General features: G+C 61.7%; 55 protein-coding genes (1 of these 55 running past the window's edge). 24 read left to right on the plus strand and 31 right to left on the minus strand.

Going from position 1 to position 56907, the window contains the following annotated elements:
• The first annotated feature begins 27 nt into the window (after window positions 1-27).
• The 4 genes from CXK96_RS16185 (at window position 28) to lnt (ending at window position 3980) form a co-directional block, all read left to right on the plus strand.
• On the plus strand, window positions 28-1035 hold the full coding sequence (locus CXK96_RS16185) for a PhoH family protein (RefSeq protein WP_102837461.1): 1008 nt from the start codon (window positions 28-30) through the stop codon (window positions 1033-1035).
• Window positions 1028-1495, plus strand: a complete 468-nt coding sequence (ybeY, locus tag CXK96_RS16190) for an rRNA maturation RNase YbeY (protein WP_102837462.1) — start codon at window positions 1028-1030, stop codon at window positions 1493-1495. The genes CXK96_RS16185 and ybeY overlap by 8 nt, the downstream gene beginning before the upstream one ends.
• A 39-nt stretch (window positions 1496-1534) precedes the next feature.
• Window positions 1535-2383, plus strand: a complete 849-nt coding sequence (locus CXK96_RS16195; RefSeq protein WP_102837463.1) for an HlyC/CorC family transporter — start codon at window positions 1535-1537, stop codon at window positions 2381-2383.
• A gap of 85 nt (window positions 2384-2468) precedes the next feature.
• Window positions 2469-3980, plus strand: coding sequence for an apolipoprotein N-acyltransferase (gene lnt, locus CXK96_RS16200; RefSeq protein WP_102837464.1), 1512 nt, complete (start codon window positions 2469-2471; stop codon window positions 3978-3980).
• 33 nt (window positions 3981-4013) lie between these two features.
• Here the strand turns inward: lnt and CXK96_RS16205 are convergent, their stop codons facing one another.
• Complete coding sequence (locus CXK96_RS16205) at window positions 4014-4787, minus strand: YdcF family protein (protein WP_102837465.1); 774 nt, start codon at window positions 4785-4787, stop codon at window positions 4014-4016.
• A gap of 72 nt (window positions 4788-4859) precedes the next feature.
• Window positions 4860-5312, minus strand: coding sequence for a hypothetical protein (locus tag CXK96_RS16210; RefSeq protein ID WP_180981536.1), 453 nt, complete (start codon window positions 5310-5312; stop codon window positions 4860-4862).
• Window positions 5313-5563: 251 nt separating this feature from the next.
• Between CXK96_RS16210 and leuS the strand changes: the two genes are divergently transcribed.
• From leuS to lipA, 6 genes are all read left to right on the plus strand, one after another.
• A complete protein-coding gene (gene leuS, locus CXK96_RS16215) occupies window positions 5564-8170 on the plus strand; it encodes a leucine--tRNA ligase (RefSeq protein WP_102837560.1) in 2607 nt (868 codons plus the stop codon).
• A 43-nt stretch (window positions 8171-8213) separates the two neighbouring features.
• Window positions 8214-8819, plus strand: a complete 606-nt coding sequence (gene lptE / locus CXK96_RS16220; protein WP_102837466.1) for an LPS assembly lipoprotein LptE — start codon at window positions 8214-8216, stop codon at window positions 8817-8819.
• Window positions 8820-8859: 40 nt separating this feature from the next.
• Window positions 8860-9888, plus strand: coding sequence for a DNA polymerase III subunit delta (holA, locus tag CXK96_RS16225; RefSeq protein ID WP_102837467.1), 1029 nt, complete (start codon window positions 8860-8862; stop codon window positions 9886-9888).
• Window positions 9889-10038: 150 nt separating this feature from the next.
• On the plus strand, window positions 10039-10197 hold the full coding sequence (gene arfA, locus CXK96_RS16230) for an alternative ribosome rescue factor ArfA (RefSeq protein WP_102837468.1): 159 nt from the start codon (window positions 10039-10041) through the stop codon (window positions 10195-10197).
• Between the two features lie 60 nt (window positions 10198-10257).
• A complete protein-coding gene (locus CXK96_RS16235; RefSeq protein ID WP_102837469.1) occupies window positions 10258-11559 on the plus strand; it encodes a lytic murein transglycosylase in 1302 nt (433 codons plus the stop codon).
• Between the two features lie 176 nt (window positions 11560-11735).
• Window positions 11736-12788 carry a lipoyl synthase gene (gene lipA / locus CXK96_RS16240; RefSeq protein ID WP_102837470.1) on the plus strand — a complete coding sequence of 351 codons (1053 nt, stop codon included), beginning with the start codon at window positions 11736-11738 and terminating at the stop codon, window positions 12786-12788.
• Window positions 12789-12884: 96 nt separating this feature from the next.
• Here lipA and lipB read toward each other — a convergent pair whose 3' ends face one another.
• From lipB to CXK96_RS16295, 11 genes are all read right to left on the minus strand, one after another.
• Window positions 12885-13541 (minus strand): lipoyl(octanoyl) transferase LipB, encoded by a 657-nt coding sequence (gene lipB / locus CXK96_RS16245; protein WP_102837561.1) that lies wholly within the window; start codon window positions 13539-13541, stop codon window positions 12885-12887.
• A 62-nt stretch (window positions 13542-13603) separates the two neighbouring features.
• Window positions 13604-13888, minus strand: coding sequence for a DUF493 domain-containing protein (locus CXK96_RS16250; RefSeq protein WP_102837471.1), 285 nt, complete (start codon window positions 13886-13888; stop codon window positions 13604-13606).
• 62 nt (window positions 13889-13950) lie between these two features.
• Entirely contained in the window at window positions 13951-15108 is a 1158-nt protein-coding gene (locus CXK96_RS16255) for a D-alanyl-D-alanine carboxypeptidase family protein (RefSeq protein WP_102837472.1), read from the minus strand.
• A 72-nt stretch (window positions 15109-15180) separates the two neighbouring features.
• Window positions 15181-16164 carry a septal ring lytic transglycosylase RlpA family protein gene (locus tag CXK96_RS16260; RefSeq protein ID WP_102837473.1) on the minus strand — a complete coding sequence of 328 codons (984 nt, stop codon included), beginning with the start codon at window positions 16162-16164 and terminating at the stop codon, window positions 15181-15183.
• Window positions 16161-17045 carry a lytic murein transglycosylase B gene (gene mltB, locus CXK96_RS16265; protein ID WP_423835193.1) on the minus strand — a complete coding sequence of 295 codons (885 nt, stop codon included), beginning with the start codon at window positions 17043-17045 and terminating at the stop codon, window positions 16161-16163. The genes CXK96_RS16260 and mltB overlap by 4 nt, the downstream gene beginning before the upstream one ends.
• Before the next feature lie 146 nt (window positions 17046-17191).
• The gene (gene rodA / locus CXK96_RS16270) at window positions 17192-18337 is read right to left on the minus strand and encodes a rod shape-determining protein RodA (protein WP_102837474.1); all 1146 of its coding nucleotides are present in this window, start codon (window positions 18335-18337) and stop codon (window positions 17192-17194) included.
• On the minus strand, window positions 18334-20223 hold the full coding sequence (gene mrdA, locus CXK96_RS16275; RefSeq protein ID WP_102837475.1) for a penicillin-binding protein 2: 1890 nt from the start codon (window positions 20221-20223) through the stop codon (window positions 18334-18336). The genes rodA and mrdA overlap by 4 nt, the downstream gene beginning before the upstream one ends.
• A gap of 17 nt (window positions 20224-20240) precedes the next feature.
• Entirely contained in the window at window positions 20241-20708 is a 468-nt protein-coding gene (rlmH, locus tag CXK96_RS16280; RefSeq protein WP_102837476.1) for a 23S rRNA (pseudouridine(1915)-N(3))-methyltransferase RlmH, read from the minus strand.
• Between the two features lie 7 nt (window positions 20709-20715).
• On the minus strand, window positions 20716-21075 hold the full coding sequence (rsfS, locus tag CXK96_RS16285; RefSeq protein WP_102837477.1) for a ribosome silencing factor: 360 nt from the start codon (window positions 21073-21075) through the stop codon (window positions 20716-20718).
• Between the two features lie 14 nt (window positions 21076-21089).
• Window positions 21090-21749 carry a nicotinate-nucleotide adenylyltransferase gene (nadD, locus tag CXK96_RS16290; protein WP_102837478.1) on the minus strand — a complete coding sequence of 220 codons (660 nt, stop codon included), beginning with the start codon at window positions 21747-21749 and terminating at the stop codon, window positions 21090-21092.
• Window positions 21749-23014: a glutamate-5-semialdehyde dehydrogenase gene (locus CXK96_RS16295; protein ID WP_102837563.1), complete on the minus strand. Its 1266-nt coding sequence runs from the start codon at window positions 23012-23014 to the stop codon at window positions 21749-21751. The genes nadD and CXK96_RS16295 overlap by 1 nt, the downstream gene beginning before the upstream one ends.
• A 245-nt stretch (window positions 23015-23259) precedes the next feature.
• Between CXK96_RS16295 and CXK96_RS16300 the strand changes: the two genes are divergently transcribed.
• Window positions 23260-24579, plus strand: a complete 1320-nt coding sequence (locus CXK96_RS16300) for a bifunctional DedA family/phosphatase PAP2 family protein (protein WP_102837479.1) — start codon at window positions 23260-23262, stop codon at window positions 24577-24579.
• Window positions 24580-24602: 23 nt separating this feature from the next.
• On the opposite strand, the gene CXK96_RS16305 is transcribed toward CXK96_RS16300, so the two are convergent.
• From CXK96_RS16305 to CXK96_RS16315, 3 genes are read right to left on the minus strand one after another with little or no spacing between them, the layout of a single operon-like run.
• Complete coding sequence (locus tag CXK96_RS16305; protein ID WP_102837480.1) at window positions 24603-25193, minus strand: LON peptidase substrate-binding domain-containing protein; 591 nt, start codon at window positions 25191-25193, stop codon at window positions 24603-24605.
• Between the two features lie 9 nt (window positions 25194-25202).
• Window positions 25203-25913, minus strand: a complete 711-nt coding sequence (locus tag CXK96_RS16310) for an LrgB family protein (protein ID WP_180981539.1) — start codon at window positions 25911-25913, stop codon at window positions 25203-25205.
• A gap of 5 nt (window positions 25914-25918) precedes the next feature.
• Window positions 25919-26281 (minus strand): CidA/LrgA family protein, encoded by a 363-nt coding sequence (locus CXK96_RS16315; RefSeq protein WP_102837482.1) that lies wholly within the window; start codon window positions 26279-26281, stop codon window positions 25919-25921.
• A gap of 181 nt (window positions 26282-26462) precedes the next feature.
• Between CXK96_RS16315 and CXK96_RS16320 the strand changes: the two genes are divergently transcribed.
• From CXK96_RS16320 to CXK96_RS16330, 3 genes are all read left to right on the plus strand, one after another.
• Window positions 26463-26918 (plus strand): MaoC family dehydratase, encoded by a 456-nt coding sequence (locus CXK96_RS16320; RefSeq protein ID WP_102837483.1) that lies wholly within the window; start codon window positions 26463-26465, stop codon window positions 26916-26918.
• A 71-nt stretch (window positions 26919-26989) separates the two neighbouring features.
• Window positions 26990-28669 (plus strand): C13 family peptidase, encoded by a 1680-nt coding sequence (locus CXK96_RS16325; protein ID WP_102837484.1) that lies wholly within the window; start codon window positions 26990-26992, stop codon window positions 28667-28669.
• A gap of 20 nt (window positions 28670-28689) precedes the next feature.
• Window positions 28690-29331, plus strand: coding sequence for an oxidoreductase (locus CXK96_RS16330; RefSeq protein WP_102837485.1), 642 nt, complete (start codon window positions 28690-28692; stop codon window positions 29329-29331).
• A 74-nt stretch (window positions 29332-29405) separates the two neighbouring features.
• Here CXK96_RS16330 and orn read toward each other — a convergent pair whose 3' ends face one another.
• Entirely contained in the window at window positions 29406-29948 is a 543-nt protein-coding gene (orn, locus tag CXK96_RS16335; RefSeq protein WP_102837486.1) for an oligoribonuclease, read from the minus strand.
• Window positions 29949-29976: 28 nt separating this feature from the next.
• Window positions 29977-30786, minus strand: coding sequence for a trans-aconitate methyltransferase (locus CXK96_RS16340; protein ID WP_102837487.1), 810 nt, complete (start codon window positions 30784-30786; stop codon window positions 29977-29979).
• A 128-nt stretch (window positions 30787-30914) separates the two neighbouring features.
• Between CXK96_RS16340 and rsgA the strand changes: the two genes are divergently transcribed.
• Window positions 30915-31946 carry a small ribosomal subunit biogenesis GTPase RsgA gene (rsgA, locus tag CXK96_RS16345; RefSeq protein ID WP_102837488.1) on the plus strand — a complete coding sequence of 344 codons (1032 nt, stop codon included), beginning with the start codon at window positions 30915-30917 and terminating at the stop codon, window positions 31944-31946.
• Between the two features lie 34 nt (window positions 31947-31980).
• Here the strand turns inward: rsgA and motB are convergent, their stop codons facing one another.
• Both motB and motA read right to left on the minus strand, forming a co-directional pair.
• A complete protein-coding gene (motB, locus tag CXK96_RS16350; RefSeq protein ID WP_102837489.1) occupies window positions 31981-33009 on the minus strand; it encodes a flagellar motor protein MotB in 1029 nt (342 codons plus the stop codon).
• 8 nt (window positions 33010-33017) lie between these two features.
• Window positions 33018-33869 carry a flagellar motor stator protein MotA gene (motA, locus tag CXK96_RS16355; RefSeq protein ID WP_102837490.1) on the minus strand — a complete coding sequence of 284 codons (852 nt, stop codon included), beginning with the start codon at window positions 33867-33869 and terminating at the stop codon, window positions 33018-33020.
• A gap of 170 nt (window positions 33870-34039) precedes the next feature.
• Between motA and CXK96_RS16360 the strand changes: the two genes are divergently transcribed.
• The 6 genes from CXK96_RS16360 (at window position 34040) to CXK96_RS16385 (ending at window position 42672) form a co-directional block, all read left to right on the plus strand.
• Window positions 34040-35554 (plus strand): HDOD domain-containing protein, encoded by a 1515-nt coding sequence (locus CXK96_RS16360; protein WP_102837491.1) that lies wholly within the window; start codon window positions 34040-34042, stop codon window positions 35552-35554.
• Between the two features lie 55 nt (window positions 35555-35609).
• Window positions 35610-36425, plus strand: coding sequence for a rhodanese-like domain-containing protein (locus CXK96_RS16365; RefSeq protein ID WP_102837492.1), 816 nt, complete (start codon window positions 35610-35612; stop codon window positions 36423-36425).
• Window positions 36426-36436: 11 nt separating this feature from the next.
• Complete coding sequence (asd, locus tag CXK96_RS16370) at window positions 36437-37339, plus strand: archaetidylserine decarboxylase (RefSeq protein WP_102837493.1); 903 nt, start codon at window positions 36437-36439, stop codon at window positions 37337-37339.
• A gap of 153 nt (window positions 37340-37492) precedes the next feature.
• Window positions 37493-39316 carry a molecular chaperone gene (locus CXK96_RS16375; protein ID WP_102837494.1) on the plus strand — a complete coding sequence of 608 codons (1824 nt, stop codon included), beginning with the start codon at window positions 37493-37495 and terminating at the stop codon, window positions 39314-39316.
• Between the two features lie 62 nt (window positions 39317-39378).
• A complete protein-coding gene (locus tag CXK96_RS16380; protein ID WP_102837495.1) occupies window positions 39379-41445 on the plus strand; it encodes an EAL domain-containing protein in 2067 nt (688 codons plus the stop codon).
• Window positions 41446-41595: 150 nt separating this feature from the next.
• Entirely contained in the window at window positions 41596-42672 is a 1077-nt protein-coding gene (locus tag CXK96_RS16385) for an NAD(P)-dependent alcohol dehydrogenase (RefSeq protein ID WP_180981540.1), read from the plus strand.
• Between the two features lie 51 nt (window positions 42673-42723).
• Here CXK96_RS16385 and serB read toward each other — a convergent pair whose 3' ends face one another.
• Window positions 42724-43938 carry a phosphoserine phosphatase SerB gene (serB, locus tag CXK96_RS16390; RefSeq protein ID WP_102837497.1) on the minus strand — a complete coding sequence of 405 codons (1215 nt, stop codon included), beginning with the start codon at window positions 43936-43938 and terminating at the stop codon, window positions 42724-42726.
• 198 nt (window positions 43939-44136) lie between these two features.
• On the opposite strand from serB, the gene CXK96_RS16395 reads away from it, so the two are divergent.
• Window positions 44137-45684, plus strand: coding sequence for an AhpA/YtjB family protein (locus tag CXK96_RS16395; protein ID WP_102837498.1), 1548 nt, complete (start codon window positions 44137-44139; stop codon window positions 45682-45684).
• Window positions 45685-45935: 251 nt separating this feature from the next.
• On the opposite strand, the gene CXK96_RS16400 is transcribed toward CXK96_RS16395, so the two are convergent.
• The 9 genes from CXK96_RS16400 to CXK96_RS16440 all read right to left on the minus strand — a co-directional run bounded on the left by CXK96_RS16400 (window position 45936) and on the right by CXK96_RS16440 (window position 55284).
• Window positions 45936-46631, minus strand: a complete 696-nt coding sequence (locus CXK96_RS16400; RefSeq protein ID WP_102837499.1) for a PqiC family protein — start codon at window positions 46629-46631, stop codon at window positions 45936-45938.
• A gap of 219 nt (window positions 46632-46850) precedes the next feature.
• Window positions 46851-49100, minus strand: coding sequence for a DNA topoisomerase IV subunit A (parC, locus tag CXK96_RS16405; RefSeq protein ID WP_102837500.1), 2250 nt, complete (start codon window positions 49098-49100; stop codon window positions 46851-46853).
• A complete protein-coding gene (locus CXK96_RS16410; RefSeq protein ID WP_102837501.1) occupies window positions 49097-49624 on the minus strand; it encodes a retropepsin-like aspartic protease family protein in 528 nt (175 codons plus the stop codon). Before CXK96_RS16410 ends, parC begins: the two co-directional genes overlap by 4 nt.
• A complete protein-coding gene (locus tag CXK96_RS16415; RefSeq protein ID WP_102837502.1) occupies window positions 49621-50601 on the minus strand; it encodes an esterase-like activity of phytase family protein in 981 nt (326 codons plus the stop codon). Before CXK96_RS16415 ends, CXK96_RS16410 begins: the two co-directional genes overlap by 4 nt.
• Entirely contained in the window at window positions 50598-52484 is a 1887-nt protein-coding gene (gene parE / locus CXK96_RS16420; RefSeq protein WP_102837503.1) for a DNA topoisomerase IV subunit B, read from the minus strand. Before parE ends, CXK96_RS16415 begins: the two co-directional genes overlap by 4 nt.
• 18 nt (window positions 52485-52502) lie before the next feature.
• Window positions 52503-53120, minus strand: a complete 618-nt coding sequence (locus CXK96_RS16425) for a YqiA/YcfP family alpha/beta fold hydrolase (protein ID WP_102837504.1) — start codon at window positions 53118-53120, stop codon at window positions 52503-52505.
• A 132-nt stretch (window positions 53121-53252) separates the two neighbouring features.
• Window positions 53253-54068 carry a 3',5'-cyclic-AMP phosphodiesterase gene (cpdA, locus tag CXK96_RS16430; protein ID WP_102837505.1) on the minus strand — a complete coding sequence of 272 codons (816 nt, stop codon included), beginning with the start codon at window positions 54066-54068 and terminating at the stop codon, window positions 53253-53255.
• Between the two features lie 155 nt (window positions 54069-54223).
• Entirely contained in the window at window positions 54224-54670 is a 447-nt protein-coding gene (locus tag CXK96_RS16435; RefSeq protein ID WP_102837506.1) for a DUF1249 domain-containing protein, read from the minus strand.
• Entirely contained in the window at window positions 54667-55284 is a 618-nt protein-coding gene (locus CXK96_RS16440) for an NUDIX domain-containing protein (RefSeq protein ID WP_102837507.1), read from the minus strand. The genes CXK96_RS16435 and CXK96_RS16440 overlap by 4 nt, the downstream gene beginning before the upstream one ends.
• On the opposite strand from CXK96_RS16440, the gene CXK96_RS16445 reads away from it, so the two are divergent.
• Window positions 55283-55513: a hypothetical protein gene (locus CXK96_RS16445; protein WP_102837508.1), complete on the plus strand. Its 231-nt coding sequence runs from the start codon at window positions 55283-55285 to the stop codon at window positions 55511-55513. The two genes, CXK96_RS16440 and CXK96_RS16445, sit on opposite strands and share 2 nt — an antisense overlap.
• Window positions 55513-56241 (plus strand): RsiV family protein, encoded by a 729-nt coding sequence (locus CXK96_RS16450; protein WP_102837509.1) that lies wholly within the window; start codon window positions 55513-55515, stop codon window positions 56239-56241. Before CXK96_RS16445 ends, CXK96_RS16450 begins: the two co-directional genes overlap by 1 nt.
• On the opposite strand, the gene cytX is transcribed toward CXK96_RS16450, so the two are convergent.
• Window positions 56207-56907, minus strand: partial view of a putative hydroxymethylpyrimidine transporter CytX gene (cytX, locus tag CXK96_RS16455; RefSeq protein WP_200640687.1) — the 3' portion only. It continues 568 nt past the right edge of the window; only the last 701 of its 1269 coding nucleotides appear in the window; its start codon lies off the right edge, out of view; the stop codon is at window positions 56207-56209. The two genes, CXK96_RS16450 and cytX, sit on opposite strands and share 35 nt — an antisense overlap.

Below are 56907 nucleotides of genomic sequence, written 5' to 3' on the forward strand. Positions count from 1 at the left end.
TTTGCAAAGCAGGTCACTTAAAAGCCCTTGAACGCCCCCATAGAACCTCATCGTTTCACTCTCGAACCTTTTGAAGCCAACCGCTTCGCCAATCTCTGCGGCCAGTTCGACGAGCATCTGCGCCTCATTGAGCAGCGCCTCGATCTGGAAATCCGCAACCGCGGCAATCAGTTCGAGTTGGTCGGCCCCGCCGATGTGGCCCAGGCGGCAGAGCACCTCCTGCGACGCCTGTACCGCGAGACCAAGAGCATTGAACTCTCGCCGGACACGGTTCACCTGTTCCTGCAGGAATCGGCAATGGAAGAGCTGAACAACTCATCCACGACGCCGAACATTTCGTTGCGCACCCGCAAGGGCAATATCCGTCCTCGCGGCGTCAATCAGCAACGTTACGTGCAGTCGATCCTCGACAACGACATCAACTTCGGCATCGGCCCAGCGGGTACGGGCAAGACTTATCTGGCGGTGGCCTGCGCGGTCGACGCGCTGGAGCGCGAGCAGATTCGTCGCATCCTGCTGGTACGCCCGGCAGTCGAAGCAGGTGAGAAGCTCGGCTTCCTCCCCGGCGATCTGGCTCAGAAGATCGACCCTTACTTGCGCCCCTTGTACGACGCACTTTACGAGATGCTTGGGTTCGAGCAGGTCGCCAGGCTGATCGAGAAACAGGTTATCGAAATTGCCCCGCTGGCCTACATGCGTGGGCGCACGCTGAACAACAGCTTCATCATCCTCGACGAAAGCCAGAACACCACGCTCGAACAGATGAAAATGTTTCTGACCCGGATCGGCTTCGGCTCCACAGCGGTGATCACCGGCGATATCACCCAGGTCGACCTGCCTCGCGGCACCAAGAGCGGCCTGGCCCACGTGATCGAAGTGCTGAAGGACGTCAACGGCATCAGCTTCACGCACTTCAAACCAAAGGACGTCGTGCGTCACCCATTGGTGCAGCGCATCGTCGAGGCGTACGAGGCCTTCGAGGGCAATCAGGCTCAGGCCGGCAAGCGCATGTCGCAGGATAGCCAAGGTGATTGAGCTCGACCTGCAGATTGCAACTGACGGCGCCGTTCCGGAGGAAGCCGACCTTCACCGCTGGTGCGAGCTGGCGCTACGCCAACGAAAGGGCGACTCCGAGCTGACCATCCGCCTGGTTGATGAAGCCGAAGGGCGCGAACTCAATCGCACCTGGCGGCAGAAGGATTACGCCACCAACGTGCTGTCCTTCCCGGCTGATGTGCCTGACGGACCGGACGGCATTCCGCTTCTGGATATCCCGCTGCTTGGCGATCTGGTGATTTGCGTGCCAGTGGTCGAGCGCGAGGCCTCCGAGCAGGGCAAACCGCCGCAGGCGCACTGGGCGCATCTGGTGATACATGGCTGTCTGCATCTGCTGGGCTACGATCACATCGACGACGAAGAGGCAGAGGAGATGGAAAGCCTCGAGCGTCAATTGCTGGCCGAATTGGGTCATGCTGACCCCTATGCTGACGAATAGCCCGCGACGGGCAACTGCAAGGACCATTGAGTCAAAGACATGAGCGAAGACCGATCGAGCAACGGGCAAAAGTCCTGGTTTGGGAAAATCAGCCAGGCTTTTGCCCATGAGCCGAAAAACCGTGAGGAGCTGCTGGAAGTATTGCGCGGCGCCCACCAGAACAAACTGCTCGACAACGAAGCCCTGGCGATTGTCGAGGGCGCCATTCAGGTCGCCGACCTGCAAGTGCGAGACATCATGGTGCCGCGCTCGCAGGTGATGAGCATCCGGGCCGACCAGTCGCCAAAGGAGTTTCTCCCAGCGATCATTTCCGCAGCGCACTCGCGCTATCCGGTAGTCGGTGACAGCCTCGACGAAGTGATTGGCGTGTTGCTGGCCAAGGACTTGCTGCCGCTGATCCTGCAGGGCGATCAGCAGAGTTTCGACATCAAGGATCTGCTGCGCCCCGCCACTTTCGTGCCCGAGTCCAAACGCCTCAACGTGCTGCTGCGCGAGTTCCGCGCCAACCACAGCCATATGGCGATCGTCATCGACGAATACGGCGGCGTAGCCGGGCTGGTCACAATCGAGGACGTGCTCGAACAGATCGTTGGCGACATCGAAGACGAGCATGACATCGAAGAAGACAGCTACATCCGACCGCTGCCGAGCGGGGATTTTCTGGTCAAGGCGCTGACGCCCATCGACAGCTTCAACGAGTTCTTCCAGAGCGAGTTCCCCGACGAAGAATTCGACACCGTCGCAGGCCTTGTGATGAGCACTTTCGGTCACCTGCCCAAGCGTAACGAGGTGACAGAGATAGATGGCTTCCGTTTCCGCGTGCTGAATGCCGACAGTCGCCGCGTGCACATGCTGCGCCTGACCCGTACCGAAGTCGAAAACCGCTAGCGCTGCTGCGCTGACCTATGAGCTCGTTTTAGCATTCACCCGCCGCACGCCGTTCGCGCTCGCGGCGGCTATCCAAGGAACATCCATGCGTTGGATTACCCGCCCCGGCTGGCTCGGCAACCTGCTGGCGCTCGCCGCCGGCGCCCTGACCACCCTGTCGCTCGCCCCGTTCGATATCTGGCCGCTGGCCTTGTTGTCGATGGGTGTGATCTATCTGGGCCTGCGCGAGCTGACGCCCAAACAGGCGGCTGGCCGCGGCTGGTGCTACGGCTTCGGCCTGTTCGCCTCGGGCGTCAGCTGGGTTTACGTCAGCATTCACGACTTTGGCTCGGCGCCACCGGTGCTGGCCGGCGCGTTGACACTGGGCTTCGTGGCCGGTTTGGCGCTGTTCTTCATGCTGCTGGGCTGGGCCTGGGCCCGCTGGTTACGGCAGACGGCGGCGCCACTGCTCAACGCCCTGCTGTTCGCCGCACTTTGGCTCGCCCTGGACGCCCTACGCGGCTGGGTACTAACAGGTTTCCCCTGGCTTTACGCCGGTTACAGCCAACTGAATGGACCCTTGGCCGGGCTCGCGCCGGTCGGCGGCGTCTGGCTGCTGACCTTTGCGCTCGCGCTGACTGCCACGCTGCTTGTCGAGCTGCCGCAACTCCTTCGCCACAAGGCATCGCTGAGTGGCGCCCTGATACTGCTGGTCGCCTTCTGGGGCGGCGCACTGGCCTTGGGCAAACAGGCCTGGACCTCCGCAAAAGCCGAACCGATTACCGTCGCCGCAATGCAGGGCAATGTTGCGCAAAGCATCAAGTGGGACCCGAAAAAGCTCGAGATGCAGTTGCTGCTCTACCGCGACATGACCTTCCGCAGCAAGCCCGCGGACCTCATCGTCTGGCCAGAAACGGCGGTGCCTATTCTCAAGGAGCACGCTGAAGGCTACCTGACGATGATGAGCCGCTTCGCCCAGGACCGGCAGTCAGCCCTGATCACCGGCGTCCCGGTACGCCAGCCCAATGCCAACGGGGATCTGCGCTACTACAACGGCCTGACCACGGCAGGCGACGCGCAAGGCACCTACTTGAAGCAGAAGCTGGTGCCGTTCGGTGAATACGTGCCGCTGCAAGATCTGTTGCGTGGCCTCATCGCCTTTTTCGATCTACCCATGTCGGACTTCGCCCGCGGTTCACCCGAGCAACCACTGCTGCAGGCGAAGGGCTTTCAGATCGCCCCGTTCATTTGCTACGAAGTCGTCTATCCCGAGTTTGCCGCCGGCCTCGCGGCGCAGAGCGACATCCTGCTCACCGTCAGCAACGACGCCTGGTTCGGCCACTCCATCGGCCCGCTGCAGCATCTGCAGATGGCCCAGATGCGAGCGCTGGAGGCAGGCCGCTGGATGATTCGTGCCACCAATAACGGCGTTACGGTGCTGATCGACCCGCACGGCGGCATCGTCGAGCAAATCCCGGCTTTTCAGGAAGCGGTGCTATACGGCGAGGTCACGCCCATGCAGGGATTGACGCCTTATCTGCAATGGCGCTCCTGGCCCTTGATCACCATCTGTGCGCTGCTGCTCGGCTGGGGCCTGGTACGACGTCGGCGAGGCTGATACTCATCCCGCCCGCCGGAGTCCAACGTGCCTCTACTCAGAGGCGCCGTCATAAAGCAGCGGGTAGACCAGCATGCCGACTGCTTCGTTGAGCAGCATGCCGTTCTGCCAGACGGCCTTCGCCTCGGGCAGCCAGCCGCCAACGGGTCGCCCGTTGGGAACACCCATGAATCCTACCGGTGCAGTGATCACTTCCAGCCCGACCTCCTCAAAGCACCAGCGCGACCGCGGCATGTGCGACGCGGACGTCACCAGCACGATGCGTTTGATTCCCGCAGCCTTGAGCATTTCCGCGCTATAGCGCGCATTCTCCCACGTGGTCCGGCTGCGCTCTTCGAGCCACTGCGTCGACGTAGCGAAGTCGCGTTCCAGCGCCTCGGCCGCCAACTGCGCTTCGCTCGGTGGCTCGCCAAAGTGCAGCCCACCGCTCGCCAGGATCGGCAAACCCGACGCCTTCGCCAGCCGCGAGGCATAACGCAGCCGCTCGAGGGCGATATGGCTGGGCTGATCAGAACCCCACGCGGGATCGGCCTGTTCTCGACCCGCGCCCAGCACGACAATTGCCTGTGCACGCTTTCCGAGGCTGCTCCATTCCGAACGATGCAGCGCCACTTCGCTTTCGATCGCTCGTGCTGCCCACTCAACAGTCACCGGCAGGCTCATCAGCCACAGCCCGCCGAACCCCAGCATGAAACAGAATACTGCCAGCCGTGGTGAGCGACGCCGCAGCCACCAGGCCGCGAGCAATAACAACAGCAGCCCACCGGGCGGCAGCAGTAACTGTTTGAAGAAATAGCGTATTGGCATGTGCAGCTCCGGTCGATCGGCCGCTGCCACTTTACCTGCCGAGGCGCCCGCTTGTCGGCAGCACGGACGCCGTCAGTGCTTTGGGTAGGTATGCAACCGTTGCCGAGCACGAAGCAACTGCGAACCGCAAGCCGAGCAAGCGACCGCGCCGGCGCCCTCTGGCCAATGCACGCTGGTGCCACAGAGCGCGCAGACCATTGATTGCCGCAGCGCAGGCGGGCTCTGCTTGCAGTGCTTGCTCGAGTGCTGCCGCAACATATTGCGCAACGCTGGCCGGGTCGCCTGACGGTCCAGCTGCGCCTGCTCTTCGGCAGCGGCGTGCCAACCGGACAACCACTGCGAATCCTGCTGCAGGTAGGCACGGATCAGGTCGAACTCCGCAGGGGTCAACCCACCGACCTCCAATTCGGCCGTAGCGCCAGTCTCATCACCCGTTCTTCGTTCGGCTTCTTCCAAGGCCAGTGTCAGCCGCTGCAGCACGCGTCCGTACAGATTGCCCTCATCCGCCTGGCGTTCTTTACCCATGATTCACCTCGTGTTCATCCCGCCCCCTGTACAAGCGTAGTTCAGACTCGAACATCCACCTCGCGCGCGACAAACGGGGCGCTCAGCGCTGGCAAATCGGGTTTCCCTCGGTTGCGGAGGGTCATGTATGCTACGGCGCTTCTATGCGTTCGTATCCAACCCGTTGCGCCGCCGTGTCAGGCCTAGAGCCAGCCATGCGACAACCCGAGCTGCCATGCGAACAGCCAGCCCCCTTTCCAACGCCAGTAGCCATGCACGAACAGTATCAGCCCCGCGAAATCGAAGCCGCCGCGCAGTCCCACTGGGACTCGCAGAAATCCTTTGAAGTAAGCGAACAGCCAGGCAAGGACACTTTCTATTGCCTGTCGATGTTCCCCTACCCCAGCGGCAAGCTGCACATGGGGCATGTGCGCAATTACACCATTGGCGATGTGATTGCCCGCTACCAGCGCATGCAGGGCAAAAACGTTCTACAGCCCATGGGCTGGGACGCGTTCGGCATGCCGGCGGAAAACGCGGCCATGAAGAACAAGGTCGCGCCGGCCAAATGGACCTACGAGAACATCGACTACATGCGCACCCAGCTCAAGAGCCTGGGACTGGCGGTCGACTGGACGCGGGAAGTCACGACCTGCAAGCCGGACTACTACCGCTGGGAGCAGTGGCTGTTCACCCGTCTGTACGAAAAGGGCGTCATCTACCGCAAGAACGGCACCGTCAACTGGGACCCGGTTGACCAGACCGTACTGGCAAACGAGCAGGTCATCGACGGTCGCGGCTGGCGCTCTGGCGCGCTGATCGAAAAGCGCGAAATCCCCATGTATTACTTCAAGATCACCGCCTACGCGGATGAGCTCCTGGAGAGCCTGGACGAGCTGGATGGCTGGCCCGAACAGGTCAAGACCATGCAGCGCAACTGGATCGGCAAGTCGCGCGGCATGGAGATCAGCTTCCCTTACGACGCTGCCAGCATCGGCAGCGAAGGCGTGATGAAGGTCTTCACCACCCGCCCCGATACGCTGATGGGTGCCACCTATGTCGCGGTGGCCGCCGAACATCCGCTGGCCACCCTTGCTGCTCAAAACGATCCAGAACTGGAAGCATTCATTGATGAATGCAAGCGCGGCGGCGTCGCCGAAGCCGACATCGCCACCCAGGAAAAGAAAGGCCTTGCCACTGCATTGAAGGTGCAGCACCCACTCACTGGCGAGCTGCTGCCGGTGTGGGTCGCCAACTACGTGCTGATGAATTACGGCGAAGGCGCAGTGATGGCCGTTCCGGCTCATGACGAACGCGACTTTGCCTTTGCGACCAAGTACAACCTGCCGATCAGACCTGTTGTGCGCACCAGCGCAGGAGATGAGACGCCTGCACCTTGGAACGACGCCTACGGCGAGCATGGCGAGCTGATCAATTCCGACGAATTCAACGGGCTGGATTTCGACGGCGCGTTCGACGCCATGGAAGCGGCCCTGCAGCGCAAAGGCCTCGGCCAGGCCCGCACCCAGTTCCGCCTGCGCGATTGGGGCATCAGCCGCCAGCGCTACTGGGGCTGCCCGATCCCGATCATCCACTGCCAGAGCTGCGGTGACGTACCGGTACCCGAAGACCAGTTGCCAGTAGTCCTGCCCGAAGACGTCGTACCGGATGGCGCCGGTTCACCGCTGGCGCGAATGCCAGCGTTCTATGACTGCAGCTGCCCCAAGTGCGGCGCCGCAGCCAAGCGCGAAACCGACACCATGGACACCTTTGTCGAATCGTCCTGGTACTTTGCTCGCTATGCCTCGCCGCATTATGACCAGGGCATGGTCGATCCTGCCGCAGCCAACCACTGGCTGCCGGTAGACCAGTACATCGGCGGCATCGAGCACGCGATTCTGCATCTGCTCTATGCGCGCTTCTTCCACAAGCTGATGCGTGACGAGGGGCTGGTCAGCTCCAACGAGCCGTTCAAGAACCTGCTCACGCAGGGCATGGTCATCGCGGACACCTACTACCGCACCCTGGAAAATGGCGGCAAGGACTGGTTCAACCCGGCCGACGTCATCGTCGAGCGCGACGCCAAGGCCAAGGTCATCGGTGCCAAGCTCGCCAGTGATGGCCTGCCGGTGGAAATCGGCGGTACCGAGAAGATGTCGAAGTCGAAGAACAATGGTGTCGACCCGCAGGCGATGATCGACAGCTACGGCGCAGATACCTGCCGCCTGTTCATGATGTTCGCCTCGCCGCCGGACATGAGCCTGGAGTGGTCCGATTCCGGCGTCGAGGGTGCCAGCCGCTTCCTGCGCCGCGTCTGGCGCCTGGCACACGCCCACGTCAGCGCGGGTGCCGTTGCCCGACTGGACATCTCCAACCTCGGTGATGAGCAAAAGGCCGTACGCCGCGCGATTCACCTGGCGATCAAGCAGGCCAGTCAGGATGTCGGCCAGCACCACAAATTCAACACCGCCATTGCCCAGGTGATGACGCTGATGAACGTCCTGGAGAGGGCAGCCGCAGGTACCGAGCAGGACCGCGCACTGCTTCAAGAAGGCCTCGAAACCGTTGCGCTGCTGCTGGCTCCGATTACGCCGCATATCTGTCATGAGCTCTGGCAACAGCTAGGTCACAGCGGCTCGATCATCGATGCACAATGGCCGACGGTCGACGAGACTGCCCTGGTTCAGGACAGCCTGACACTGGTGGTCCAGGTCAACGGCAAGTTGCGCGGACAGATCGAAGTGTCCGCGAGCGCCACTCGTGAAGAGGTCGAGGCCACGGCCCGCGCCAACGAGAACGTTGTGCGCTTCACTGAAGGTCTGACGATCCGCAAGGTCATCGTGGTACCGGGCAAGCTGGTCAATATCGTCGCTAACTGATTCGTCTTGGCGCGTGCGCTAAGGCTGGCAAGGGGAAAACAACATGATCAAACGCAATCTGGTGGTGGTTGGCCTGGCCCTGCTGTTGAGCGCCTGCGGCTTCCAGCTGCGGGGAACGGGCGATACCAACTTCGCGCTCGATGAAGTCAATCTGCAAGCCCGCAACAGCTACGGCGAAACCGTGCAGCAGCTTGAAGAGTTACTCAAGGACAGCGGCGTCAGGGTTTATCCGGGTGCTCGCTACACCCTTGATCTGGTGCGTGAGCAGACCCGTCAACGTACCGCCAGCTATACGACCGCAGCACGCACTGCCGAGTACGAACTGACCCAGAGTCTCGACTACGAGATCCGCGGCCCGCAGAACACAGTGCTGCTGGAAGACCAGGTCGAAGTATCCAGGGTGTATGTCCATGACAGCAGCAACCTGATCAGTTCGGATCAGGAAGCCAGCCAGCTGCGCCGGGAAATGCGCCGCGAACTCCTGCAGCAGCTGGGCATGCGCCTACGCAACATCACGCTGGCACAGCTCGACCAGCTGCAGCAGACCGCGGAAGCGAAGAAGCGCGCCGAAGCCGAGGCGATCGAAGCACAGATGCGCGAGCAGTCTGCACAACCGTTGCAGTCGCCCATCGAACTGCCGCTGCAATGAAGACCGGGGAGCCTGCTGACGCAGGCTCCCGATCCTTCCGATGAAGTTACCTCCCGCCCAGCTTGCCAAGCACCTGCAAGGCCCCCTAGCGCCGGTCTATGTGGTCAGTGGCGACGAGCACCTGCTCTGCCAGGAAGCCAGCGACGCCATCCGTGCGGCCTGCCGCCAACAAGACTTCAGCGAGCGCCAAGTACTCAACGTCGAAACCGGTTTCGACTGGGGCCAGCTCATCGAAGCCGGGGCCAGCCTCTCCCTGTTTGCGGAAAGGCGCCTGCTGGAGCTGCGCATCCTCAACGGCAAACCCGGCGACAAGGGCGCCGCGGCGCTGATCGACTACCTTGCACGACCTGCCGAAGACACCGTTCTGCTGATCAGCCTGCCCAAGCTTGACGGCAACACCCAAAAGACCAAGTGGGCCAAGGCGCTGATCGATGGCAAACAGGTGCAGTTCCTGCAGATCTGGCCGGTGGATGCGCAACAGCTGCCGCAGTGGATTCGACAGCGCCTGGCACAGGCCGGTCTCGCCGCAGACCAGGAAGCTGTAGAACTGATCGCAGCCCGCGTCGAGGGCAATCTGCTCGCAGCCGCGCAAGAAATCGAAAAGTTAAAACTGCTAGCCGAGGGCGGCCAGGTAACCACCGAAACCGTGCAGGCTGCCGTGGCTGACAGCGCCCGCTACGACGTCTTCGGGCTGATTGATGCCGCGCTGCTTGGTCAGCCGGAGCACATTCTGCAGATGCTGGCTGGCTTGCGCGCCGAAGGGATCGAGGCGCCGGTGATCCTCTGGGCCGTCGCGCGCGAAGTCCGCCAGCTGGCCAACATTGCCCATCAGTACGCTCAGGGCGTACCGCTAGACCGTGCGTTCAGCCAGGCTCGACCGCCGGTATGGGATAAGCGCAAACCTCTGGTCAGCAAAGCGCTTCAACGTCACGATGCAGCGGGCTGGCAACGCCTGCTGATGAGCGCGCAACAGATTGACGAACAGATCAAGGGCCAGGCCGAAGGCGATCCCTGGGTCGGATTGACTGATCTGTGCCTACAGCTGTGTGGACGTCAGATCCGGTTGTAGCGCGAGGCGAAGCAGTGCTGGGATCGGTCGCCTGATTCTTGCGAGTTGAATCAGCGCTCCAGGCTTGCCAGCCCTCGGCAGGTGCTGGACATTTTTTGTACAACCCCTATGATGCCCTCGCCTGATCATGAGCAAGCAAGAGGGTACGTGATGAGCAAGCAACGAAAGCGGCCGAACAAGGCCAAAAGCCTGGCAGCGCAACCTCTGTTTCGCTGTCGCCAGGAACAGCCGAAAAAAGGCAAAGGCAGCTACCGCCGCGAAGCCTCCCAGTCCACCAACTGGGAGGCTTCGGTCCTTCTGGCGGCTTGAAAAGCCAAGCCCTTCAAAGCGTGATAATGTCACCTGCCGATGACCTGCCGAGAGTGGTGCATGCTTTACACCTTCGTCCCCGTCCTGCTGCTGCGAACTCTGATTGCCGGATCAGCCCTGAGCATAATGGTTGCCTGTGCCGCAGAGCCGGCCGCACCAACCGAGGTGGCCGCGACTAGTCAGCCGGCTCAGAGCACTGCCGAATCCAACGTGGTGCCACCCGAAGCCGAGCCTGCTCAACTGAGCTTCGCTGAATGGCGAGACGCTTTTCGCAGCGAGGCCCTTCAGGCGGGTGTCTCAGCGCAGGTTTTCGACCGCGCCTTTGCAGGTGTCACGCCTGACCCGAGCATCATCATTGCGGATCGCAGCCAGCCCGAATTCAGTCGACCGGTCTGGCAATATCTGGACGGCGCGCTATCAAAGCAGCGGGTTGAGCGCGGCCAGCGCCTGCTAACCCAACATCAAGCGACGCTGGACGACATTGAGGCGCGCTATGGTGTGGACCGGAACACGCTGGTGGCCATCTGGGGCCTGGAAAGCAGCTACGGACAGATCATGGGCGACAAGAGCGTCATTCGCTCGCTCGCAACTTTGGCACACGAGGGGCGACGTCCGGGCTTTGCCAAAAGCCAGTTGCTGGCTGCGCTGGAAATCCTCGAGCATGGCGACGTGAGTGCCGATCAGCTACGGGGTTCCTGGGCCGGCGCAATGGGACAGACCCAGTTCATTCCAACCACCTACAACACTCATGCCGTGGATTTCGATGGCGACGGCAGCCGTAACATCTGGAGCAGCTCTGCCGATGCGCTGGCTTCGGCCGCGCACTACCTGCAGGCCTCTGGCTGGAACGCCGGGCAACCGTGGGGCTTTGAGGTCAAGCTGCCGGACGGGTTCGAGTATGCGCAGGCTGACAACGCTATCCGCAAAACGGTAGCCGCCTGGCGCCAGCTCGGATTGACCGGACTACCGAGCGGCACTGATATGGATGAGGCAACAGCTACGCTGTTGCTCCCCGCTGGCTATCGCGGACCGGCGTTCCTGGTGCTGGATAATTTCCGGGCCATTCTGCGCTACAACAACTCGTCATCCTATGCGCTGGCGATCGGGCTGCTGTCCGAGCGCTTCAACGGTGCCGGCCGGGTGCGTGCAAGCTGGCCAAAAGGTGAGCAGCCACTGAGCCGCTCCGAGCGCGTCGAATTGCAGGAGCGCCTGACGATGCATGGTTTTGACCCAGGCACACCGGACGGCATCATTGGCGCCAATACCCGCAGTGCTATCCGTGGCTTTCAGCAACTGTTGGGCTGGCCCGCCGATGGCCATCCGACGCAGGAATTGCTGGGACGGCTCCGCGCGGAACCTTAGCGCACATGGCCCGTTTAATCGGCCATCATTTGCCTCAAACCGCCCTCTTCACTGGCAGCTCATGTAGCAACCGCACGGCTCGCCTGACGCGACTGAACGGTCAGTGCCTGTGATAAACTGCGCGGCGGCCACAAGCCGCCTCGTCCACGGAGCCTCTAGCGGAGCCCAGAAAGCCGATGTCCGACACGTCCCAACCCAAGGCCATTGCCAGCGGCGAAAAATTCCGCACCACCCAGGGCATCACCGCAATCAAGGACGGCCAAAAGCGTCGCGCCTCAAGCGAGCCTCAGGTCTTCGAACCCAAACCCAAATGGCTGCGGGTCAAGGCACCAAGCGGTAGCCGCTTCGAAGCGGTCAAGCGCAATGTCGGCGAACACCGTCTGAGCACCGTATGCCAGGAATCCCACTGCCCGAATATGGGCGAATGCTGGTCCAACGGTACTGCCACCATCATGCTGATGGGCTCGGTGTGCACCCGCGCGTGCCGCTTCTGCGCGGTAGACACCGGCAATCCCAACGGCTGGCTGGATCAGGAAGAGCCACAGAACACTGCCAAGTCGGTGGAGCTGATGGCACTGCGCTATATCGTGCTGACCTCAGTGGACCGCGACGATCTGGATGACGGCGGCGCCGCACACTACGCCGCCTGTGTCCGCGCGATCAAGGAGCGCACGCCACAGGTGGTCGTGGAGGCCCTGACGCCCGACTTTGACGGCGACCTGCAAGCTATTGAACGCGTGGCGGACTCAGGCCTTGAAGTGTTCGCGCAGAATGTCGAGACAGTCGAACGCCTGACCCATGAAGTACGCGACCCCCGTGCAGGCTACGAGAAGACCCTGCGCGTGCTGGAGCACGCCAAGCGCCATCGCCCCGAGATGCTGACCAAGACCAGCCTGATGCTGGGCTTGGGCGAAACCGACGAGGAAGTGTTGCAGACAATGGATGATCTGCGCGCCATTGGTGTGGACATCCTTACCCTTGGCCAGTACCTGCAGCCAACTCGTAACCACCTGCCGGTCAAACGCTGGGTCAGTCCGGAAGAATTCAACCGCTTCCGCGATATCGGTCTGGCGAAGGGCTTTATGGAAGTAGCCGCCGGCCCACTGGTGCGCTCCAGCTACAGAGCCGACCGGGTCTTCGAGAAGAACAACCTGGGCCTGGCCGCCCCGGTGCCGGTACCCGGTCAGCCATTCGACAGCAGCCTGATACCAACCCTCAATCTGAACTGATCGAACCGGACACCGCCTGCTCCTGGCAACGCGCCTGGGCAGGCGGCGTCCTATCCGCCAAACCTTGGGCACTGGAAAAGCTGGCAGTCGCCCTACCTAGCTTATTGCTACGCCTGTCAGGGTTTGCTGCTGCGCGTAGCCGAGGTGCTTGACCAGCTGTTCGCGCATACGGGCACTGACCTCGGCAAAGGCTATTGGCCCAGCGACCAGATCCGCCAACTGTGTCATGCGCATGCCGGCATAACCGCATGGGTTGATGCGCCCGAAGGGCTCGAGGTCCATGTCCACATTGAGCGCCAGACCATGGAACGAGCGGCCGTTACGGATGCGCAGGCCGAGAGAGGCGATCTTGGCGCCATTAACGTACACGCCAGGCGCATCGGGCTTGGCCAAGGCGTCTACACCGTAGCTGGCAAGCAGATCAATCAAGCTAAGCTCGATCCGGCTGACCAGCTCGCGCACACCAAAGCCCAGCCGCCTGACATCCAACATCAAATAGCACACCAGCTGCCCAGGACCATGGTAGGTCACCTGACCGCCCCGATCGGCCTGAACTACAGGAATATCGCCTGGTAACAGCAAGTGCTCCGGCTTGCCAGCCTGCCCCTGAGTAAACACCCGCGGATGCTGTAGCAACCAGATCTCGTCAAGGGTGTCCGGCAGCCGTTCGTTGGTAAAGCGCTGCATGGCTTGCCAGGCGATCGGATAGTCCACCAGGCCGAGCTCGCGCACCACCAGCGAGGGGCCACTCATCATTGGCGCATCCTCTACAACAGAGCTTGCAACTAAGTCAGGATTGGCGGACTCGCCGCTCATCACAGCACCATGTGCACGCGCCCGGTAGCGCGCAGATCGACATGGATCGCCTGCAGCTGATCGACGCTGGTGGCGGTGATCAAGACCTGCACGGACAGAAACCGCCCGTTGCGACTGTCTCGAGTCACCAGAGTGGTTTCGTCAAAATCCGGCGCATGCCGACGGATCACCTCGACCACCGTGTCGCTGAAGCCCTCCCCCGCATCTCCAATTACTTTGATCGGATAACGCTCGCAGGGGAATTCGATTTTCGGCGGCTGTGTTTCGCTTTTACTTTCAGTCATGGCAACGGACTCATGATCCGCAAAGGGCGCGCCCGACGGACAGCCTGGGCGCGCTCAAGTGGTCAGTTGAAGAGATTGAAGAAGAACAGCTGAATGCTATCCCACAGACGACTGAACAGCCCACCTTCTTCCACGGTCTGCAGTGCAATCAGATCGGTGCTTTGCACCACCTGTCCATCGAGACTGACCTCAACCTTGCCAACCACATCACCCTGCTGGATTGGCGCCGTGAGTTCGGGATTGAAGGTCAGGCCGGCCTGCAACTTGTCCATCTGCCCGCGCGGCAGGGTCATGGTCAGATCACTGGCAAGCCCGGCGCTCACCTGGTCCTGCTGGCCCTTCCAGACACGGGACGTCGCTAGCTCAACGCCTTTCTGATAGAAGGTCCGGGTCTCGAAGAAGCGGAAGCCATAGGTCAGCAGCTTCTGCGTTTCGGCGGCACGCGCCTGCTCGCTATTGGTGCCGAAGACAGCGGTGATCAGACGCATGTCATCACGCACTGCAGAAGCTACCAGGCAGTAGCCAGCCTCTTCAGTGTGGCCGGTCTTAAGGCCGTCGACGGTTTTGTCACGCCACAGTAGAAGGTTGCGGTTTGGCTGCTTGATGTTGTTCCAGAAGAACTCCTTTTGCGCATAGATGCCGTAGTGCGCGGGATCCTCATGGATGATCGCGCGAGCCAGCTTGGCCATGTCGGCAGCGGACGAATAATGCTCTGGATGAGGCAGCCCGGTGGCATTCATGAAGTGCGTATTGCTCATGCCCAACCGCTGCGCTGTGCTGTTCATGAGGTCGGCGAAGGCCTCTTCGCTACCGGCGATATGCTCAGCCATCGCCACGCTGGCGTCGTTACCGGACTGGATAATGATGCCGTGCAGCAGATCGTCCACCGAAACCTGTGTATTGACCTGGATGAACATCCGCGAGCCGCCGGTGCGCCAGGCTTTTTCGCTGACGGTCACCATGTCGCTTTCGGAGATCTGACCCTTCTTGATTTCCAGGGTGGCGATGTAAGCCGTCATCAGCTTGGTCAAGCTGGCGGGCGGCAGGCGCTCATCCCCGGCATTCTCGACCAGAACCTTGCCGCTGGCAGCGTCCATCAGGACGTAGGATTTGGCCGCCAGCTGTGGCGGTGACGGAATGATCGGCTCGGCCCAGGCGGTGGGCGCTACGGCCAGCACGGTTAGGAGGAACAGCCGGTGCACGAAGGTGGTGATAGTCATTGCGCTCTCAGAAAGGTGGTGTGGCAAAAACGGTACAGGTCAGCGTGGTGTATCTATCAACGAGGTACAGCTTTAATCGCCGCTTACTCGCCGCGGGTTTCCCAGATTGGCAAGGCGAACGCTCTGTTCCAGCTGCGCAGCTTCATCGGGGGAATCAATGGGCCCCAGGCGTACCCGGTGCAAGATCTGCTGCTGATGGACAACCGAACTTACGAACACCGGCGCACCGGTCATGCTGCTGAGCTTGTCACGCAGCAACTGAGCGGCATCAGGGTTGGCGAACGCGCCGACCTGCAGGTAAACCCCCGCCCCAGATGCGTCACGCGCGGTGTCATTGGCAACCTCAACCGGCACGGTTGCGCCAGCATGCTGCGCCGGTGGCGGCGTGTATTGCTCGACAGGTTGCGCCAGCGCAGCAACTGAGGGCTTTGCAACCCTTTGAGGCTGGGCCAGTACCATAGGCGCTGGCCTGCCACGCTCGGCCCACCACTGCTCCGGATCGATGCCTTCAACCTTGACCCGAGCGGTCCCGGTTTCGGCATAGCCCAGCTTCTTCGCCGCAGCAAAAGACAGATCAATGATTCGATCCGAGTAGAACGGGCCGCGATCGTTGACTCGAAGCACCACGGCCTTGCCATTGTCGAGGTTGGTGACCCGAACATAACTGGGTAGCGGCAGCGTCTTATGCGCGGCACTCATACCATACAGATCGTACTTTTCGCCGTTGGCCGTTGGCTGCCCATGAAACTTGGTGCCGTACCAGGATGCCGTTCCGGTCGCCCGATAATTGCGTCCGTCACCAATCGGGTAATAAGTTTTGCCCAGCACAGTGTAGGGATTGGCCTTGAACGGGCCGTTGTGCGGTGTTGGCGTTGCGTCTGGAATGCTGGAAACGTCGACATCCCACCAGGGCGCGCCATCCTTGTGCGGCCGTGAGTAGTCACCCGGCCCGCTGATGCCTGCGCTTTTCGCGGGGGCCGGCGACGGTGTCGGCGCCGACGAACATCCGACTACCAGCACAGCGAAGGCCGCTACCGCCAGTAAACGAGCGGTCATTGCGCACCCCGCGCCTGGACCAGCTGCTCGGAGAGCTGATGGACAGCCATGGCGTACATGACGCTGCGGTTATAACGGGTGATGACATAGAAGTTGGGCAAGCCGACCCAGTACTCGTCGCCGTCGGCACCCTCCAGGCGAAAGGCCGTTACCGCAGTGTCGTCGGGCAGCTTCGTTTCGGCTGGCCACTGCCAACCCAGCTCGCGCAATTCTGCGGCATTCTTCACTGGCTCAAGTCCTTCGGTCAGACCTTCGCCATGTCGCTCACCGTTGACCGTAGCCCGCGCCACGACTGGCGCGCCGGCGGTCCAACCGTGCTGTTTGAAATAGTTGGCGGCGCTGCCGATAGCATCGACCGGGTTCTTCCAGATATCGATGCGACCGTCTGCATCGAAGTCCACCGCATAGGCGCGAAAGCTGCTCGGCATGAATTGCGGCAGCCCCATGGCACCGGCATAGGAACCGGTCAGCGTGAGAGGGTCGACTTGCTCTTCACGGGCCAGCAAGAGGAACTCTTTGAGCTGTTGGCGGAAGAATGGCTGGCGCGGCGGGTAGTCGAAGCCCAGGGTCGACAAAGCATCTATGACCCGGTAGTTGCCCGTGTTGCGACCGTAGAAGGTTTCAACGCCGATGATGGCGACGATCACCTGTGCCGGCACACCGAATTCCTGCTCGGCGCGCGCCAGCGTCGCCTCATTCTCGCGCCAGAAGTCCACGCCTTGGGCAATCCGCGAATCGGTCATGAAGATCGGTCGATATTCTTTCCACGCTTTGACGCGCTCGGCCGGTCGGGAGATGGCATCGAGGATCACCTGCTTGCGCTCCGCCTGCGCCAGCACTTCGGCCACCTGCTCACTGGCAAACCCGTAATCCTGAGTCATTTCGCGCACGAAATCGGCGACCTTTTCGCTCTGATAATCTGCCGCAAAAACCGCTGGAGAGTTTCCTAGCGCCGCGAAAAGACCCGCTCCGCAGAGCGCTCGTGTCAACCAGCCACGCCGTAATCGATCCAAGAAATTCACTCTATTCAAACCTGTGCGATCCACTTGCGATGGGTGTGGATCGACATCAAAACCCCGAACCCTGATAGCAGGGTTACCAATGAAGTGCCACCAAAACTGATGAAGGGCAACGGCACCCCTACCACCGGCAACAGACCACTGACCATGCCGATGTTGATGAATACGTAAACGAAGAAGGTCATCGTCAGCGCACCGGCCAGCAACTTGCCAAACAGCGTTTGCGCCTGAACGGTGATGACCAAACCACGCGCAATCAGTAGCAGGTACAGCAGCAGCAGCAGGCAAACGCCCACCAGGCCGAACTCTTCAGCCAGAACCGCAATGATAAAGTCCGTATGGCTTTCGGGCAAAAAATCCAGATGCGACTGAGTACCCAGCAACCAACCCTTGCCAAACACGCCGCCCGAACCAATCGCGGCCTTCGACTGGATGATGTTCCAGCCGGTTCCCAGCGGGTCGCTTTCCGGATCGAGGAATGTGTGCACGCGCTGTTTCTGGTAGTTGTGCAGCACGAAATACCACATGGCCACGGCAATCGGCACCAGCGCCGCGATCGCGCTCATGATCCAGCGCCAGCGCAACCCGGCGATGAACAACACGAAAGCACCCGAGACCAGTACCAGCAACGAAGTGCCAAGGTCCGGCTGCTTGAGGATCAACACGAAGGGCGTGAGGATCAGGCCCAGACTGACCATGGTGTGCTTGATACCCGGCGGCAAGGCGCGCGCGGACAGATACCAGGCGATGGTCATCGGCATGATGATCTTCATGAACTCGGACGGCTGGAAGCGAATCACCCCGGGGATACTGATCCAGCGGGTCGCCCCCATTGCGGTGTAGCCGACGAACTCCACAGCGACCAGCAATGCGACAACCGCCAGATAGCCCGCCGGCACCCAGCGCGCCATGAACCTTGGTTCCAACTGCGCTATGACCAGCATGGCGCCCAAGCCGAAGCCATAGGAAGTCGCCTGTTTGATCAGCAGATCAACATTCTTGCCGCCAGCGGAATAAAGAACGAACAGGCTTCCGGCCGCGAGCATCAGCAGCAATAGGAGCAGCACCCCGTCGATATGCATGCGCTGTAACAGTGACGCCCGGCGACGCATCACATCGGTCGTTGAAAGCGTGCGGTCAAACGTTCCGCTCACGGTTTGGGCCTCTCTGCCGTCAGGGGCGGGGCGTACTCGGCCTTCAACTCGCCCGCCTCGTTGAGCAGCCATGCATCCATGACCTGCTTGGCCACTGGCGCGGCTACGCCGGAGCCGGACTCGCCGTTCTCGACCATGACAGCCACAGCAATCTGCGGGTCATGCACAGGCGCGAAGGCGACGAACAAGGCGTGGTCGCGATGGCGTTCGGCGAGTTTGCCGCTGTCGTACTTTTCGCCCTGTTTGATGGCCACGACCTGCGCCGTACCGCTCTTGCCGGCGATGAGGTAGGCGGCGGTGTCGCCAACCTTCTTTGCCGTGCCACGGGCGCCGTGCAATACCTTCACCATTCCGTTGATGGAAGCGTCCCAGTAATCGGGGTCGCGAAGCTGAATGTCGGGCATCGGTTCAGGATCAACAGGTATTTCTCCTTCGATACTCTTCGCCAGGTGCGGCCTGATCCACTTACCGTGAGTCGCCATTAGCGCGGTCGCCTGGGCCAGCTGCAAGGGCGTGGCTTGCATGTAACCCTGACCGATGCCGAGGATGACTGTCTCGCCCGGATACCAGGCCTGCCGGTAACGGCCACGCTTCCAGTCTCGCGATGGCATCAGGCCGGCAGTTTCCTCGAACATGTCCAGCGCCACGCGTTGGCCGAGACCGAAGCGGCTCATGTAGTCATGCATGCGGTCGATGCCCATCTTGTGGGCGAGGTCGTAAAAATAGGTGTCATTGGACCGCATGATCGCGGTTTCCAGATCTACCCAGCCGTCGCCGCCGCGATTCCAGTTCCGGTACTTGTGCTTGACGTTGGGCAGCTGAAAGAAGCCGGGGTCGAACACGCGACTGTTCTCGGTCACCACACCGGCATCCAGGCCAGCCACCGCCATCATCGGTTTGATCGTCGATCCCGGCGGGTAGAGCCCGCGCAGGACACGGTTGAACAGTGGGCGATCTATGGAATCGCGAAGCGCGCCATACGCCTTGAAACTGATTCCAGTGACGAACAGATTGGGGTCGAAGCTAGGCTGACTGACCATCGCCAGCACCTCGCCAGTCTTTGGCTGCAATGCGACCACCGCACCTCGGCGGCCTGCCAGCGCAACCTCGGCGGCTTGCTGCAGTTCAAGATCGAGGGTCAGCATCAGGTCCTTGCCAGGGATCGGATCGGTGCGCTTGAGCACCCGTAACACCCGCCCACGCGCGTTGGTTTCGACCTCCTCGTAACCCACCTGCCCGTGCAGCGAGTCCTCGTAGAAGCGCTCGATGCCAGTCTTGCCAATGTGGTGGGTACCGCTGTAGTTAACCGGATCGAGCTGCTTGAGCTCGGCCTCGTTGATCCGACCGACATATCCGACCGAATGAGCGAAGTGCTCGCCCTCTGGATAATGCCGCACCAGCTGGGCTGCGACCTCAACCCCCGGCAGACGGAACTGATCGACGGCAATCCGCGCAATCTGCTCTTCCGACAGTTCGTACATGATCGGCACCGGCTCGAACGGCCTGCGCCCCTGCAGCACCCGCTTTTCGAACAATTCGCGCTCTTCACTCGAGAGCGCCAGCACTTCGACCACCGTGTCCAGGGTCTCGCGCCAGTTTCCAGCGCGCTCGCGCGTCACCGTCAGGCTGAAGCTTGGCCGGTTATCGGCGATGATCTTGCCGTTGCGATCAAAAATCAGGCCCCGATTGGGCGGAATGGGCTGCACATGGACCCGGTTGTTCTCCGAAAGCGTCGAATGGTGCTGGTACTGCACCACTTGCAGGTAATACAAGCGCGCAATCAACACGCCGATCAGCAGCAATACGATTGCCCCGCCCACAAAAACGCGACTACGCACCAAACGGGCGTCTTTTTCGTGGTCCTTGAGGGGAATCGGCTGGGACATCTTCGGTTTTGGCTGAACTACTTGTGGTAAGGGTGACCTGACAGCAACGTCCAGGCCCGATAGATCTGTTCGCCGATGAGAATACGAACCAGCGGGTGGGGCAACGTCAGCGGTGACAACGACCAGCGTTGTTCGCTGCGTGCGCACACCTCAGGGGCCAGCCCTTCCGGCCCGCCCACCATGAGATTGACGTTGCGCGCATCGAGCCGCCAACGCTCCAGCTCACCAGCCAGCTGCTCAGTGCTCCAGGGTCGCCCCGTCACTTCAAGCGTGACGATGCGCTCGCCGGGTTGCACCTTCGCCAGCATGGCCTCGCCTTCCTGACGAATCAACCGCGCCACGTCGGCATTCTTGCCGCGAGTGTTGAGGGATGTTTCATGCAGCTCCAACGGCAGCTCAGACGGCAGACGCTTGGCATACTCATGCCAACCGTCCTCCACCCAGCGCGGCATCTTCGAGCCCACCGCAATCAGCTTGATCCGCACGGATCGGCTATTCCTGCTCGCCCGCGTGCTGCGCGCGGCTCTGCTCAGCACCCTGCCAGAGGCGCTCGAGGTCATAGAACTGACGAGTAGGCACTTGCATCACATGCACCACGACATCGCCCAGGTCGAGCAGAGCCCACTCACCGCCGTCCAGACCTTCGCTGCCCAGAGGGCGCACGCCTTGCTCCTTGACCTTCTCGAGCACGTTTTCGGCCAGTGATTTCACGTGACGGCTGGAGGTGCCGCTGGCGATCACCATGAAGTCGGTAACGCTGGTCTTGCCGCGGACATCGATGGTCGTGATGTCAGCGCCTTTCAGATCTTCCAGGGCGCTAACGGCCAGCTGGGCCAAAGAATCATTTTGCATAATGTGAAACAACCTCAGTTCGACGCCCGGTACAGTCCGTGCGCGTTGATATAAGCCAGTACGGCGTCCGGTACGAGAAAGCGTACAGACCGGCCGCTGGCCAGAAAATGACGAATACGTGTTGCCGACACTCCTAGCGGCGCCTGCCAGACGAAAGCAATTTGCCCACTGCTGCCGGCAATGGTCAGCGGGTCGTTCACGCTGCGAGCCGCCAGCAGATCCCGCAGCGCTTCCGGCGCTTCGCTGTCGGCATCCGGCCGTTGCATGACCAGAATATGGCAATGCTCGAGCAGCTCATCCCAGCGATGCCAAGTAGGAAGTCCGCAGAAGGCATCCCAACCCACAATGAGAAAAATCTGATCATCATCGTTCAGCTCGGCACGCAAGGACTCCAGCGTGTCGAGGGTGTAGGACGGCTTGTCACGTTCCAATTCGCGCGCATCGACTTTCAGCGGAGGCAAGTCCTGCACCGCCAGTCGAACCATGGTCAAGCGATCCTGCGCGGAGCTGTTTGGCGCCTCACGGTGCGGCGGACGAAAGTTGGGGACCAGACGAACCTCATCAAGCCCAACCATTTCGGACACTTCCAGAGCGCCGCGCAAATGCCCGATATGCACCGGGTCAAAGGTGCCACCGAGCAGGCCAATGCGCCGAGGGGTGCCGGTCTCCCTCATCAAGTACGCACGTGGCCGTCGCCGAATACCACGTACTTCTCACTGGTCAGGCCTTCCAGGCCGACCGGACCGCGGGCGTGCAGTTTGTCGGTGGAAATGCCGATCTCAGCCCCTAGCCCGTACTCGAAACCGTCGGCAAAGCGAGTGGAGGCGTTGATCATCACCGACGCCGAATCGACCTCAGTAATAAAGCGCCGCGCATCGGTGAAGTTTTCCGTGACGATCGCGTCGGTATGCTGCGAGCCGTAGCGGTTGATGTGCTGGATGGCTTCATCCAGAGAATCGACGATACGGATCGACAGGATCGGCGCGTTGTATTCGGTGGACCAGTCCTCTTCGCTGGCAGCCAACACGTGGCTACCCAGCAGTTCACGGGTCCGTGGGCAGCCACGCAGTTCAACGCCCTTTTTGCAATAGATTGCCGCCAGCGGTGGCAGCACTCGGGTAGCGATGGACGCGTGGACCAGAAGGGTTTCCATGGTGTTGCATGGCGCATAGCGCTGGGTCTTGGCGTTGTCGGCGATGCGGATGGCCTTGTCGACGTCGGCCGCCTGATCGATGAACACGTGGCAGATGCCGTCCAGATGCTTGATCACCGGCACCTTGGCGTCTCGGCTGATGCGCTCGATCAGCCCCTTGCCACCGCGCGGCACGATCACATCCACGTAATCCGGCATGGTGATCAACGCCCCAACGGCGGCGCGGTCGGTGGTCTCGACAACCTGCACCGCCGCAGCTGGCAGCTCGGCCTCGGCCAGGCCCAGCTGAATGCAGCGAGCGATGGCCTGGTTCGAATGAATCGCTTCGGAGCCGCCACGCAAAATTGTGGCATTGCCTGACTTGAGACACAGGCTGGCCGCATCGATGGTCACATTGGGCCGCGACTCGTAGATGATGCCAACCACGCCTAGCGGCACGCGCATCTTGCCAACCTGAATGCCGGATGGCAGGTAGCGCATGTCGCGGATCTCACCGATGGGGTCAGGCAGGCTCGCAACCTGGCGCAGCCCCTCGATCATGTCGTCGATACGCGCCGGCGTTAGCGCCAGACGATCAAGCATCGCCTCGTCCAGACCATTGGCACGCCCGGCCTCGAGGTCTTCACGATTGGCACGGACCAGCTCCTCGCGCGCCGCATCAAGCGCGGTGGCGGCGGCCTGCAAGGCACGGTTCTTCTGCGCCGTGGTGGCACGCGCTAGTACGCGCGACGCCTCGCGCGCGGCGCGACCGAGGCGGGTCATGTAGTCGAGTACGGACTCGGTCATGGTCTGGCTGGCCTGATCGAAGGGAAAGCGGCTGATTATAGCGACCCACACGCCTCGCGCACAGCGGCGCCGGGCGAATGGCTAAAAAGCCTCTGACTGCAGGTTACGCACAACCCAGCGGGCCGTTCGTAACCACCAGCGTCGGCAACCGCAGGAGGCTATCGCCAGCGCTATCATGATCAGGCGTTTGAAACCCGGGCGCCAGATGCCGGGTCGAAGCGTCTCGAACCAAGGAAAAAAGACCCATGCCGGAATGGCTCACCGCACTCTCCAGTTGGCTGGCTGAAAACCCTCAGTGGCTTGGCCTTAGCCTGTTTGTCGTCGCCTGTCTCGAATGCCTCGCCGTTGTGGGCTTGCTGATGCCCGGTACGGTGTTGGTATTCGCCATCGCGGTAGTTGCCGGAAGCGGCGTACTCAGTCTCGGCGAGACATTGCTTTTGGGTTATGCCGGCGGACTGCTCGGCGATCTGCTGTCGTACGGGCTGGGACGACGCTACCACCAGAATATTCGCAGCATCCGCGGCCTGCGCGACCATCCGGAATGGCTGAATAGCGCCGAGGAGTACTTCGAGCGTTACGGCATCGCCAGCCTTCTTGTTGGACGCTTCATCGGCCCGCTGCGGCCCATGCTGCCGGTAACCGCTGGCATGCTCGATATGCCGTTCGGGCGTTTTCTCTTGGTCAGCCTGGTCGCCGCGGCCGGCTGGTCGATGGCTTATCTGCTGCCCGGCTGGGCAGCGGGAGCCGCCGTGCGACTGCCTTTACCGGAGGGTTTCTGGAGCGAGGCCGGCTTCGTCACCGCCGCGTTGCTCCTGCTCGTCGGCGGCGTAGTGCATGGCAGCCTGCATCAGATGCGCTGGGTTACTCCGCTTGCGGCTGGCCTCAGCGCCGCCGTTCTGATCGGCCTGTTTATCGGCTGGCCCTACCTGGTGGAATTTGACGAAGGGCTGATGACGGTCGTTCAGGGTGAGCGCAGCCCGATATTCGACCGTTTCATGGTGGTCGTCACACGAGCCGGTGATTTCCACACCCAGCTGTGGGCGGCCGTATTGCTGAGCCTGTTGCTGATCGTCACCAAGCAGCTGCGCGCGGCAGCATTCGCCATTCTCACGCTGCTGGGCACCGCACTGGCCAACGGCGCGCTTAAAGCCACATTCGGCAGGATCCGGCCGGAAATCCTGCTGGAACCTCTGCACAGTTACAGCTTCCCCAGCGGTCATAGCTCGGCAGCCTTTGCCTTCTTTCTCACGCTGGGAGTTCTCGCCGGTCGCGGACAGCCGCCGCGCCTGCGTCTGGCCTGGGTGCTATTGGGCGCACTGCCGGCGACCGCAATCGCACTGTCGCGGGTTTACCTGGGTGTTCACTGGCCAACCGACGTCATCGCCGGCGCGGTGCTGGCGGCGAGCATTTGCGCCGCCAGCCTGGCCCTTGTTCAATGGCGCGCCCCGATGACGGCACTGTCGCCGAAGATATGGTGGCTGATCCTGCCGGCCACGCTGGGACTGATCGGGGCCTTTGCGATCTGGGCATTGCCAGGCGCCATGCTGCTGTATCGCTATCAGTAGCATCCAGCGACCGGGCGTCGTTGCTATTCGGTTGAATCGCCCTGCAACTGCTCCAGCCAGCGCTGGATGGACTGCAACTGCAGTTCAGGATCGTCCAGCTGCAACAAGTCGAGTTTCTGATCAGGCCGAAACGGCAACAGGTAGGCCAACTGGTGTGCCAGCGATCGCTGACCCTGAGCAGCACTGCCCATCCCCAGCGCCTCGACCATCGGGTGGCGACCGAGCGCCTCCAGCAACAGCGCCAGCTCGAGATGCTCATCGTCCAAGGGCGGATCGCCGCCTTCATCACGCCAGGTGACTTCGGCAACGGTCAGCTGATCGCGCTGCACTTCGGCCGACAGCACATCAAAGCGACGACCGCCTTCGACGCGAATCCCCAGCAACCCATTAGGCCGCTGCTGCCAGTCTCGAATCAGCGCTTCACAACCAGTCAGGGCATATTCGGCCGGCGCCAGCCCCACCTCGCTGCCCTCGATGAGGCGCACCACACCGAAGCCATGCCCGGCCTTCAGACAGCTGCTGACCATGTCCAGATAGCGCGCCTCAAAAAGCTGCAAATCGAGGGTGCACCCCGGAAACAACACGGTATCGAGCGGAAACAACGGTAGCTTCATTCAGCCTCCTTACGACAGCATCAGCACGGTCAAGGGCAACAGCACCGCGGTCATCACACCCATCAGGCTCATCGCCAGCGCCGCAAAGGCGCCGCACTCATCGCCCTCCTGCAGCGCCTGGGCGGTTCCCACCGCGTGCGCTGTGAGACCCAGCGCCATGCCGCGGGCGGCAGGATGCTGAACGCCAAAGCGGCGCAACAGTTCCGGACCAATGATCGCACCGATGATGCCGGTGATCATCACGAAGACGGCGGCCAGCGCCACCACGCCACCGATCTGCTCGGCCACCAGCATGGCGATAGGCGAGGTAACTGACTTGGGCGCCAGGGTCATCAGGATCATCTGGTCGGCACCAAAAGCCCAGGCCAGCACCATCCCCAGCGCCGTGGCGCCGATGCCAGCCAGTAGCAGGGTAAGCATGATCGGCCCGAACAGTTCGCGGATCCTTCGTAGATTCAGATACAACGGCACGGCAAGCGCCACCGTAGTCGGCCCGAGGAGCACGGTCAGCATCTGGGCGCTGTCGCGATATTCCTCATAGCTCAGGCCGCAAAGCACAAGCGTACCGACCACCACCACCATCGACACCAGCACTGGCTGCAGAAATACCCAGCGTGTTTTTTCGTAAGCCGCATAGGCCACCTGGAATGCTGCCAAGGTGATCGCCACGCCAAACAAGGGGTGATGGATTACCGCCTCCCAGGCCGCCTGCCACTGCATGGCGATCATGCGCGACCTGCCTTGCGTTGCTGACGGCGAATCAGCGTCTGCATCAGCCAGCCAGTAAACACCAGTGACACCACCAGCGAGAGCACCAGCACGCCAACGATGGCCCAGAAATCCTCGAGAATCGCCCCGGTGTAGGCCATCACGCCCACGGCGGGCGGCACCAGCAACAGGGGCAGATAACGCAACAGACTACTCGCAGCGACCTGCAGCGATTCGCTCGCCTGGCCACGAGCCAACAACGCCATGAACAGCAACAGCAAGCCAATGATGGGCCCCGGCAACATCGGCAGCACCATTACGTTGAGCGCAGTGCCAAGCAATTGAAACAACAGCAGCCAGGTTAGTCCGCGTAGCAGCATGGAAGCCTCCAGAGCAAAGGAGCGCAATTATAAGCATCTCGCCACCGCGACACGCGGCGCAGCTTCCGATCAGCCTATGGCGCGCCATTCGCACCAACCATGCTTGGTTGATTCGCCCTCGGCTGCGTGCTGATCTAGCGTTGCGCCACATCCGAACAAAACAACAAACGCCGGAGGATATATGCCGCAAGTACCCGTAGCAGAACTCAAGGATTACATTGGCAAAGAGCTAGGCCGCTCCGAATGGTTCACCGTCGATCAGCGGCGAGTCGATCAGTTCGCCGACTGCACCGGTGATCACCAGTTCATCCATATAGACCCGGAAAAGGCCGCGCAGACCCCGTTCGGCGGGACCATCGCGCACGGCTTCCTCTCGCTGTCGCTACTGCCGATGTTGATGGACGAACTGATGATCCGTCCCGAAGGGACCAAGATGGGCGTCAACTACGGGCTCGACAGCCTGCGCTTTATCCAGCCGGTGAGGGTGGGCTCGCGGGTTCGAGTAGCAGCGACGCTGCTCGACGCTTACGAGAAGAACCCGGGCCAGTGGCTCCTGAAATCGCGTGCCGTGATGGAAATCGAGGGTGTAGAGAAGCCTGCTTACATTGCCGAGACCCTGGCACTCTGCGTTGTCTGACCAAATGGGCGCAGTTGTCGCACCCCGCTGAGTTTGCGGCATACTGCAGCGTCGCCCCTCTGGATAGCCGCATGCGCCACCTCGCTCCAGCTCTGCTCGCCTGCTTTCTGACCGCTTGCGGTGATGGCGAACCGTTAATGCCCGCCGACGCCGTGCTGCCCGATGGCGGCCGCTACCGGGGCGAGGTGATCGATGGGCTATTGCAGGGCGAGGGGCGTATCGACTACCCCAACGGCAGCCATTACATCGGATCTTTCAGGGACGGGCAGTGGCATGGCCAGGGTGTCTGGCGAGGCGCTAATGGCGATCGCTACGAAGGCGCGTTCAAACAGGGATTATTCGATGGCCAGGGTCGCTTCAGCTACGCCAGTGGAGGCGTTTATGAGGGGCATTTCGAACGAGGAAGCCTCAACGGCAAGGGCCGCTACAACGAGCCCGGACTGAGCTACGAGGGGGATTTCAAGGATGGCCTCTACCACGGCACTGGCAAGCTGCAGGAGGCAGAGGGCTCCAACTATGAGGGTGCGCTTGCCAGTGGCCAGCCCAATGGCGAGGGCACCCGCAGCGACCCAAGCGGCGTATTCAGCGGCACCTTCACCGACGGCCGACTCAGCGGCGAGGGTCTTTACCGCGGCAACGACGGTGAGCATTACCTGGGCCAGTTCGAGGATGACCTCTTCCATGGCCAGGGCCGCTACGAAGACGCTGCCGGCAACGTTTGGAAAGGCGAGTTTAAAAACGGCGAACTCAGCGGCAGCGGTGAATATGTCGGCATTGACGGCACGCGCTACGGCGGACACTTCAAGCGCTGGCAGTACCACGGCGAAGGTGACCTGCAACAGCCTGGTGGTGGCCGCTACAGTGGCCGTTTTCGCGAAGGTCAGTTCAATGGAGTTGGCACGCTTCTCCTCGCGGACGGCACTCAAAGGAGCGGCACCTGGCGGGCCGGTCATCTGATTGAGAACGTTCAAGGCAAGCGCCTCGCCGACCCGCTGGAGCTAGGCCTGCTGCGCCAGGGAGCGCTGCTGGCGGACGCCCTTGATGCGGTGCCGGCCTCCACTCCGGCAGTCGAACTCTACGGCCTGACCCTTGCCGGCGATGGCCAGCAGAGCGTGTTTATGCGTGAGGTCGACTATGTCGACAACTTCTTGGCCGAACGCTTCGCCGCCCGCGGTCAGATAAGCCTCGTCAACCACCGCGACCACCTTGCAGACCGGCCACTGGCGACGCGCGAAAACCTCAAGCGCGCAATTGCCCGCCTGGCCGAGCGCAGCGGCCCGGAAGACCTGATCTTCATCTACTTGACCAGTCACGGCTCGGCCGACCACCAGCTGGTACTGGCCCAGCCCCGATTGGCCCTGGAAGATTTGCCCGCCGAGGACCTGGCCGCGCTGATGCAGCCACTCGCCGACCGCAACAAGATCCTAGTCATCTCGGCCTGCTATTCCGGCGGTTTTATCGAGCCGCTGAAGAGCCCCAATACACTCGTGATTACCGCAGCTCGCGCCGACCGAGTGTCCTTTGGCTGTTCCGAGGAAAGCGACTTTACCTACTTCGGCCGCGCCCTCTTCGCCGAGGCCTTGCAGGAAACTTCGGATATTGTGCAGGCATTCACGCTGGCACAGGCGAAGGTTGCCGAACGGGAGCAAGCCGACCACTATCAAGCTTCGGAGCCGCAAATATGGGCGCCCGAGCAGGTTGTCGAACACTGGCGGAAGCTGAGCAATCGGCAGCCAGTGCCATCTGACTGATCGTTACAGGAAGCCAAACCATGTATTTGACGCCACAGCGTATTTTGCTTGCCGGCGCCACCGGGCTAACCGGCGAGCACCTGCTCGACCGCCTGCTCAACGAACCCACCGTGGAGTGCGTGCTCGCTCCCAGCCGCAAGCAGCTGGCCGGGCATCCGCGGCTCGAGAACCCGATCGGGCCGTTGCAGGCGCTACTGCCGCAGCTGTCGGGCAGTATCGACACCGCGTTCTGCTGCCTGGGCAGCACACTGAAGGACGCCGGAAGCCAGGAAGCCTTCCGCGCCATCGATCATGATCTGGTTGTCGCCTTCGCCAAACGCGCCCGAGAACTGGGCGCACGGCATCTGCTGGTCGTCAGCTCACTGGGCGCCGACCCCGCCAGTTCGATTTTCTACTGCCGCGTCAAGGGCGAAATGGAGCAAGCGCTACGCGCCCAGGACTGGCCGCAATTGACCATCGTGCGCCCATCGCAGCTGCTGGGGCCGCGCATGCAGGTCCGCCCGGTCGAACGCCTTACCGCCCCGCTCTCTTATCTGCTGCCAGGCAAATACCGCGGCATCTCGGCCTGCATTCTGGCGCGCGCGCTCTGGCGCCTGGCGCTGGAAGAAGCCGAAGGCACGCGGGTGATCGAGTCGGACGAGCTGCGCAAATTGGGGCGGTAACCGGTTACAGGCTGCGTCCATGCACACGCAGTCTGTAACCAGAGTGCTCCTACCTCGCCCACCCTGCAATGTGATCAGTACTTGATGAAGTGCTCGCGATAATGGCGCAGCTCGGCGATGGACTCACGGATGTCATCCAGCGCCAGATGCGTGCCACCCTTCTTGAAGCCAGCCAGCACTTCCGGTGCCCAGCGTGCCGCTAGTTCTTTGAGCGTCGAAACGTCCAGGTTGCGGTAGTGGAAGTAGGCTTCCAGGCGAGGCATGCGGCGGTAGAGAAAACGCCGATCCTGACAGATGCTGTTGCCACAGATAGGCGACTTGCCCTTGGGCACCCATTGTTCAAGAAACGCCAGTGTCTGGGCTTCGGCTTCCTCGTTAGAAACCTGGCTGTCGCGCACCCGCTGAGTCAGGCCGGAGCCACCGTGCTGGCGCGTATTCCACTCGTCCATACCGGCGAGGATTTCATCGTTCTGATGGATGGCGATGACCGGCCCCTCGGCCAGCACATTGAGCTGACTGTCGGTAACGATGGTTGCCATCTCGATGATGACGTCGTTGTCCGGATCCAGGCCGGTCATTTCCAGGTCGATCCATATGAGATTCTGCGGGTTCTGCATGGTGAGCTCCTTGGCTTTGGCGCGCAGTTTAGCCGCTCGCGGAGTGGCCGTCAGGTTGTGCGGCCGCCCCGGGCCGCCAGATGAACAGACGTGAATGCCGCCAGTCATCGATGGCGAGGATTTCCTGTGGCTCAACGTCAGGCACCTCGAAACTGTTGCTGATCAACAGCGAGCCTGGGTTCATCTCCACGCGGGCCTTATCCCACAGCGCCGGCATGGGTGCCGGCGATAGAAAGCAATAGACCACATCGTAGTCAGCCAGCGGCTCGCGCCAAAAACTGCGGAAACGGACCCGGCAGTTGCGCTGGAACAGGCAGCGCAACCAGCACAACGCAAAAGTGAGCGGCGCCGTCTCGACACCGACGAAGTGTGCCGACGGGTACTGCCGTGCCAGCCGCAGCAGGGTGCCGCCGAGTCCACTGCCCAGATCGATAAAGCGGAACCCGTCAGGTAAAGCGGCTAGCCGACATGCCAGGCACTGCTCGGCTGCCGAACCGGTGAGGTACAACGGCACCCTTTCCGTCAGGGCGTTCCAGTTCAACATCAGCAAGACCAGAAAGCCGAGCAGCAGCAACCAGGGCGGCAACGCATGATCCTGTAACAGCACCAATCCGGGGACGAAGCCAAGATTGATTGACAGCCACCAGCGCGACAATCCGAGGCGCTGACCGATCACTGCAGCAACCGCACCTTGCACACAGGCTGCCCCTAAAAGGCTGAGATGCCAGCCAAGCATTCGTGCCAATGCAAGCAGCAACAGCCAACAGAGCAGCAGCGACAGCAGTTGACTGAGAAGCGCCAGCAAGGCGGGATAACGGGTAAATGAGGAGACAGGCATGGGCGCTCGCCGCCAGAGGTAGATACTGGCTAGTCTACCGGCCGGAAGCCCAGCAAAAACAGGCCCACAGCGTGTACTCACGGGCATGTTAGACTCGCCCTCTTTTCATACCTGGGCACCGCACACAAATGGCCAAACGCCAACTCAACCGCCGGCAAAGCTGGCGCATCGAGAAGATCCAGGAAGAACGCGCCACTCGCGCAGCGCGCCGTGAATCGCGTGCTGTGAAAGAACTCGAGGGCGGCGATCTCGGCCCGGAACAAACCGGCCTGGTCATCGCCCACTTCGGCGTGCAGGTCGAAGTCGAGGCTCAGGAAGGCGAGCACTGTGGTCAGGTCTTCCGCTGCCACCTGCGGGCAAACCTGCCAGCACTGGTAACTGGCGATCGAGTGGTCTGGCGGCCGGGCAACCAGGGCATCGGTGTCATCGTCGCGCAACTGCCGCGCCAGTCCGAACTCTGCCGACCCGACACGCGCGGTCAGCTCAAGCCGGTGGCGGCCAACGTCGACCTGATCGTTATCGTCTTTGCCCCACTGCCCGAACCCCACGCCAATCTCATCGACCGCTACCTGATTGCCGCCGAGCACGCCGGCATCACGCCGCTGTTGCTGCTGAACAAGGCCGATCTGATCGACGCACAAAACGAAGGCGCGTTGAACTCGTTGTTAGGGGTCTATCGTCAGCTAGGCTATCCACTGATGGAGGTTTCAGCACACGGCGGCGCAGGCATGGAGGCATTGCAGGCGCGACTCGACGGGCACGTCAGCGTATTTGTCGGCCAGTCCGGGGTGGGCAAGTCGTCGCTGGTCAATAGCCTGTTGCCCGGTGTCGACACCCGGGTGGGCGCGCTGTCAGAAATGACCGGCAAGGGCACGCACACCACCACGACCGCACGACTGTTTCATTTCCCTGGCGGTGGCGAGCTGATCGACTCTCCAGGCATCCGTGAATTCGGCCTGGGCCACGTAAGCCGCTTTGACGTCGAGGCCGGTTTCATCGAGTTCCAGGAGCTGCTGGGGCACTGTCGCTTCCGCGACTGCAAGCATGACCGCGAGCCAGGCTGCGCCCTGCTCAAAGCACTGGAGGAGGGCCAGATCCAGCCACAGCGCATGGCCAGCTACCGACATATCATCAGCGGCCTGACAGAAGCCGACTACTGACGAGCGCCAAACAGAAGCGGTTGAGATGCCCGGCTCAGTTCCCGCCGGGCTGATCGAACTGCAGCACGCCGTCCTCGAATATGTTCAGCCGCTCGCGCAACTGCGGCGCTTGCAGCGGGTCAGGTGGCGCAGCCGAGGGCGCCGGCCCGTTGCCTGCTGATGTGGCTGCTGAGTCTGCGCTTTTCCCCGTCGCGTCCGACTGCTCGCCCTCGATGTCGCGCTGCGCCTTTCTGGTCAGCACCAGAATATCGATGCGGCGGTTGACGGGGTTCAGCGGGTTCTCCCGATCGAACAAGGCCGAAGAGGCATAGCCCACCACCCGAGCAATCTGCTCATCCGGATAGCCACCGGCAACCAGCGTGCGCCGAGCCGCGTTGGCGCGCCCGGCCGACAACTCCCAGTTACCGAACTCGCCGCGCCCGGAATAAGGCTTGGCATCGGTGTGGCCGCTGATGCTGATCTTGTTCGGCACCCCACGGATGGTGTCGGCCATGGCCAACAGAATATCCTCGAAGTACGGCTGCAATTGGGCACTGCCGAGGGCGAACATTGGACGGTTGGCCGCATCCATGATCTGGATACGCAAACCGTCCTGTGTGATTTCAAAGAGGATCTGATCCTTGAAGCGTGTCAGCTCCGGATTTTCGTCAACCTTGTTCTGCAGCTCCTGAAGCAACAGGTCGAGACGTTCACGCTCCAACTGCTCGGCAAAGGTTTCCGCCTGCGCTGCATCCATCGCCGATTCGCTCTGGCCCTGGCTTTGGCTCTGCTGCATGGCAGGGTCGACGACGTCGTTTAGCGTACGGTCCGGCGCAGGCGTTGGCGTACCGCCCAGATCTATCACATGCGGACTGGCGCTTTCGGTGAAGCCAATCGGGTCCTGGAAATAGCCCGAAATCGCACGCTTCTGTTCAGGCGTGGCCGAGGACATCAGCCACATCACCAGAAAGAACGCCATCATGGCGGTCGCAAAGTCGGCGAAGGCAATCTTCCAGGCGCCACCGTGGTGGCCCGCGGCGACCTTCTTGACCCGCTTGACGATGATTGGTTGGGTATTGTCCATGATTGCGCTTAGCTACCACGCATCGCTTGTTCAAGCTCAGCGAAACTTGGACGGTGCGCCGGCAGCAGCACCTTGCGGCCAAACTCCACCGCCAGTGTCGGCGGCATGCCGGACGCCGAGGCCACCAGGGTCGCCTTGATGCCCTCGTACAGATTCAGTTCTTCCTTGGCGTCGTGCTCGAGCGCCGCCGCCAGCGGGCCGAAGAAGCCGTAGGACGCCAGAATACCGAGGAAGGTACCTACCAGGGCCGTACCAACCTTTTCACCGATCTCCGCGTTGGTTGCCGAAGCGAGCACCGACATGGTGATCACGATACCCAGTACCGCAGCCACGATCCCCATCGCGGGCAAGCCGTCTGCAATCTTCGCCACGGCGTGAGACGGATGCTCAAGTTCTTCCTTGAGGCCGTTGAGCTCCATGTCGAACAGGCCTTCCAGCTCATGCGGGGCCATGTTGCCGGAAGACATGATGCGCAAGTAGTCACAGACGAAGGCTGTCATCCGTTCGTCCTTCAGGATCGCCGGGTACTTGCTGAAAATCGGACTGGCTGCCGGATCTTCCAGGTCGGCTTCGATGGCCATCATGCCCTCGCGGCGACTCTTGTTGAGGATCTCGTAGAGCATCCCCAGCACTTCCAGGTAGTACTTGTGCGTAAAGCGATTGCCAAACATCTGCAGCGATTTCTTGAACACGATTTTGGTCGTGCTGCCAGGGTTGGCCTGCAGAAAGCCGCCAAGTGCGGCACCACCGATGATCATTACCTCGAACGGGTGAATGAGTGCGGCGACTTTGCCGCCGGACAGAATGAAACCGCCAAGGACGCTGGCGATTACCACGATGATGCCGATTATTTTTGCCATAGGTAGGTACGTCTAAAACCTGATCTCAGGGCACCTGAAACAAGCCGCGCGATGTCGCACGAGCTCGATTGGGGTCAGGCGGAAGGGCAGATGAAAAGAATTGTTCTGGTTATCGGAACTTTTGCGCCAGACTAAAGGCCATCCCGATGAAATGCTAGTTCGGCGGCGCCATGACTACGACACCACTCCCCCGCACGCTTGAAGCCTGGCTCAAGACGTTGGACGCCGTTGTCCTGCCGGCGGCTGCCGGTCCCTATGCCCGAGTGCAACGGGCATTGGGCGACAGCAGCCTTTCCATGCGCGAGATTTCAGATCTCATCCAGGAAAGCCCGGTCCTCGCACTTACCGTGATCCGCGAAGCAAACCGCAGCGCGGCATCAACCAGCAAACCGGCCGAGAGCCTTGAGGTTGCGCTGAGCCGCATCGGCTTGAAGCGCGCCGAAGCCCTGTTCGCGAAAGTGCCCGCCGCGCAGCCAACCGATATTCCAGCGCCATTGCGGCAGTTGATGTTGATCAGCAGTCACGCCAGCCAGCAGGCAAACGGGTTGTTCGCCTCACGCCTCGCGCGGCTCTGGCAGGAGATCCACTGGAGCAGTCTGCTGTTTCTGTCGCCGGCATGGGCACTTGTCGCCGCGCACCCGCAGTTGCTGGAAGACTGGGAGCAGCGCGTTCTGGTCAAGCGCGAGCCCGCTCGCCAGGTCGAGCAGTCATTGCTCGGCGTCTCCTTGCTCGAGCTCTGCATTGCCACCGCCGAGCATTGGGGGCTGCCCGGCTGGATTGCCCAAGGCTACCGGCTCCTCAACGAACACCGGCGGATGCTGATCAAGGCACTGCATATCGCTCGCGATAATGAACACCCCTTGCACCAGCAACAAATGCTCGACGCCGACCCCTCGCTGCGCCGCTGGCTCACCTTGCCGAGCAACACCATTGTGCTCGCCAACGGCCTGGCGCTGTCGGCGCACCACAGCTGGAGCGGCATTCACAGCCTGCGCTGGCAGCGGCTCGCCGGGCTCTACCTTCAGGTCCCGCTCGCCGAATTGCAGCAAATGGCGCATCAGCAGGCGGTGGCCAGCGCCCGCGTGATCGGCCCAACCGAACTGTGGCATCCGGCCCAGGGCCTGCTCTGGCCATGGAAAAGCCTATTCCAGGTGGAAAAAACCGCGAAACTGCCAGACACCGAAACCCTGGCCCAGTGGCGCGAGCACTGCCGCGAGCTGCTCAGCGTTCCCTGCCCATTCGACAATGTGCTGCAACTCACTACGACGGCCTGCAAGGCACTGACGTGCGCGGGCATGGAACGCGTACTGTTGCTGATGGTAGATCGCAAGCAGCAACGCCTGGTCGGCCAACAAGCCAGCGGACTGCCGAGCGAGGCCACCCGCCTGACACTTGAACCCGAGCAAAGCCAAGTGTTGCGCAGACTGCTGGAAAAACCGGCTCTACTGAGACTGAAGCCGGATAACCTTGCCCAATTCACCGCGCTGTTACCCGGCGCACTCAAAGCACTGTTCCCCAGCGAACACGTCCTGTTGCGCTCAGTCGGCTTGGACGATCGTGTGGTGATGCTGCTGGTGGTAGATCAGAACAACACGGCATTCAGCGAGATGGGGTTGCAGGCCTTCACCAAGACGGCCCAGTGCATCGAGCGCGCCCTGGCGACGTTCAGCAAACGCGTCCGTTGATTCGTCCGTTGATTTTTTCGCTAGACTGCCCCTTTCCATCCGCTTGAGGCTTGCCGTGTCCGCCTTTTCCACCCTGCCGCTGGTAATCGAACCCGCCGATCTGGCCGAGCGCCTGAATGCCCCGGAGCTGATTCTGGTCGACCTGACCAGCGCGGCCCGCTACGCCGAAGGGCACCTGCCTGGCGCACGCTTCGTCGACCCCAAGCAGACTCAGCTCGGTCAACCGCCAGCGCCGGGACAACTGCCCGGAAAGCCTCAGCTGGAAGCGCTGTTTGGAGCACTGGGTCATCGTGACGACGCCGTCTACGTGGTCTACGACGACGAAGGGGGTGGCTGGGCCGGCCGCTTCATCTGGCTGCTCGACGTTATCGGCCATCCCCACTACCACTATCTGAACGGCGGCCTGCACGCCTGGCTGGCAGAGCAGCGCCCCCTCTCGCAGGACAGCCCTGCCGCTGCGGGCGGACCGGTTCCACTGCAGCTCGACGAAGCCCCTAGCGCGACCCGTGAGTATCTCGAAAGCCGGCTCGGTGCTTCCGACCTGGTCATCTGGGATGCGCGTTCGCCTGAGGAATACCGTGGCGAGAAAGCACTCGCAGCACGCGCGGGGCACATCCCCGGCGCCGTCAACTTCGAGTGGACCGCAGCCATGGACCCGGCACGTGCGATGCGCATCCGCGAAGACATCGCTGAACGGCTGGAAGCGCTCGGCATTACCGCCGACAAGGAAATTGTCACCCACTGCCAGACGCACCACCGCTCCGGCTTCACCTACCTGCTGGCCAAGGCCTTGGGCTATCCGCGGGTCAAGGGATACCCTGGCTCCTGGGGCGAATGGGGCAACCTACCCGATACCCCGATCCAGCAATGAAAAGGTCATCCATGAAAGATCGCTTGTTTGTATTCATCCAGCACCTGCTGCCACATCACCTTATTTCGCGCCTCGCCGGCTGCCTCTCCGAGTGCCGCCTGCCCTGGGTGAAAAACAGCTTCATCAAGGCCTTCATTCGTCATTTCGACGTGCCGATGCACGAAGCGCAGATCGAAGAGCCGACTGCCTTCGAACATTTCAATGCCTTCTTTACCAGGGCGCTGAAAGACGGCGCCCGCCCGCTCGACCCGACCCCCGGCGCGGTCCTCAACCCCTGTGACGGCGCCATCAGCCAGCTGGGCAAGATCGAGCAAGGGCGAATCTTTCAAGCCAAGGGTTACAGCTACAGCGTGATGGAACTGCTTGGCGGCGACCATCAACGTGCCGCGCCCTTCATGGGTGGAGATTTCGCCACCGTTTACCTGTCGCCGAAGGACTACCATCGTGTGCATATGCCTTTGGCGGGCACCCTGAGGGAAATGGTGTACGTCCCGGGCCGCATCTTCTCGGTGAACACCGTCACGGCTGAAGGGGTCCCGGAGTTGTTCGCTCGCAACGAGCGGGTGGTCTGCCTGTTCGATACCGAACACGGACCGATGGCCATGGTGCTGGTGGGCGCAATGATCGTCGCCAGCATCGAGACCGTCTGGGCCGGACTGGTAACGCCGCCCAAACGCACGCTCAAGACCTTTCACTACGACGAAGCAGCGCGCGGGCCCATACGCCTGGAGAAGGGCGCCGAAATGGGCCGCTTCAAGCTCGGCTCCACCGTTATTCTGCTGTTTGGAGCGGACCGGATTGCCTGGTCCGAGCAGCTGTCGGCACTGACACCGGTCCGCATGGGAGAAGCGCTTGGACAAGCCAAGCCGGCGAGCGACATTGCGCTAACGCCCTCTGACTCTCCTCAGCTCTGACACCCGCCAATGGTCGGCTAGCGCTGGCCAATTGCTGCTGGTTCGCTATGATTGACCATAACGATTGCATATTGACATTACGGCGTGACGAGCACCCAAAGCCCACCATCGCCGTTGGTGGTACGCCTGCAGGCATGCCACGGAGTTCATCGCTTGGATAATCAGAGCCAGCCATTATTGTTGCGCGTGCCGACGCCGGATTGTCAGGAGCTATCCTTCTGCGAGGCCAGCGTGCGCGGCGTCAGACGCTGGCTTTCCGGCCTGCCCAAGGCGAACCTTGGGGAGACTGCGCGACAGCTGTATCAGGCCATGCGCGAGATCAATCAGTTTCGTACAACGGCGGCGAACAGACTGCAGCTGCTCGAGTTGCTGCGGCCAGAAATCCATTTCGTCTGCCGGGAACTGGAACGCTACTTCATCAACCAGCCCATCGTGCTCGGCGAGCGACCGCGAAAGGTGGCGAGCCTTTGCCAGGCACTGCACAACCACCTCGCCATCGGTTACAAGCTGATCTCCGCCGAGCTGGCCCCACAGACTGGGCGTGACCGCCTGCAGCTGCTCACCATTGCCCTGCAGCGTGCTATCCGCAGCCTCAGCACCATGCTCGTGCGCTCTACACAGCTCTACAGTCCAACTCCTGAAGGCCTGTGGCTGGAGCTGCATCAGCTGTACGCGTTGGCCGTTACGCACGGCGTACACCGCACCATCGTTAATGACGACCTGTGCTACAGGGTCCCAGGCCTCAGCGCGGAACAAAGCTATATCGTTGCGCTGATGCTGGGCAGCGCACGCTGCAACCAGATGCGTCAGCAAGGTATTGGTCAACTCGCGCAACTGCTCGAACCCTGGAGTGCCCTGGTCCATCTGCAGGCCGGGCTGGGCCCGACCAGCCTGTTCGGCGTATCCCCGCGTATCGATGGTCCACCGCGCTACAGATCGATGTATCCAGCCAGTGCCCGCGCCGATCTGCTCGGCATCGATCCACATGGTCTGGTCAAAGCCATCCAGTCACACCTGCAGTCGCCCGCAGAGGCCCCTGAGCACAAAGCCCTCGCCATCCCGGAAGGGCTGAACCCGGACCTGTTGCAACATCTGGTTGCCGCCTGGGGCGACATTTCCGAGCGCAGCTTTCAACGTGCGCCGACACAGGGCGCGATGACCCTGTGCATCGGCATGAGCGCATTGCACTACTACCTAGCAGACCAACGCCCCTTCGGCGAGCTGCTGAAACGTCCTGACGCGACTCGCTCCGCTGTATTCAAACTGAACAATGCCGCACCTGACGTCTGGTCCGTGGCGTTCGACGCCCAAGTCGTGGAGGAAGAGCGACTGCCCGAGGAGGACCATATTGAGTTCGTGCGTCCTGTTACCGCATCGACCAAGATGATTGAGGAAGGCGACGCCGCACAACCTGCAGCCGAGAACCTGTTTCCAACATTCGAAGTGCAACGGGTCGACCAGAGCCCTGGTGGTTACTGCCTGTCCTGGCCGGGCGAGGTCCCCGCGCAACTTCAGGCAGGCGAGCTGCTCGGCCTGCAGGACACCGCCAGCAAAACCTGGAGCGTCGCAGTGGTGCGCTGGGTCCGCCAAGTCCGCGGCAGCGGACCGCAGATGGGGGTTGAGCTCATCGCGCCTCAGGCACAGCCCTGCGGGCTTCGCTTGCTACGCAAGACTGATCAGGGCAGCGAATACCTGCGCGCCCTGCTACTACCGGAAATCAGCGTGATCTCGCGCCCAGCTACGCTGATCGTTCCGCGCCTGCCCTTCCAAGAAGGCCAGAAGGTGCAGATCAACCAGAACGGTGACGAGCACCGCGCAATGCTGTGTTGTCGGCAAGCGGGCACCAGCAGCTATAACCAGTTCGAGTATCAATTGCTGGGCCTCACCGCTTCCGCTCAGGAGACGCCGATCACAGCGCGGGGCACCCAGGCGACTTCACGGGGCGAAGATTTTGACTCACTCTGGAACACGCTGTAGATTGCCGATCACCGTTTTTTAGCCTCCACGCCCCTTCTACGGCGCGTTCTAAAGCTGCAGCCATGGCCCCGCAAAAGAAAACCATCCGCCTGCTGATCCTCGAGGATTCGCAGAATGAAGCTGAGCGACTGGTCAGCCTGTTTCGTAACGCAGGCCAGGCGACGCGCGTTCATCGACTGACATCCAGCGAAGACCTGGCTGATGTGCTGCAGCAGACCTGGGATTTGCTGATCAATGCGCCGACCAGCACCAACCTCGATCCTAGCGAAGCTATAGGTGCGATCCACAAGCAAGCCAAGGACATCCCGGTCATCCAACTGATCGACGGCAACGACAGCGACGCGATTACCGAAGCCCTTGCTCTGGGCGCTCAGGGCGCGCTGCCGCAAGGTGAGGATGAATGGCTGATTCTGGTAGCCAGCAGGGAGCTGGCGAACCTCGAAGAGCGCCGCGCTCGCCGCTCCGCTGAACTGGCTCTACGCGAAGCCGAAAAGCGTTGTCAGCTGCTGCTCGAGAGCTCGGTGGATGCCATTGCCTATGTCCATGACGGCATGCATATCTACGCCAACCGCGCCTATCTCGAGCTTTTTGGCTACGAGGATGTGGAAGAACTCGAAGGCATGCCGATGATTGACCTGATTGCATCCTGCGATCAGGGCGAGTTCAAAGGTTTTCTGAAGAACTATCAAAGTTTACAGGGCAGCGCCGAACTGGTTTGCGGAGGCGTCCGAGCCGATGGCAGCAGCTTCAAGGCAAGCATGCATTTTTCGCCTGCCAGCTACGACGGAGAGCCCTGCATTCAGGTCGTCATTCGTGCAGAAAGTGACAATGCCGAACTGGAAAAGCTGCGCGAGATCAGCAGCCAGGATCTGGTCACCGGCCTTTACAACCGCAACCATTTCCTTGAGTCGCTGGATGGCGCAGTTGAGCGCGCCGTGAATGCCGGAAAGAACTCCAGCCTCGCCTACCTCCGCATTGATCGCTTCGCCAGCCTGCAGGCCGAGATTGGCCTTGGCGATTCGGATCGACTGCTGGCCGAACTGGCGCAACTGCTGCGCGGGCAGTTCCCACAGAATGCCGAGCTGGCGCGCTTCGGGGATGATGCCTTCGCGGTCCTGATGGATGAGGCTACGCCAAAGCAGCTCGAACAGCCCCTGACCGAATTGCTGAAGAAGGTCGAAGGACATCTGTTCGATGTCGGCGGCCGTACCGTTCAGACCAGTCTGAGTATCGGTGTTGCCGCCCTCGACGAACAAACTGCGAAAGCTCGGGACGTGGTTGACCGCGCGCACCGCTGCGCCGAAGAGCTGACCGATGGCAATGCTGTGAGAATCTATGACCCGGCCCGCGAGCTGGCGGCTGCCGCAAGCCGCGGCAATGTCCTCGCGATGCTGCAGCAGGCGCTGGAAAAGAACAGCTTCCGCCTGCTGTTCCAACCGATCATCAGTCTGCGCGGGGATAGCCACGAACACTATGAGGTGCTGCTTCGCCTGCTCGATCCCGAAGGCGCAGAGGTGCCACCGGGCGAGTTCCTCGATGCGGCGAAAGAGGCAGGACTGGCCAGCAAGATCGATCGCTGGGTGCTGCTAAACTCGATCAAACTGCTCGCCGAGCACCGCAACAAGGGCCACAGCACGCGATTGATGGTTCACCTGTCCGGCACCAGCCTGCAGGATCCATCCCTGCTTAGCTGGCTGGGAGCGGCTCTCAAGGCTTCAAGACTGCCGCCTGATTCACTGGTTTTCCAACTGGACGAAAACGACGCCGTCGCTTACCTGAGACAGGCCAAGGCACTTACTCAGGGGCTTGCAGGACTCGGCTGCCGCGTAGCGCTGAACCAGTTCGGCTGCGTGCTGAACCCACTCAATACACTGAAGCACCTTGACGCGGATTTTGTGAAGATCGATGGTTCCTATACTCAGGACCTGAGCCGTCAGGAGAATCAGGAAGCGCTCAAGCAGCTCCTGGCGCAGCTGCATGAACAGGCCAAGCAGACCATTGTGCCCTTCGTAGACAGCGCCACCGTACTGGCCACGCTCTGGCAGGCGGGCGTCGGCTATATCCAAGGGCAATACCTGCAGGGCCCGAGCCAGTCGATGGACTACAACTTTTCCTCTGACGAGGATTGACTGCCAGCGGAACGACCTCCCTGCGACCGCTCGTATCTCTCCCGACCAAAGGACCGGTCCACCCCACCGCGATCCCGCAGTAATTGACCTCTGTCAGGCTCCATTGCCAGGGTTGGACTAGAGTGTTCTGACCCAGCCTGCGAGGAAAACATCATGACCATGATGAGAGCCGCCGCGTTCGTCGAACCCGGTCGAATCGAGCTTGTTGACAAACCCATCCCCGACGTCGGACCCAACGACGCCCTGGTCCGCATCACCACCACGACCATCTGCGGCACCGATGTACACATTCTCAAGGGTGAGTACCCCGTCGCCGCCGGCCTGACCATTGGTCACGAACCCGTGGGGGTGATCGAGAAGCTCGGCAGCAATGTACAGGGCTATCAGGAGGGTCAGCGCGTCATCGCCGGCGCGATCTGCCCTAACTTCTCTTCCTATGCCAGCCAGGACGGTCTTTCCTCGCAGGACGGCGGCTGCGCCTGCCACGGCTACAAGCCTATGGGCGGCTGGCGGTTCGGTAACACCATCGACGGCACCCAGGCCGAGTACGTACTGGTCCCGGACGCTCAGGGCAACCTGGCGCCGGTCCCAGACGGCCTCACCGACGAACAGGTGCTGATGTGTCCCGACATCATGTCTACCGGATTCGCTGGCGCCGAAGCCGCCAAGATCAAGATCGGCGACATAGTGGCCATCTTTGCTCAGGGCCCGATCGGACTCTGCGCGACCGCTGGGGCACGCCTGCGGGGTGCCGGGATGATCATCGTTGTCGACGGTGTCGATGCGCGCCTGGACATTGCGCGACAGATGGGTGCTGACGTGACATTGAATTTCAAGCAAACGGATGTAGTCGAGGAAATCCTCCGGCTCACCGGTGGCCGCGGCGTCGACGCCTCCATCGAAGCACTTGGCCAACAGTCGACGTTCGAAAGCGCCTTGCGCGTGCTCAAGCCTGGCGGCACGCTTTCTAGCCTGGGCGTGTACTCAGCCGACCTCACCATTCCGCTTGGCGCCTTCCATGCCGGGCTCGGCGACCACAAGATCGTGACTTCGCTGTGCCCGGGAGGAAAGGAGCGGATGCGGCGGTTGCTGAATGTGGTGGCCTCAGGGCGCGTAGACCTCGCCCCTTTGGTGACCCATCATTACGCCCTCGACGACATCACCAACGCCTATGAGCTCTTCGCCAATCAGCGCGACGGGGTTCTCAAGGTGGCGATAAAGCCATAAGGCAAGCCTTAGCTGGAAGCTGAAGCCTTAACCGCTTAGCTTCCAGTTCACCTATTCCGTTCCTTCACGATCGCGGAAGCCAAGCAGGTAAAGAATCCCGTCCAAACCCAAGGTCGAGATAGCTTGCTTGGCCGACTGTTTGACCAGAGGCTTGGCTCGGAAGGCGACACCCAACCCCGCCAACCCAAGCATCGGCAAATCATTGGCACCGTCGCCAACGGCAATGGTCTGCTCCAGCCTCAGGCCCTCCCGCTCGGCCAGCTCGCGAAGCAGATCCGCCTTGCGCTGTGCGTCGACAATAGGCTCCTGTGCTACACCGGTGAGCTTGCCATCGACTATCTCCAACTCGTTGGCATAGACGTAGTCGATGCCCAGTCTGGCTTGCAGCTGTTTGGCAAAATAAGTGAAGCCCCCCGACAGGATGGCGGTCTTGTAGCCGAGGCGCTTAAGCTCGGCAAAAAGCAGTTCGGCGCCTTCGGTGAGCCTGAGCCGGGCACCCACTTCCGCCAGCGCGTGCTCCTCAAGGCCTTCGAGCAATGCCAGCCGCTCCCGGAAGCTCGCGCGAAAGTCCAACTCGCCGCGCATGGCACGTTCAGTGATTTCCGAAACTTGGTCACCAACTCCGGCCACCTTGGCCAATTCGTCAATGACTTCCGCCTCAATCAGTGTCGAGTCCATGTCGAACACCGCCAGCCGGCGATTGCGACGAAAAACCGAGTCGCGCTGAAAAGCGATATCGACGTTGAGCTCCTGCGCCACGCTGAGAAACTCGGCGCGCAACGCTGCGGTATCGGCAGGCTCGCCGCGAACTGAAAACTCGATGCAACCCTTACCCAGCTCTTCCGGCATGTCCAGCGGTTGGCGACCGGAAAGACGGTCGATGTGATCGATGTTCAAGCCATACTTGGCGGTGATCGAACTGACGCGCTGCAACTGCTCGGCGGTCACCTTGCGGGTCAACAGGGTGACGATGTGCCGGGGCTTGCCCTGCCCGGCCACCCACTGCTGGTAGTCTGCCTCCGCAACGGGCGTGAAGCGCACCTGCTGATCATGTTTGTACCCCATGAACAGCACGTCCTTGAGGACAGAAGAGGCACGCTCGGTATCGGGTATTTCCACCAGAATGCCAAACGACAGGGTGTCGTGGATCACGGCCTGACCGATATCCAGGATATTCACACCACCTTGAGCGAGTACGCCGGTGATTGCCGCGGTCAGCCCGGGGCGGTCTTCCCCAGTGATGTTAATCAGGACGATTTCGCGCAAGGCGCAGCTCCTATGCAAAGAAGACCGGCATTCTATAACAGCAGGACTGCGCTAACGCTTCAGCACACCACCAGTTTTAAACATGCATCTGCACTCTGCCGGGTCTGCAATTCGTCTGCTTTGACCGAGTGACCTTTAGCCCCTACAGCGCTTTCCGTATACTGCGCGCCACTTTCCTCAAGAGTAGAGCCGCGCTCTGTGAACCGGCCCGCATCCGTCAAGCCCGACAATTTCTTCCTGCTGATCTATCGCGCATTGCGCCAGCGTCGTGTTCCGCTGGTTCTGCGGGTAGCCAGCCACACGCTACTGCTGGTCGCGCTGGCCTTGATCATCTACGCCTGGGTCATGGGCATGCAATTCAAGCATGCGATGGAGCAGCAGGCCGATGCCCTCGGCCAAAGCCTGATCACCCAGACGGCCGCTTCGGCGACGGATCTGCTGGTGGCCAACGACATCCTTAGCCTCAATGTGCTGCTGAGCAATCTGGTGAAGAACCCGCTGGTGGCGCACGCAGCGATCTACAGTGTGGACAACCGCGTGCTGGCGGAGTCGGGCGCCCGCCCGCAGCGAAGTCTGTTGGGCGACGAGGAAGGCCTCTACTCCACCCCCATCAGTTTCCAGGAGGTGATCGCCGGGCACTTGCGCATCAGCCTCGACATGCAGCAGTTCCAGCAACCAATGACCATCAGCCTGCAAAGCATGGGGTTGCTCAGCCTCATCCTGCTGGCGCTGACGCTTACGCTAAGCATGCGCCTGGGCCGGCAGCTCTCGCTTCCCCTGATGCAGTTGCGCCTGTGGTTGCGCGACCCCGATGACCCGGCGCCGGGCGCAGGTCGGCAAGATGAGATTGGTGAACTTGCGCGGCAGTTGCAGGCACGCCTGGTGCCCGAGAAGCCGGAGCCGGAGATCGAGCTGGACGACAGCATGGAGGATCTCTATTCGGCGCATTTCGAGGTGCCAGTCGCAGTTCCGGTCAAAGACTACGAGCGTTCTGACACGGATCTTCGGAGCCATCTCGACGATGTGGCTGAAAGCCTGTCGACGGAAGATCAGGCTACGGACGACTCACTCGACAACGATTTCGATGACGATCCGCCCTTCGATGAGCCCAAGTCGCAGCCAGCGCCTGCACCGGGAGTGGTCACCCCCGCAGCGCCAGCCACGACTGGCAAAAGCGGTGTGCTGGCGATTCAGCTCGGTGCCCAGGAACAACTGCGCCGCCTACCTCGCGCACGGCTGACTGAGCTGCTGCAGCGCTACAGCGACTGCCTGCAACAGGCCTCGACTCTGTATCAGGCCGAGCTGCATACGCTCAACGACGGCAGCAGCCTGATGCTCTTCCACAGCCAGGACGACGAGCAGAACTACCTGACCCATGCGCTCTGCTGTGGCGAGCTGATGCGCGCGCTGGGCCACGCCCTGCAGATCGAGGTCGCCGATAGCGGCATCACGCTGCAGCTGCAACTGGGGCTCACTCAAGGCGAAGGGCTTTATGACCTGAGCCAAGGTGATCTGCTGCTCAGCGAACCGGCACAGGCCGCGCTGGCCATGTCGCAGCACAGCCGTAACCTGCTGCTGGTCGAACGCGGAATTGGCGAAGACAACCTGATTCGCCAGCGTGCTCGCATCCGCCCCATTGCAAGCCCGGAGGGCGCCTGCTGCGTCGAACGGCTGCTCGAACCCTACCCCTCGCTACTGGAGCGCCAGCTCGCGCGCATGCACGAGCTGCGCAACCGCATCAGCTGACGCCAGCACTCGGCCGAAACATGAGAGCCGGCCATCGTGGCTATGGCATCAGTCGAAAAGGTTGAAAATCCGCAGAGTGTGATCAGCGCGCTCGCATCGCTGCGGAGCGATTGTCGGATAGCTACTACAAGAGGCTGATGCCAGCTACGCCAGCGGAATTGTCCACGACGCGGCGGGTACGAACCACCTACCGGGTTTGCCCGAACTGAGCGCAACGGTGCGTATGGACGCTTTGAGCGAGGGTCACCTGCTCAGAAGCGAAACACTTCCAGGTCAGTCCTGATGGGCTCCACCGCTGGGATTGCCGGAGCAGCCTCTGGCTTGCTCGGTGCTTTGCTGACGCTGTGTTTGGTTCGCGCCTTGGCCACCATCACTGGCTCCACCGCACCCGCCATCATCTCACCAAGCCGCTGCAGGAGCAGGCTTTGCGCGCGCACCTGATCGGTCGCGCTGCCTTGATGCTGCTCCTGCAACCGAACCAGACGACTGCTTTGGCGCTTGCCCTGCCCGTCCAGCACGCGCCATTGAGCTTCCAGCACAGCAGGATGCTGAGGACCGGAATCCAGGCGGGTAATCTCAAGCTCAATCTGAACCTCAGGGCTGAAGCCCTTACTGCCGGGACTCAGCTCCAGGCTCTGAGTCTTCAGGCGTGAGGCCAACTGGCGCAACAGCAACTGACTGATGTCGCCCTGCAGGCTGCCTGCCCAGCGCGCCCGCTGGCCGTCAGCGGCGAGGCTGCCATCCGGCAGCCGCTGCAGCAAGGCGTCGTGCTGCAGATAGTCTGCCAACCTCACCGGCCCCAAGAGAACCGCTGCGCCATCCGCCGCTTGCGCCGGCATCTCCACAGCGCCGTTGTCGAGTCGATACATCGGCACGGGTTGGGTGACACACCCGGCCAGACTGGCACAGGCAAGTAGCAATACAGTTGTGAAGCGTTGCACGTTCATCTCTACCTTTGCACCGGGCTTGGGCGACGTCGCAAGGCGGCTATCTGTCGGCGCCGCCGCCATCCTTTACCGTCAGCCACCGCGCTGATTGTCTTTTTGGCCCGCGACGCAGCCGGCAATTGCAGCCACCGCATCGCTAATCGGCTAAATCGGAAGGCGGCTATCTTCCGCGAAACGCCCATCAGAAGCCAGCCTTCAGGGCCTCTTCGACCCTGTAACTTATTCGACCAACAGCGCATCCACGCGCTGGAAGCCGCGCGGCAGCTTGTTGCCCCGCCGTCCGCGCTCACCCTTGTAATGTTCCAGATCCTCGCTCTTCAGCGACAAGGTACGCTTGCCGGCCTGCAAGACTAGCGTCGAGCCTTCCGGCAGCACGGCGAGGTCCGTCAGATACTCTTCACGACTGGCGACCCGATCCCCCGGAATGCCGATGATCTTGTTGCCTTTGCCCTTGCCCAGCTGCGGTAGATCGCGCACCGGGAATACCAGCAGCCGCCCCTCGGTCGTAACGGCCGCCAACCAGTCCTGGTCACGGCTTTTCAGCGGCCGAGGCGCGACGACTCGCGCGCCAGCAGGCAACGACAGCAATGCTTTGCCGGCCTTGTTCTTGGCCTGCAGATCCTCGCCTTTAACCACAAAGCCATAACCGGCATCCGAAGCAATTACATACAGCGACTCGTCTTCAGGCAGCAAGACGCACTCGAAACCGGCGCCAGGAGGTGGCGTCAGACGGCCTGTGAGCGGCTCGCCCTGGCCGCGCGCCGAGGGCAGCGAGTGGGCCGCCAGCGAATAGCTGCGCCCGGTCGAATCGATAAACACGGCGTATTGATTGGAGCGACCTGCAGCGGCCGCCCTGAAGCCGTCGCCGGCCTTGTAGGACAGCCCGGTGGCGTCGATGTCATGGCCCTTGGCGCAGCGCGCCCAGCCCTTCTCGGAAATCACCACGGTGACCGGCTCGGAAGGCAGCAATTCGTTTTCCGACAGCGCGCGTGCTTCGGCGCGCGCAACGATTGGCGAACGGCGGTCGTCGCCGTAGGTCTCGGCGTCGGCGATCAGCTCCTTGCGTACCAGCTTCTTCAGCTTGGCCTCGCTGCCGAGCAACGCCAGCAACTTTTCCCGCTCTTTGGCCAGCTCGTCCTGCTCGCCGCGGATCTTCATTTCCTCCAGCCGCGCCAACTGGCGCAAGCGGGTGTCGAGGATGTAATCGGCCTGCAGCTCGGACAGCTCGAAGCGCGCCATCAACACAGGCTTGGGCTGATCCTCGGTACGGATGATATGGATCACCTCATCGAGGTTGAGAAAGGCGACCAGCAAACCTTCCAACAGGTGCAGGCGTCGCTCGACCTTGTCCAGACGGAACTGCAGGCGCCGCCGGACGGTGCCGATGCGGTAGGTCAGCCACTCGCTGAGCAGCACCTGGAGGTTCTTCACCTGCGGTCGACCATCAAGGCCGATAACGTTGGTGTTGACCCGGTAACTCGACTCCAGCTCGGTCGTGGCGAACAGGTGCTGCATCAGCTCGTCGGCGTCTACCCGGTTGGATCGTGGAATGATGACGATCCGGCACGGGTTCTCGTGATCCGATTCGTCACGAAGATCAGCGACCATCGGCAGCTTCTTCGCCTGCATCTGCGCCGCGATCTGCTCCAGCACCTTGGAGCCGGAGACCTGATGCGGCAGGGAGCTGACCACGATATCGCCGTCCTCGACGCGATACACCGCGCGCATACGCACCGAGCCTCGGCCGGTTTCGTAAATCTTCAGCAGATCGGCGCGCGGTGTGACGATTTCCGCCTCGGTCGGGTAGTCCGGGCCCTGCACATGCTCACAGAGCTGTTCGACGGTAGTTTTCGGGTCGTCCAGCAAACGCACGCACGCGGCGGCCACTTCGCGCAGGTTGTGCGGCGGCACGTCGGTCGCCATGCCGACCGCGATCCCCGTAGTGCCATTGAGCAGCAGGTTGGGCAGGCGCGCGGGCAGGGTCGCGGGCTCGTCCAGGGTGCCGTCGAAGTTGGGCACCCAATCCACGGTCCCCTGACCCAGCTCGGTGAGCAAGACCTCGGAGTAGCGCGACAGCCGCGCCTCGGTGTAACGCATGGCCGCGAAGGATTTTGGATCGTCCGGCGCGCCCCAGTTACCTTGGCCGTCAACCAGCGTATAGCGGTAGCTGAACGGCTGAGCCATCAGCACCATGGCTTCATAACAGGCCGAATCACCGTGGGGATGAAACTTGCCGAGCACGTCACCCACCGTCCGCGCCGACTTCTTGTGCTTCGAATCGGCGTTCAGTCCCAGTTCGCTCATCGCATAGATGATGCGCCGCTGTACGGGCTTGAGCCCATCACCGATATGCGGCAGTGCGCGATCCATGATCACGTACATCGAATAATTCAGGTAGGCCTGCTCGGTGAAGTCGGCAAGGGAGCGACGCTCCACGCCGTCCAGGCTCAGGTCGATAGTTTCGCTCATGGTCGATCCGTGGCGTGTTGGCGCAGCACCAGAGTGCCTGCGCGCTGGGTGAATTCGAGTTGTTTCAGGGCGCTCATACCAAGCAGGATCTGCTCACCACCAAAGCCGGGCGCCACGATGGCACGTACGTCGTGCAGCAGAATGTCGCCAAGGGCGAGACTGTCCAGTACGGTCCGGTAACCGGCGGTCTGCCCGTTGGCGGTGTGCAGCATCACCGGAGCGCCGCGGGACAGGCCAAGGCGATCACCCAGCTTGGCGGGAATTGCGACATCTGTAGCGCCGGTGTCCAGCAGAAAGGTCACTGTCTCGCCATTGATTTGGCCATCGGCCACGAAATGCCCCTGCGGGTTGCTGTCCAGGTGCACCTCTATCTGCTCGCCCTGGATGACCGACACCGGTTCGCGATTGGGGTTGAAGCGGCTCTGTTCCCAGTCCGAAAAGAACCGCGTGGCCAGCAGCAACCCAGCCCCCCAGGCCAGGACCAGCATGATGCGCCCGGCGCGACGCCCGGCAGGCTGACTCACTGCTTGGCACCCCAACCGCCCTTGGGCGCAGCAAAGCGCCAGACGACAGGACGCTTCTCGCCGTCGGCACGCGTAAGCTCATTGTTGTCGAGCCCGATCCAGGCGCCTTCCGCGTCGACCCAGAGGGCTTCGGCATTGCCGAAAGGCGTGTCGTAACGGCGCGACTCAGCCATTGCCGTGTCTGCATAGGACCAGCAGGCCTCACGGTGCCCATTCTCCACATTCCGCCGACAGACCCGGTGAGTCACCGGTTCAAGCGTAAACAGTTTTCCGTTATGGAAGGTGAGCCCTGAAAAGCGCCGCGGCTGGGTGTCGTCGCCCATCTCGGGGGGCGTTGAATCGCGTCCGCCGCCGACCAGCAATACACAGCCGCCAGTACAGCGCCAGCTGTTCTGCGTTCGGTGGGTCACCATCAAACCTCGGCGACTGTGCTCTGCGGCCAGCCACAAACGATCGGCGCCCGGATCGACCGCTACGCCTTCGAACATGGCGTTGAACTTGAGCAGCATCCCGCTAGCCCTTGCCTGACGCACCACCGCGCCCGGCAAATTGAGCCACTCTGCAGTGCCCGCTGGACTTACTCGCAGCACAGCGGCATGCGCTTCGCTGACCAGATAACGATTGCCCAGGCTGTCGCAGCTCAGGCCTTCGAAATCCATCTCTCCACCGCGCAACATGCCAGTGAAGGCGGAGCGCATACGTACGCCCCACGACAGGCCAGTATTCGGCACGGGAGGCAACTCGAAACGCTCGGCCTCGGCCTGCCAGACGGTATCGCTGGCATCGAGGCGGTACAGCACATTGTCCTCTCGGTCGGATACCGCCCAGAGCGCATCACCGCACCAGGCCAGCCCGGACAGATTGCCCGCGGCGACCCCCTCGACGGGATGCTCGCTGAGCATGGTCAGTTCGGGCGCGGCCGTTGCCGAGAACGGCACCGCCAGCACGCCCAGCAGCGCCACCCAACGAAGGTTCAAAGCAGCACCTCCGCGAGGTTGCCCTTGGATTCCAGCCAGCTCTTGCGATCGCCGGCGCGCTTCTTGGCCAACAGCATGTCCATGATTTCACGCGTGCCGTCAAAGTCATCCAGGGTCAACTGCACGAGTCGGCGTGTATTAGGGTCCATGGTGGTTTCGCGCAACTGAGGCGGGTTCATTTCACCCAAACCTTTGAAGCGCGTGACCTGCGGCTTGCCACGGCGCTTCTCCGCCAGCAGGCGATCGAGGATGCCGTCACGCTCGGCTTCGTCGAGCGCATAAAAGATGTCCTTGCCCAGGTCGATGCGGTACAGCGGCGGCATGGCCACATAGACATGACCGGCATCCACCAGCGGGCGGAAGTGACGAACGAACAGCGCGCAGAGCAAGGTTGCGATGTGCAGACCATCCGAGTCAGCGTCAGCGAGGATACAAATCTTGCCGTAGCGCAGCTGGGAAATATCCGCCGCGCCGGGATCGACGCCGATGGCCACGGCGATGTCGTGCACCTCCTGGCTGGCCAGCACCTCGCCGCCGTCGACTTCCCAGGTATTCAGGATCTTGCCGCGTAACGGCATGATTGCCTGAAACTCCTTGTCGCGCGCCTGCTTGGCGGAACCGCCCGCGGAATCACCCTCGACCAGAAACAGCTCGGAGCGCGCCGGGTCCTGCCCGGCGCAGTCGGCCAGCTTGCCGGGCAGCGCCGGTCCCTGGGTGACGCGCTTGCGCTCGACCTTCTTGCTTGCTTTGAGCCGGCGCCCGGCGTTGCTGATGGCCAGTTCGGCGAGCTGCAAGCCCAGCTCGGGGTGGGCATTCAGCCACAGGCTGAAGGCATCCTTGACCACCCCGGAGACGAACGCGGCCGACTCCCGCGAAGACAGACGCTCCTTGGTCTGACCGGAGAACTGCGGCTCCTGCATCTTTGTCGAGAGCACGAATGCGATCCGCTCCCAGACGTCTTCCGGCGCAAGCTTGACGCCACGAGGCAGAAGATTGCGGAACTCGCAGAATTCCCGCATGGCATCCAGCAGCCCCTGACGCAGGCCGTTGACGTGGGTGCCGCCCTGCGCAGTGGGGATCAGGTTGACATAGCTTTCTTGGACACTGTCCCCGCCCTCCGGTAGCCACAGAAGGGCCCAATCAACCGCCTCCTTGCTGCCGGCTAAGCTACCGCAGAAGGGCTCGTCGGGTAGCCGAGCAAACTCGCTGACAGCGTCGACCAGATATGAGCGCAGACCATCCTCGTAATGCCATTCGGTCTTCTCCCCGGTGTTCTTGTCCTCGAAGCTGACATTCAGTCCCGGACAAAGCACGGCTTTGGCCTTGAGCACATGCTTGAGTCGACTGATCGAGAATTTCGGGGTATCGAAGTACTTCGGATCGGCCCAGAAGTGCACGCTGGTGCCGGTATTGCGCTTGCCAACCGTTCCGATGATGTCCAGCTCGCTGGCTTTGAAACCGTCGGCAAATGCCATGCGGTATTCGTTGCTCTCACGCTTGACCGTCACCTCCACTCGGGTCGACAACGCGTTGACCACGGAAATGCCAACCCCGTGAAGACCACCGGAAAACTGGTAGTTCTTGTTCGAGAATTTGCCGCCGGCGTGCAGCTTGGTGAGGATCAGCTCGACGCCTGAAACCCCCTCTTCTGGATGGATGTCCACCGGCATGCCGCGACCATCGTCGATCACCTGAAGGGAATTATCCTGATGCAGGATGACCTGGACCGAGCTGGCGTGCCCCGCCAACGCTTCGTCGACACTGTTGTCGATAACTTCCTGGGCGAGGTGATTGGGCCGCGAGGTGTCGGTGTACATGCCTGGTCGCTTGCGCACCGGATCCAGGCCGGAGAGGACTTCAATGGCTTCGGCGGTATAAGACATGTGCGTCTCGTGATGTCCTTATAAATCGGAAAAATCGACGTCTGCAAACAGGGCCGGATCGAAGCCGGCAAACGCCAGCAAGGCAGGAAGCCGCTCGGCAAACCCCTTGAAACCATGATCGCCACCGGCCTGGATGCGCACCGCACAGCCCCTGTAGTAATCAGCCGCATGGCGGTAATCCAGCGTTTCGTCACCTGTCTGCAACCAGACCTGGTAGCGCTCGGCATCTTGCGGCGATGGCACCTCCAGCTCGGCCAGTGCCGTGACATGGTTTTCGGTCAGATCCCAGACCTCGCCGCTGTAGAGGTTGGTCTGGGGTCCGAGATAACCATCGAAACGGCAATGAGGCGTAACGGCCGGATTGATCAGCAGGGCCTTGAGGCCGTGTCGTTCGGCGAGATGCGTTGCATAGTATCCGCCGAGGGAGCTGCCGACCAGCAGCGGCCGCCCCAGCTCTGCAATCGCCGTCTCAAGCTGCGTAATGGCCTGTCGTGGATGATGATGCAACGCCGGCACCTGCAGCGAGTCAGTCCGGCCCAGCCGACCCAGCGCCGCTGTCAGCAGGCTGGCCTTATGCGACAACGGTGAGCTGTTGAGGCCATGCATATAGAGAATGGTGGGCTGTACGCGAGGCATGCTGATTCGCTGGGCTGACAAAGGATGGGAAGGCTACAAGGCGAGGCGCGCACGCTGCAAGCCGCCAGGGAAGGCCGAGACCAATCAGTGCGGGAATGGGTCAGCGCCAACACCTACACAGACCTGCGACGATCAATACCCTTTGACGCAGTAATCGACTACGAAGTCGATGCCAACCACTCGCGAAACACCGGTATCGAGCGAGCCGTCAGCGTACAGCCGCAACCAGCGGTAGCCGGGCGCAAGCGTATCGACTTGAAAGTCTTCGCTGCCGGGCGCGAACTGCACACCGGTAGAGGGAGTGGCTAGCAGGCGAACACCGCGGCGTTCGCTATCGAACGCCTGATGAATGTGCCCCCAGAGCAGCGCTTTGACGCAGCTGAAACGGTCAAGCACTTCGAACAGAGCCTCACGGTTGTGCAGTCCGATACTGTCCATCCAGCGGCTGCCAATCGAGACCGGGTGATGGTGCAGGCAGACCAGATGCGGTCGGTCCGGTGCCTGCTGCAGGGTTCGCTCCAGCAAGGCCAATTGCTCGTCACTGAGCATGCCGAAGACCGCGCCCGGCACCAGCGTATCGAGCATGACGACCCGCCACGCACCGATATCAAGCACTGGCGCCATCATATCGCTGCCACGGGTCGCCTCTTGCATCGGGACCAACTCGTCATGGTTGCCTGGACACCAGCGAACCGGCGCGTCGATACGCTCGGACAACTGGCGAAACCGCTTATAGGAGGCAAGGGAGCCGTCCTGCGAAAGGTCGCCGGTCGCCAACATCAGGTCGATACGCGGCTGCTCATCGAGAACCAGATCGACGACGCGCTGCAGACTCTCAGCCGTATCCATCCCCAATAGCTTGCCGCCTGCTTCGGCGAACAGGTGACTATCGGTCAGTTGTACGAGCAATACCGAGTCGTTTTCAACAGTGAGCGGCGCAGCAGCCAAGACCCGTCTCCTTTGGCGAAATCGCAGAAGAATTATGGTGGCTGGGAGTTGCAGGGGTAAACCGCGCGATGCGGGCATGCATCACAGAACCGCTTGGGAGCATCACGGAATCAATAGCACAACGCCAGCACCACCTCAGACGCGCGCTGTTCCGCTTAAAGCACAGACTCCAGCTCATGACCGCAGGCCAGGCAGTGACCGAGCCACTCCCCGAGGAACAGGTTGAGCTGATTTTTTTCATCGGGCTGATGCATTTGCGCGTTGGGATAGCTATAGATGCCGCGAAAACGCCGGGCGTTCTCGGCGCCAATCACTTCAGCCATACGCGCATCATGGTAGACACGCACGTCCATCTGCGGCACTGGCAACCAGGGCAGACAGTCCTGCTGACTGATCTGAACGGTGGTGGTGTAGGGGCAGCTCTCGGTGACAGTCAGCACCAGCACGCCGAGCAGTCGGTCCCCTTGGCTCATGGCGATCCGGCGCGTGTCCGGGCGGTTGCGCATCTCCGGAAGCAAACGCATCAGACGCAGATAATTTGCCTCGCAGGCCGCCTGAAGTTCCAGCAGGTCGACGCGGTATCGCTCGCGGGTTCGCCTCATATCCATGCCTCCCTGATCTCGCTGCGGTTCAACGCCAGCCACTGCAGCGCGATGATCGTCGCCGCGTTATCGATCCGGCCGTCGCGCAGCGCCTCCAATGCTTCATCAAGAGACCACACCGCTGCACGGATGTCTTCACCCTCCTCTTCCAGCCCGAACACGCCGCCGGCGCCAACACTGCTGCAGCGACCGACGTAGAGATGTATGCGCTCGGTGCTGCCTCCTGGCGAAGGATAGTAAACAGACACCGGCCAGAGCTCGCCGAGCTCCAGGCCTGCCTCTTCCACCGACTCCCTGCGCGCCACCTCTTCAGGCTGCTCGTCCTTGTCGATCAGGCCGGCCACCGTTTCCACCAACCACGGGTTGTCGCCATGCGCCATGGCGCCGACACGAAACTGCTCGATCAATACGACCTCGTCGCGCTGAGGATCATAAGGAAGCACGCAGACGGCATCGTGGCGAACAAACAGCTCGCGCTCGATCTCGGCGCCCATGCCCCCTCGGAACAGACGATGGCGAAGGCGGAAGCGGTCAAGGTTGTAAAAGCCACTGAAGCAGCGCTCGCGGCTGATAATCTCGACATCGTCGGCGCCTGCTTTGAAAATATCGTTCATGCACTACTCACATATCGGGTTGTTCCAGCACCTGCCGGCGCCGGAAAAAGGCTGCAACCGTCACAGCGTGAGCGGTCTCTCTGCTGCCATCCTAGCGCGCCGCTTGCTCGGGCGCAGCCCTTTGCAGACCACTCGCATGAAGGAAGATGCCCAGCTGGCGATTCTCGAACTTCGCTCCGCCCACGCACTCGAACCCGCACTGAAGCCGCCGCAGGAGCCAATCCATTGATGCCACTTCGCAATGCCATCGTCTTAACAGCGTTCAGCCTGCTCATAGGTGGCTGCCAACACTTCGGTGGCGAGCCGCCCGTAGACGTTCGTCAGATCCTCAGCGAGCAACGTCCGACCAGCTGCCCTGAGCAAGACGATAGCTGCCCCTTGGTGAACATAGATACTCAGCTGTTTGAAAACGAGCCCGCACTGAACGCGCTGATCGACCAGCGGATGCGCGAGATGACGGTAGTCAGCCCGGATGCTCAGGTCCCGGCGTCACTCGAGGGCTATCAACAGACCTTCCTGCAAGACGCGGAACCCGGCTGGAGCAGCTACCTTCAAGCCAAGTTGCGTGAGCAGCATGGGCCGCTGCTGGTGGTGGAGCTTTCGAGCTATATACACACCGGCGGCGCTCACGGAATGCCCGGGCGCGGCTTCATCAATTACGACCGAGAGCAGTACCGTGAGCTGAAGCTTGCCGATGTTGTATTGCCCGGAAAGGAAGGTGCCTTCTGGCGCGTTGCCGCGAAGGCGCACCAGCAATGGCTGCGAGCCAACGAGCACGACGCCGCTTTCAGCCGCCAATGGCCCTTCCAGCAGACCGCCAACATTGCGTTGCTACGAGACAAGGTGCTGCTCAAATATGACGTCTACAGCATCGCGCCGTATTCGAGCGGGCACCCTGAACTGGAGATTGCTTACCGCGAGCTCAGCGGGATACTGAAACCGGCCTACCTGCCGTAGCCCCGCCAAAGCGACTCAACACCAGCAGCAACCCGCCGGAGAGGAACAGTGCCGGCAGGCTGGCACCAATTTCCGGCCAGGCGTTTGCCAGCAAATGGTAGACGGCCGCGCCGCAGCCCCACGCCAGCAGCGTCTCCCAGCGCAACATCGTACTGGCTACCTGCAGCCGGCCCCGCCTTCTGAGCAGGTAGTGATCCACCAGCACCACACCAAACAGCGGAGCGAACACCGAGCCGATCAGCAGCAGGAAGTTCTGGTACTCCGCCAACGGTGCAAACCAGGCGATCAAGGTACACAACGCACCGATGGCCAGCGCCAGCCGCTCAACCTTGAACGGCAGCAGCAGGCCAACCGAGACCGCAGCGGAATGGATGTCGGCAAAAGCATTCTCCGACTCGTCCAGCAGGATCAATAGCAGCGGGATCCCCAGCCCAGCACCGGCGAGCGCCAGCAGAAGCGCATTGACCTCGCCGCTGTCGGCGAACGCCAGGGTATAAGCAACACCAAGGCTCATCAGCCAGACGTTACCCACAAAAAAGCCCAGCACGGTGCCGCCGAAAACGCGCCGCGCCGCCTTCCCGAAGCGCGAGTAGTCTGCGATCAGCGGAAGCCAGGACAGCGGCATAGCGATGGCAATGTCGAAGCCCAGCGCAAACGGCAGCGAGC

The sequence above is a fragment of the Stutzerimonas stutzeri genome, from assembly GCF_002890895.1.
GTDB lineage: Bacteria > Pseudomonadota > Gammaproteobacteria > Pseudomonadales > Pseudomonadaceae > Stutzerimonas > Stutzerimonas stutzeri_AB.

Excerpts from the sequence above, each read along its gene's own strand:
- CXK96_RS16195 (WP_102837463.1), top strand. The coding sequence starts at position 1,535 with ATGAGCGAAGACCGATCGAGCAACGGGCAAAAGTCCTGGTTTGGGAAA.
- lnt (WP_102837464.1), top strand. The coding sequence starts at position 2,469 with ATGCGTTGGATTACCCGCCCCGGCTGGCTCGGCAACCTGCTGGCGCTC.
- CXK96_RS16205 (WP_102837465.1), bottom strand. The coding sequence starts at position 4,787 with ATGCCAATACGCTATTTCTTCAAACAGTTACTGCTGCCGCCCGGTGGG.
- CXK96_RS16210 (WP_180981536.1), bottom strand. The coding sequence starts at position 5,312 with ATGGGTAAAGAACGCCAGGCGGATGAGGGCAATCTGTACGGACGCGTG.
- leuS (WP_102837560.1), top strand. The coding sequence starts at position 5,564 with ATGCACGAACAGTATCAGCCCCGCGAAATCGAAGCCGCCGCGCAGTCC.
- lptE (WP_102837466.1), top strand. The coding sequence starts at position 8,214 with ATGATCAAACGCAATCTGGTGGTGGTTGGCCTGGCCCTGCTGTTGAGC.
- holA (WP_102837467.1), top strand. The coding sequence starts at position 8,860 with ATGAAGTTACCTCCCGCCCAGCTTGCCAAGCACCTGCAAGGCCCCCTA.
- arfA (WP_102837468.1), top strand. The coding sequence starts at position 10,039 with ATGAGCAAGCAACGAAAGCGGCCGAACAAGGCCAAAAGCCTGGCAGCG.
- CXK96_RS16235 (WP_102837469.1), top strand. The coding sequence starts at position 10,258 with ATGCTTTACACCTTCGTCCCCGTCCTGCTGCTGCGAACTCTGATTGCC.
- lipA (WP_102837470.1), top strand. The coding sequence starts at position 11,736 with ATGTCCGACACGTCCCAACCCAAGGCCATTGCCAGCGGCGAAAAATTC.
- lipB (WP_102837561.1), bottom strand. The coding sequence starts at position 13,541 with ATGAGTGGCCCCTCGCTGGTGGTGCGCGAGCTCGGCCTGGTGGACTAT.
- CXK96_RS16250 (WP_102837471.1), bottom strand. The coding sequence starts at position 13,888 with ATGACTGAAAGTAAAAGCGAAACACAGCCGCCGAAAATCGAATTCCCC.
- CXK96_RS16255 (WP_102837472.1), bottom strand. The coding sequence starts at position 15,108 with ATGACTATCACCACCTTCGTGCACCGGCTGTTCCTCCTAACCGTGCTG.
- CXK96_RS16260 (WP_102837473.1), bottom strand. The coding sequence starts at position 16,164 with ATGACCGCTCGTTTACTGGCGGTAGCGGCCTTCGCTGTGCTGGTAGTC.
- mltB (WP_423835193.1), bottom strand. The coding sequence starts at position 17,045 with ATGACTCAGGATTACGGGTTTGCCAGTGAGCAGGTGGCCGAAGTGCTG.
- mrdA (WP_102837475.1), bottom strand. The coding sequence starts at position 20,223 with ATGTCCCAGCCGATTCCCCTCAAGGACCACGAAAAAGACGCCCGTTTG.
- rsfS (WP_102837477.1), bottom strand. The coding sequence starts at position 21,075 with ATGCAAAATGATTCTTTGGCCCAGCTGGCCGTTAGCGCCCTGGAAGAT.
- nadD (WP_102837478.1), bottom strand. The coding sequence starts at position 21,749 with ATGAGGGAGACCGGCACCCCTCGGCGCATTGGCCTGCTCGGTGGCACC.
- CXK96_RS16295 (WP_102837563.1), bottom strand. The coding sequence starts at position 23,014 with ATGACCGAGTCCGTACTCGACTACATGACCCGCCTCGGTCGCGCCGCG.
- CXK96_RS16300 (WP_102837479.1), top strand. The coding sequence starts at position 23,260 with ATGCCGGAATGGCTCACCGCACTCTCCAGTTGGCTGGCTGAAAACCCT.
- CXK96_RS16305 (WP_102837480.1), bottom strand. The coding sequence starts at position 25,193 with ATGAAGCTACCGTTGTTTCCGCTCGATACCGTGTTGTTTCCGGGGTGC.
- CXK96_RS16310 (WP_180981539.1), bottom strand. The coding sequence starts at position 25,913 with ATGCAGTGGCAGGCGGCCTGGGAGGCGGTAATCCATCACCCCTTGTTT.
- CXK96_RS16315 (WP_102837482.1), bottom strand. The coding sequence starts at position 26,281 with ATGCTGCTACGCGGACTAACCTGGCTGCTGTTGTTTCAATTGCTTGGC.
- CXK96_RS16320 (WP_102837483.1), top strand. The coding sequence starts at position 26,463 with ATGCCGCAAGTACCCGTAGCAGAACTCAAGGATTACATTGGCAAAGAG.
- CXK96_RS16325 (WP_102837484.1), top strand. The coding sequence starts at position 26,990 with ATGCGCCACCTCGCTCCAGCTCTGCTCGCCTGCTTTCTGACCGCTTGC.
- CXK96_RS16330 (WP_102837485.1), top strand. The coding sequence starts at position 28,690 with ATGTATTTGACGCCACAGCGTATTTTGCTTGCCGGCGCCACCGGGCTA.
- orn (WP_102837486.1), bottom strand. The coding sequence starts at position 29,948 with ATGCAGAACCCGCAGAATCTCATATGGATCGACCTGGAAATGACCGGC.
- CXK96_RS16340 (WP_102837487.1), bottom strand. The coding sequence starts at position 30,786 with ATGCCTGTCTCCTCATTTACCCGTTATCCCGCCTTGCTGGCGCTTCTC.
- rsgA (WP_102837488.1), top strand. The coding sequence starts at position 30,915 with ATGGCCAAACGCCAACTCAACCGCCGGCAAAGCTGGCGCATCGAGAAG.
- motB (WP_102837489.1), bottom strand. The coding sequence starts at position 33,009 with ATGGACAATACCCAACCAATCATCGTCAAGCGGGTCAAGAAGGTCGCC.
- motA (WP_102837490.1), bottom strand. The coding sequence starts at position 33,869 with ATGGCAAAAATAATCGGCATCATCGTGGTAATCGCCAGCGTCCTTGGC.
- CXK96_RS16360 (WP_102837491.1), top strand. The coding sequence starts at position 34,040 with ATGACTACGACACCACTCCCCCGCACGCTTGAAGCCTGGCTCAAGACG.
- asd (WP_102837493.1), top strand. The coding sequence starts at position 36,437 with ATGAAAGATCGCTTGTTTGTATTCATCCAGCACCTGCTGCCACATCAC.
- CXK96_RS16380 (WP_102837495.1), top strand. The coding sequence starts at position 39,379 with ATGGCCCCGCAAAAGAAAACCATCCGCCTGCTGATCCTCGAGGATTCG.
- CXK96_RS16400 (WP_102837499.1), bottom strand. The coding sequence starts at position 46,631 with ATGAACGTGCAACGCTTCACAACTGTATTGCTACTTGCCTGTGCCAGT.
- parC (WP_102837500.1), bottom strand. The coding sequence starts at position 49,100 with ATGAGCGAAACTATCGACCTGAGCCTGGACGGCGTGGAGCGTCGCTCC.
- parE (WP_102837503.1), bottom strand. The coding sequence starts at position 52,484 with ATGTCTTATACCGCCGAAGCCATTGAAGTCCTCTCCGGCCTGGATCCG.
- CXK96_RS16425 (WP_102837504.1), bottom strand. The coding sequence starts at position 53,120 with ATGCCTCGCGTACAGCCCACCATTCTCTATATGCATGGCCTCAACAGC.
- CXK96_RS16435 (WP_102837506.1), bottom strand. The coding sequence starts at position 54,670 with ATGAGGCGAACCCGCGAGCGATACCGCGTCGACCTGCTGGAACTTCAG.
- CXK96_RS16445 (WP_102837508.1), top strand. The coding sequence starts at position 55,283 with ATGCACTACTCACATATCGGGTTGTTCCAGCACCTGCCGGCGCCGGAA.
- CXK96_RS16440 (WP_102837507.1), bottom strand. The coding sequence starts at position 55,284 with ATGAACGATATTTTCAAAGCAGGCGCCGACGATGTCGAGATTATCAGC.
- CXK96_RS16450 (WP_102837509.1), top strand. The coding sequence starts at position 55,513 with ATGCCACTTCGCAATGCCATCGTCTTAACAGCGTTCAGCCTGCTCATA.